Source organism: Serratia proteamaculans, assembly GCF_946227095.1.
Classification (GTDB): domain Bacteria; phylum Pseudomonadota; class Gammaproteobacteria; order Enterobacterales; family Enterobacteriaceae; genus Serratia; species Serratia proteamaculans_E.
Genome location: NZ_CAMISV010000001.1, coordinates 685,945 through 741,382, shown reverse-complemented (window position 1 = coordinate 741,382; position 55,438 = coordinate 685,945). Strand labels below are relative to the sequence as shown.

The following is a 55,438-nucleotide window of genomic DNA, read 5'->3' as shown; positions in this document are numbered from 1 at the left end:
AGAACCTGGAGTTCGAGCAGGCGGCGGGCTTGCGCGATGAGATCCACCAGTTGCGTGAGCAGTTTATCGCGATTTCATGACCGGTTGGCACGCCGCAGAGTGCGGCGCTGCCAAACATAAAATCCTTGTCGCCTCCGCCAAAGCTGATTATGGTGTGCGGCCAATTGACTATTACGAGCCGCAGACCATGACCGAACACCAGTCCAAAGACCCGATGCACGGCGTCACTCTGGAACAACTTTTGAATAAACTGGTGGAGAACTACGGCTGGTCAGGGCTGGCCGAACGCATTCGCATCAACTGCTTCAGCAGCGATCCCAGCATCAAGTCCAGCCTGAAGTTTCTGCGCCGCACGCCGTGGGCACGCAAGCAGGTGGAAGATCTTTATATCGATATGGTCGATAAGGCCGCCAGCGATAATCCATGGCTGCGCGGCGGCGAGTAAAGCTTTAACCGCGGGCACCCAGCTCGATCAATGCCTGATCCAGCGCCTGGCGTAGCAACTGACGGTCGTGGCGGTAAGGAATATCCGTCGCTTCCAGAGGTTGTTTAATCACCACCCGATCCTGCACTTCGCTGGCATCGACTGCCGGCCCAACAATCAGTGCGTCGATCATCTGACGGCCAATTTTCTCCTCCATCAGCTCCAGCTTGTTCTTCAGCGTCAAGGCGGCTGCCGCGACGCTCAGTTCGCGCCCCAGATTGCCGATATAAATCATATTGGCGCTGCTGCGACGTAACGCCTGCGTAAGGTCATCCAGCAGCAGCAGCGGCATCAGGCTGGTCAGGAAGCTGCCTGGCCCGATCAGGATCACATCGGCCTGTGCGATGGCATCCAGCGCCTCTCTCGTGGCGTGGACGTGCGGTGACAGCATCAGTTCCTGCGGCATATCGGTCAGTTGATCGACATTCACTTCACCGTAAACATGGTTGCCTTCATGGTCATGCGCCATTAGATCCACCGGTTGCTCGGACATCGGGATCAACGCCGCGTCCACCTTCAGCAAGCTGCGTACCAGATTGATCGCCTCCAGCGGACGAACACTGAGGTGGTCCAACGCCTTCAGCATCAGGTTGCCGAGGTTATGCCCCGAGAGTTCACCATTGCCACTAAAGCGGTACTCGAACATTGCGGAGGCTACGCTCGGTTCGGTAATCAGCTGATTCAGGCAGTTACGGGTATCGCCCCAGGCAATGCCGCCTTCTGAACGGCGGATACGGCCAGTGGAACCGCCGTTGTCGGTGGTGGTGACAATACCGGTTAAACGGGATCCTAAAGACGACAGGGAAGACATCACGCGGCCAAGACCATGACCACCACCTAATGCCACCACCCGATCGAGATCGGCCAGGGTACGATTACGCATAAATTTCCTTACAAAGGGGCTTAACTGCCCGCATAAAGTAGCGGATTTGGCGTAAAAACGCGAAAAAGAGTGTGATTTGCGTGATTCCGGTCAATTCGTCTGCGTAAAGGGTGTTTATCATGGTTTACCAGATTTGGAATCGCCTAAAATCGCTGTATACACAATTATATAGCGAAATTGGGCGTTGGCTATCGCCTTTGTTTAGCGCTAGAATTCTGATGAAAACCACGGTTTCGTTCCGGCTACTCAGGCAGCGGGAACTGAGACCAAAACTCCTAGCCTCTGGGCCTACGTTGTTCTGGTGAACAATATGGCGCTTGGGCCGTGGCGAAGTCAGCCACCAGGGTGCAGAGCGGAAACGCTCGCATCTCCCGACTTTGGAAGGTGTTATGGTGCCGCAACTCATTGATGCTTATGAGCGCAAGTTCTATTACCTGCGCCTGTCGATCACCGACGTGTGTAACTTTCGTTGCACGTACTGTCTGCCGGATGGCTATCGCCCTAACGGCAGTCCGAAAACCTTCTTGTCGCTGGATGAGATCCGCCGTGTTAGCCGCGCATTCGCCGAGCTGGGCACCGAAAAGGTGCGCCTGACGGGCGGTGAACCTTCGCTGCGTCGCGATTTTACCGAGATCATCGCCGCCGTGCGTGAAAACCCGGCCGTTCGCCAGCTTGCTGTGACCACCAATGGTTATCGTCTGGCTCGCGACGTCATGGCCTGGCGTGATGCCGGGCTGACGGCGATCAACGTCAGCGTCGACAGTCTGGATCCCCGTCAATTTCACGCCATTACCGGGCAGGACAAGTTCCGCCAGGTGATGGAGGGCATCGATGCCGCCTTTACTGCTGGGTTCAGCAAGGTAAAGGTCAACGCGGTGCTGATGCGTGACGTTAACCACCAGCAACTGGGCGCTTTCCTGCACTGGATAAAAGACCGTCCGATCCAACTGCGTTTTATCGAACTGATGGAAACCGGCGAGGGCGGCGATTTATTCCGCAAACACCACGTGTCTGGCGAAGTGATCCGTACGCAACTGGAACAGCAGGGTTGGCAGTTACAACCGCGCGGCCGCAGCGACGGTCCGGCGCAGGTGTTCAGCCACCCGGATTACCAGGGCGAAGTGGGTTTAATCATGCCGTATGAAAAAGATTTCTGTGCCAGCTGCAACCGGCTGCGGGTTTCCGCCATCGGGAATCTGCATCTGTGCCTGTTCGGTGAGCAGGGTATTAGTCTGCGCGATCTGCTGGCGGATGACGGCCAGCTTGAGGAATTGAAGGATCGCATTCAGGGCGGGCTGCGGACCAAAAAGCAGACCCATTTCCTGCACCAGGGCAACAGCGGCATCACGCAGAACCTGTCGTTTATCGGCGGCTAAATTTTTCTAAATTGCACGGGAGCAAGCAATGAGTCATGCCAGTAGCGAATTCATTCCGGCGCATATCGCCATTCTGACCATTTCGGACAGTCGCGGTGAAGCAGAAGACACCTCGGGCCAGTATCTGCAGGAAGCCGCGCTTGAAGCCGGGCATCAGGTGGTGGACCGCGCCATTGTCAAAGACGATATTTATCAAATCCGCGCGCGAGTCTCCGCGTGGATTGCTGATGAGCAGGTTCAGGCCGTGCTGATCACCGGCGGCACCGGCTTTACCGCTAGGGACAACACTCCGGAAGCGCTGCTGCCGCTGTTCGATCGTGAAGTGGAAGGGTTCGGTGAACTGTTCCGCATGGTGTCCTATGAAGAGATTGGCACCGCCACTATCCAGTCGCGTGCACTGGCCGGTATGGCCAACCAGACGGTGATTTTTGCCATGCCGGGCTCGACCCGCGCCTGTCGCACCGGCTGGGAACGCATTATTGAAGAGCAGTTGGACGCGCGCCACCGCCCGTGTAACTTTCTGCCACACCTGAAGAAATAAAAACTATGACGCAGCTAACCCACATTAATGCCGCGGGCGAAGCCCATATGGTTGACGTTTCCGCCAAGGCAGAAACGGTACGCGAGGCGCGTGCCGAGGCCTTCGTTGAGATGCTGCCGACCACGCTGGCGATGATTATCGAGGGCAGCCACCACAAGGGTGATGTGTTTGCCACGGCGCGCATTGCCGGTATTCAGGCGGCGAAACGCACCTGGGAGCTGATCCCGCTGTGCCACCCGCTGATGCTGAGCAAGGTTGAAGTGCAGTTGGAAGCGCAGCCGGAATACAGCCGGGTGCGGATTGAAACCTGCTGCCGGTTGACCGGCAAGACCGGCGTCGAAATGGAAGCCTTGACCGCCGCTTCGGTGGCCGCCCTGACCATTTACGACATGTGCAAGGCGGTACAGAAAGACATGGTGATCGGCCCGGTGCGGCTGCTGGCGAAAAGCGGCGGTAAATCCGGTGATTTTAAGGTGGAGCTATGATTAATATTCTGTTTTTTGCGCAGGTACGTGAACTGGTCGGCACCGGTGATCTGTCGATGCCGGCGGACTTCCCAACGGTAGAGGCGCTGCGTAAGGCATTGTGCGCACGCGGCGATCGCTGGGCGTTGGCACTGGAGTCCGGCAAGCTGCTGACTGCGGTGAACCAGTCGCTGGTGGCAGCTGAGCATCCGTTGCGCGCCGGTGACGAAGTCGCTTTCTTTCCACCGGTAACCGGAGGTTAATGGTGGAAAATACCCGTATCCGCGTGGGTGAAGCGCCGTTCAACGTCGGTGACGAATACCAGTGGCTGGCACAGTGCGACGATGATGGCGCCGTGGTGACCTTTACCGGCAAGGTGCGTAACCATAATCTGGGTGATAACGTCAGTGCGTTAACGCTGGAACACTACCCAGGCATGACCGAAAAAGCGCTGGCGGAGATCGTGGATGAAGCACGCAGCCGCTGGCCATTGCAGCGTGCAACGGTGATCCACCGCGTGGGTGAGTTATTCCCTGGTGATGAGATTGTGTTTGTCGGCGTGACCAGCGCCCACCGCAGTATGGCCTTCGAGGCCAGCGAATTTATCATGGACTACCTTAAAACCCGCGCCCCGTTCTGGAAACGCGAGGCGGTTGGGCAGGGCGACCGCTGGGTCGATGCGCGTGACAGCGATCATCAGGCGGCGCAACGCTGGCATAAAGCGGCTAAATAATCGGTAAACAGCAGAAATATATCAATACCTTTGCAACTTTCAGGTTAGATTTTCTGTGGTACGCTTATAGCAGGCTGAGTCCCATCAATGGGATTTAAATCTTGTCTCACATGTAAAAGGTAACCGTCATGGACCGATATCCACGCTCTAATGGTTCAATCGTCGAACGTGCCAACAGCGGCATTCAGGCTTATATGGCGCAGGTATATGGCTGGATGACCTGTGGTCTGTTGTTGACCGCGTTTGTTGCCTGGTATGCCGCACACAATGAGGCGATCCAGGCTATTATTTTTTCTAGTCAAATCACCTTCTTCGGCCTGATTATCGTGCAGTTAGGGCTGGTGTTCGTGATTTCCGGTATGGTCAACCGGCTGAACGGTACGGTAGCCACCTCGCTGTTTATGCTGTATTCGGCGCTAACCGGATTGACGCTCTCCAGTATTTTCATCGCCTATACGGGCGCTTCCATTGCCAGCACCTTTGTTATTAGCGCCGGTATGTTCGGCGCGATGAGCCTGTACGGCTATACCACCAAGCGCGATCTGAGCGGTTTCGGCAGCATGCTGTTTATGGCGCTGATCGGTATCGTACTGGCTTCGCTGGTCAATATCTGGCTGAAAAGCACTGCGCTGATGTGGGCAATTACCTATATCGGGGTGGTGGTGTTTGTCGGCCTGACGGCGTATGACACCCAAAAACTGAAAGCGATGGGCGAGCAGTTGAACGCCGATGATAAAGACAGCTTCCGCAAGTACGCCATCGTCGGCGCGTTGACGCTGTACCTTGATTTCATCAACCTGTTCCTGATGTTACTGCGTATTTTCGGCAACCGCAGATAAGAATCAATATGACTTGTAGGGGCTCAGCATGCTGAGCCCTTTTTTTATGCAATTTTGCGGCGGAACATGGCATAGGCAGCGCTACCGGTGGTGGCGGTGATCGCCAGCAGCGGCCACAGGCTGTGCCAGATGATGCTGAAACTGGCGTCCTTCAGGTAGATCTGTTTGGTAATGTCGGTAAAGTGGCGGATGGGATTGGCCCAGGTGAGGTTTTGCAGCCACACCGGCATGTTCTCCACCGGTGAGACATAGCCGGAAAGCAGGATCGCCGGCATCATAAACACAAATACGCCGATAAACGCCTGTTGCTGGGTGGCGCACAGCGACGAGATCAGCAGACCGAACCCCACCAAAGACAACCCGTAAACCAGCATGGTGCCGTAGAACAGCAGCAACGAACCGGCGAACGGGATCTGATAGATAAAGATGCCAATCAGCAACACGATGCTGGCCTGGAAGGTGGCGACGATCAGCGCCGGTACCGCTTTGCCGATAAAAATCTGCCAGGTGGTCAACGGCGATACCAGCAACTGTTCCAGCGTGCCCTGTTCGCGTTCTCGCGCTACCGACAATGAAGTGACAATCAGCACGCCAATGGTGGTGATCATGGCGATCAGTGAAGGCACTACAAACCATTTGTAGTCCAGATTCGGGTTATACCAGTTGCGTACCACCAGCTCGCTGTTGTTCGGCTTGGCGCGACCGCCGATCAGTTCATTCTGATACTCCTGCACAATTTGCTGAACATAGTTGGCGGCGATCTGCGCGCTGTTGGAGTTGCGCCCATCGAGCAACAATTGCAGCGGGGCCGTATTGCCGTTGGCGATATCACGCGAGAATTGGGCCGGGAAGCGGATCAGCAGCAATGCTTTTTGGTTATCGATGGTGGTTTGTATTTCCTGCGGGCTGCGCAACAGCAACACATGCGAGAAGGCCTTGGCTTTGGCGAAGCGTTGGGTCAGCTCGACCGAGGCATGACCGCTGTCTTCGCTGTAGACCGCGATGGTGGCGTTGGTCACCTCCAGCGTGGCGGCGAACGGGAACAGCAGCACCTGCAGGATAACCGGCATAATCAGGATGGCGCGGGTCTGCGGATCGCGCAGCAGCGACTGCATTTCCTTTATGATTAACGTCCATAGACGGTGAAACATTTTCTTTCCCCTTAATCCAGCCGCCGCTGGGTTTTCCAGGCCGTCAGGCCGATAAACACCACCGCCGAAGCGATCAGGAACAGCAGGTTAATCATCAACACCGTACCGACGTTGCCCGCGAGGAACAGCGTTTGCAGCGTGCTGACGAAATAGCGTGCCGGTATGATGTAGGTCACGGCACGCACGATGGCCGGCATGCTGTCGATCTGGAAGATAAAGCCGGACAGCATGATCGAAGGCAGAAAGGCCGCGTTCAGCGCTACCATGGCCGCGTTGAACTGATTACGGGTAATGGTTGAAATCAGCAGTCCCATGCCGAGCGTACTGGCAAGGAACAGGCTGCTGATGACGAATAAAATCAGCAGCGAGCCGCGATAGGGCACGCCGAGCACCCATACCGACACTGCCATGCACAGCACCATGGCGATCATGCCAAGGAAATAGTAGGGCACCAGCTTCGACAGCAGCAGCTCAGTGCGTGTTACCTGGGTGGAAAGCAGTGCCTCCATGGTGCCGCGCTCCCACTCGCGGGCGATCACCAGTGAGGTGAGGATAGCGCCGATCACCGTCATGATAATGGTAATGGCGCCGGGAATAATGTAGTGCCGGCTGATGGCCGCCGGGTTAAACCAATAGCGCATCTGCACGTCGATTAATGGTTTTTCCTCACGCCCATTATCGGTAGCACGCTGTTGCTGCCAGACTTGCCACACTCCCTGGGTATAGCCCTGGACAAAGTTGGCGGTGTTCGGCTCGCTGCCGTCGGTAATAATTTGTATTGGTGCGCTGTCGTGCGGACGTGCCATGCGTTGGGCAAAATCATTGGGGATCACCACCAGCCCACGAATGCGCCCGGCCTGCATTAGTTGGATCAACTGCTGGCGGTTGTCGCTGATGGTCGGCTCGATATAGGGCGAACCGGCAAAGGCATTGGCCAAATCACGAGCCTCTTCGCTCTGCTGTTCCATTAGAATACCCAGCCGCAGCTTGCTGGAGTCCAGGTTGATGCCGTAGCCGAAGATAAACAGCAGCATCAATGGAATGACAAAGGCGATCAGCCCACTGCTCGGGTCGCGCAGGATTTGCCGTGTCTCTTTCAGGCACAACGCTCTCAACCGCCGCCAGGAAAAACCACTGTCGTCACGGGGGGCGTTTTTTTCGCTTATGGCTATTTTTGGGCTCATGACTGCTCCTCCTGATCATAACCCTGCACCAGTTCGATAAACGCCTGTTCCATGGAGGGATTGGGATTATCGCTGCTGGCGACCTGGTGTTTGAGATCGTCCGGCGTGCCGGCGGCGATGATCTTGCCGCGATACACCAGCCCGATGCGATCGCAGTATTCGGCCTCATCCATAAAGTGGGTGGTGACCATCACCGTCACGCCTTTGTCCACCATGCCATTGATATGCAGCCAGAACTCACGACGGGTCAGTGGATCGACGCCGGAGGTCGGTTCATCGAGAAACAAAATATCCGGCTCGTGCATGAGCGCACAGGCCAGCGCCAGCCGCTGTTTGAAGCCAAGCGGCAGGGAGTCGGGCGTCTGGTTGAGGATCGGACCAAAGTTGAAGGCGCTGGACATTTCACTGATTTTATCGCGCTGTGCCTTGCCGCTCAGGCCATAAACACCGGAGAAAAACTTCAGGTTTTGCGCCACCGTCAGGTTGCCGTACAGCGAGAATTTCTGCGCCATATACCCCAAATGCTGGCGCGCCTTGCCGGAGCTGGTTTTCAGATCCATACCCAGCACCAGGGCCTTGCCTTCGGTCGGCACCAGCAACCCGCACATCATTTTAAAGGTGGTGGATTTACCGGCACCGTTCGGGCCAAGCAGGCCGAAAATCTCACCGCGCTGTACCTTGAAGTCCACGTGATCGGTGGCGGCAAAGTCGCCGAATTTCTTGGTCAGCCCTTGCGCTTCGATCACCGTTTCCGTGCTTTCTCCCTGAACGGTCGGCATGATCTCTGCCAGCGCTGATTTGCTGTTTGGCCCGCCGCCGAGCAGATCGATAAACGCATCTTCAAAGCGAGGATCCGCTTCGCTCAGTTCCGCATCCGGCAGATCCAATGCCTGGAGTACTTGCCGATGATCTTCGCCTTGCCTGAGGATCAGTCGCAGATATTTGCCCTGGATCACGCCGTCGGTGACCGCCGGCAGGCAGATCGCCCGTTGCAGCAGGGCGCGGTGGCTACCGGCCGGTGGCGCGATCAGCACCGTGCGCCCGGCCATCCGTTGGGTAAGATCTTTTGGCGCACCGCTGAACAACAACTCGCCCTCATTGAGCAGCAGCACTTCGCGGCACTGTTCGGCTTCGTCCAGATAAGAGGTGCTCCACAGGATCAGCATGCCGTCGTTGGCCAGTTCATGCACCATGCGCCACAGTTCGCGGCGTGAGATCGGATCGACACCGACGCCCGGTTCATCCAGCAACAGCACCTGCGGTTGGCCGACCAGCGTACAGGCCAGCCCGAGCTTCTGTTTCATGCCGCCGGAAAGTTTGCCCGCCAGCCGGCTGGTAAAGCGAGTGAGATCGGTAAATGTCAGCAGCCGATCGAAGGTTTGCTTGCGGAGATCGCCGGTGACGCCGCGCAGATCGGCGTACAGCGTCAGGTTTTCCATCACCGTCAGATCTTCATACAGGCCGAACTTTTGCGGCATGTAGCCGAGGATGGCGTGCAACTGACGATCCTGGGCGATCGGATCCAACCCGGCGACGCGCAACGTGCCACTACTGGGTTTCAACAACCCGGCCAGCATACGCAGCAGGGTGGTTTTCCCGGCACCGTCCGGACCCACCAGCCCGGTGACGGCGCCGCTGGTCAGCCGGGTGGTCAGGCTGGCAACCGCCGGTTTTTCCAATGACGGGAAACGTTTTTCCAGTGCATCCAGCTCAATAACCTGTTCCATCACCGCCCCCTCAAGGTTGGGCAAAGCGAACGGTGACCGGCATCCCTTGGCGCAGTGCGTCATCGGCGTCGGTGACGATCACCCGCAGCCGGTACACCAGATCGGTACGTAGGTCCGGGGTTTCGACGCTTTTCGGTGTGAACTCAGCGGTGGGCGACACAAAGCCAATTTTGCCGTGATAGGGCTTGTCTGGCCGGCCGTCGGTATAAATTTCCAGTTCGGTGCCCGGCGTTGCTTTGTCCAGGCTGGTTTCATTGACATAGGCGCGCACCCACACCGGGCGGGTCAACGACAGGGTAAATACCGTGCCACCGGCGCCGAGCATGGTGCCCGGCTCGACCGCGCGCGTCAGCACCGTGCCGGCCGACGGGGAAATCAGGCTGGTGTCATGCAGGTTAAGCTGTGCCTGCGCCAGCGCGGCCTCGCTTTGTGCCAGGTTGGCTTTGGCCTCTTCAATTTCCTGCGGACGGTTACCGCTCAGGTACTGCGACAGTTTGTCTTTCGACGCCTGCAGGTTGGCCTGCGCCTGATTGCGTGAGGTGCGGGCATCTTCCAGCGCGTCGGCGGAGGTGGCATTTTTCGCCCACAGTCCCTGCTGACGTTTCAGGAAGCTGTCGGCATAGCTGAAGGCAGACAGGCGCTGTGCCATTTCCGAACGTACCTGGGCAATCTCTTCGGCGCGGTAACCGGCCATCAGCAAAGCCAGTTTGGCTTTGGCACTGCCGACGTTAGCCTGCGCTTGCTGTAGCGCGTTGATGTAGGGCGCGTCGTCCAGTTTGCCGAGCAATTGCCCCGGCTGAAGGGTATCGCCTTCATCCACCGTCAGCGACGCCAGGCGTCCATCGACGCGGAAGCCTAAATTCACCGTACGAATATCCACGTTACCGTACAGCGTCAGCGGTTTGTCCTGATGCTGCTGGTAATACCAAACTCCGTACGCGGCCGCGGCGATCAGCACAATAACCACCACAATGAAGGCACTGCGTTTCTTATTCATAATTCTCCCTGCCTGAATTTACGCGCCATAGCGTTGGCGCAGCCCATTAACCAGAAGTTCGATGTGTTCAGCCAGCACCTCGCTGATTTGTTCCGCTTCGACTGTGCCGATCTGCTGCCAGCCAGCCTGTCGGCGGACGGTTTCGCGCGCCACGCGAAACGACAACACTTCGCCGATCAGCGCGTGAGTATGCAGCACGATTTTGGTCGACTGCGGGTCGATGCCGGTGTAGGCCGCCAGCAGGCGGCAAAGCTTGTTATGCAGCGGCGCCACCACCTGCTGGTGGATCAGCGGATAAGCATCAGTAGGGGAGAGCTGCTCGCGCGACATGATTTTGCTCAGGTTCAGCGTCTGCGGTTGAGTCATCAGGTCGCTAAACGCCAGCAGGCCGCGTTTCAGGTGTTCGAGGTAGCGCTCCGGCGGACGTTCGGTTTCCGGCAGTTGCCAGAAATGGTCAATTTCTTCGGCCAGCGGGCGAAAAGCCTGCTGGATAAAATCGGCAATCCACTGTGCAACGGCCAGATAAAGGCCTTCTTTGGAATTGAAGTAGTAGGTGATGGCGGCGATATTGTGTCCGGCGCGCTGGGCGATATCGCGGGTGGTGGCGCCCTGAATGCCGTATTCACCGAACATCTCGATGGCGGCGGCGATCAACTGCTGACGTGCCTGTTCACCCCGTGCCCGGCTGGCAGTCTGATTATTTGGCATTGATGGCGCTCGCAAAAGTTAATCAATCATATGATTAACTTTATGCCAGATTGCACGAAATGCAATCAGTAACCGCGATTTATTTAAGGCTATTTTTTCAGATTAGGCTGAATTCTCGGCATATTGTGCTCTGAGTCACTTAATTTGCCTTTTCTTGCTCGAGTTCTGCTACAATCGCCCGCTTGGTGCACTGCAGTTTGTGCCAATCCCTCGTGGTCATGCTTAATGTCCCGTCTGATAATCCTCCCAGGAAACTGCACCGAACACTGTTAGGTTAGGGGGGATCTGGAGTTTTTCTCTTTATGTCATTTGAAACCCTCGGCTTAAGTGCTGAAATTCTGCGCGCTGTTGAAGAACAGGGCTATCGCGAACCTACGCCAATTCAGCGCCAGGCTATTCCTGTCGTATTGGAAGGTCGTGACCTGATGGCCAGCGCCCAGACCGGTACCGGTAAAACCGCTGGCTTTACCCTGCCGCTGCTACAGCTGCTGAGTAAGCATGATCATGCGGTCAAAGGTCGCCGTCCGGTACGTGCGTTGATCCTGACGCCTACCCGTGAACTGGCTGCGCAGATCGGCGAAAACGTCGAATCCTACAGCAAATACCTGCGCCTGCGTTCGCTGGTGGTATTTGGTGGCGTGAGCATCAACCCGCAGATGATGAAACTGCGCGGCGGCGTCGACGTACTGGTGGCAACACCGGGTCGCCTGCTGGATCTGGAACACCAGCGCGCGGTTGATCTGTCCAAAATTGAAATTCTGGTGCTGGACGAAGCTGACCGCATGCTGGATATGGGCTTTATCCATGATATCCGCCGCGTGCTGGCCAAGCTGCCTGCCAAGCGTCAGAACCTGCTGTTCTCTGCGACCTTCTCCGACGACATCAAAGGGCTGGCCAACAAACTGTTGCACAACCCGGCATCGGTTGAAGTGGCGCGCCGTAATACCGCGTCCGAGCAGATCGAACAAAGCGTGCACTTCGTTGATAAGAAGCGTAAGCGGGAACTGTTGTCCCAGATGATCGGCGAAGGTGACTGGAAGCAAGTATTGGTGTTTAACCGCACCAAGCACGGCGCCAACCACCTGGCTGAACAGCTGAACAAAGACGGCATCACTGCCGCAGCGATCCACGGCAATAAAAGCCAGGGCGCTCGTACCCGCGCATTGGCCGACTTTAAAGACGGCAAAATTCGCGTCTTGGTAGCTACCGACATCGCGGCACGCGGTCTGGACATCGACCAACTGCCACACGTGGTGAACTACGAGTTGCCAAACGTGCCGGAAGACTACGTGCACCGCATCGGCCGTACCGGCCGTGCTGAGCGTACCGGCGAGGCGATCTCGCTGGTGTGTGTGGATGAACACAAACTGCTGCGTGATATCGAACGCTTGCTGAAGCGTGAAATCCCGCGTATTGCCCTGCCAGGCTATGAGCCGGATCCAAGCATCAAGGCAGAGCCGATCATCAACGGCCGTCAGGCTGGCGGTGGTCGCGGTGCGCCACGCGGCAACGGCGGTGGTCAACGCTCCGGTAACGGTGGCGGCCAGCGCAGTGGCAACGGTGGCGGCAATGGCGGTCAGCGTGAAAACCGCGGTGGCAGCAGTGCTCGTCCGCAGGGTGATGGCAAGCCGCGTTCCGGTGCGCCTTCGCGCCGTCCGCGCAGCCGCCCGGCTGAGTAAATTGCTCTGTTGTCTGCTGCTAAAAGGCCACCTTTAAGGTGGCCTTTTTTATAGGCAAAAATCAGCGTATTTCAAGTTCCGGCACCACCGACATGCCGACGCGCAGTCGTGCCAGCTCCGGCTGATTTGGCTCCAGCAGAATTTTCACCGGCAGACGTTGCACCACTTTGGTGTAGTTGCCGGTGGCGTTATCGGCGCTGATGGCGGCAAAGGTCGAGCCGGTAGCCGGGGCGATACTGTCAACGTGGCCGCGTAGCGTCACGCCGGGCAGGGCATCCACGCGGATCGAGACCGGCTGGCCGGCAGACACGTTGGCCAGTTGGGTTTCCAGGAAGTTGGCGATCACATAGCTTTGCTGTAGCGGTACCACCGCCAGCAGGCGTGTGCCGGCTGAGACCCAGGCCCCCTGACGCACCGCACGCTGACCGACAGTGCCGGCAATGGGCGCGATAATCCGGGTATAGGAAAGGTTCAGACGCGCCTGATCAACGCTGGCCTGTGAGGCTGCAATATTCGCTTCGGCCTGTTTCCTGCTGGCCTGCAACACGCCAACTTCCTTGCGTGCAGAAACCACTGCCGCCTGATTTTGCTTTAGCTGCGCGGCGGCGGTTTGCATCACCGAAGCAGATTTTTGCTGTTCATCGGCGGTGGCGGTGCCGGTTTTGAGCAGTCGGCGATAGCGGTCGGCATTTTGCCCTGCATAGTTCAACGTGGCCTGACTGGCACTGACGCCGGCTTCCTGCTGGGCAATATTGGCCTGCTGTTGATCCAGCTGCGCCTGAATGCTTGCCAGCTTGGCCTGGCTAATCTGCAGGTTGGCCTGTGCCGTTTCCAGCGCCACGCGATAGTCCCGATCGTCGAGGGTCGCCAGCACTTCGCCGGCTTTCACCTGCTGATTATCACTGACGTTGACGCTGCGGATATAGCCGGAAATCTTGGGGGCCACCAGCGTGTAATCGGCACTGACTACCGCGTCATCGGTACGAAAATGATGGCGATTGAGAGAGGAACGGACAAAGAAAGCGATAGCCAGCAGGATTAACAGCAGCAACGCCAGGGTTAAGGTTCGTTTTGCAGGTGTGAAGCTCATGGTTATGATCCTGATGTTTTTGGAACTAGAGGTAAAAGCGTTTGCGGCGGATAGGTACGCTTCGGCAACCAGGCGGTCAGCAACACCAACAGCAGCGCGCAGCCAATAATCAGCAGATAGGCGTCACTGATGCTGAGGATTACCGCCTGATGTTTTACCAGCGTCGAAAAATGCCCGAGGTTTTCCGCTGAACTGGCCGTGCCGTCCGGCAACAGCGGCATGTTACCGCTGGCATGTTCTGAGTTTTCTGCCGTCATCAGCCATGGGCGATTGCCTAACCTGTCAACCAGCACATGAGAGTGAAATTGCTCCCGGTGGCTCATAAAATTCTCGACCAGGCTGCCCGCCGCTACGGCAGAAAAACCGCGCACGGTGTTAAACATGGCCGAGGCGAAGGGACCTTCCGGTGCCATTATTACGCTGGTGGACATCAGTAAAACCGGCAAAATCATCATCGGTTGACCAAACGCCTGCAGGCTCTGGATCAGCCAGAAATTTTGTCGTGCCCAGTCGTCGGTCAGTTGCATACCCAGCAGACAAGAGCCGGCGATTAGTGCGGCACCGAAGGTCAGTACCCAGCGGGAGTCTACCCAACGCAGATTCAACAGAGTGGCGATTAAAGGGGCGATCACCAACTGCGGCAAACCGACGGCCAACGCCAACGGTGCAAATTGTACGGTGCGAAACCCCTCCACCTGAGAAAAGTAGAACGACGGCAGCATTGAGCCCGACAGCGCCAGCAACAGCACGCCGGCCAGCGTCAGCAGGCTATAAGAAAGATTGATGCGCTGCAGTAATTGCAGTTTTAACAGTGGCAACGGATGGAACCATTCGTTGATCAAAAACGTCACCAGCAGTGCGATGGACACCGGCAACATCAGGCTAATCAGCGGCGAATTGAACCAGTCGAGTCGCTCTCCCTGAGTCAGCGAAAGGATCAACAGCGCAATGCCGCTGCACCCGGTCAGCATGCCAAACAGATCGATCTGGTGGAAACGTTCCAGGCGCAAGGGATCCTGCGGCAGCCCCCAGCCGATCAATAAAAAAGCGATCAGACACAGTGGGATCGCCTGCCAAAAGACAAACTGCCAACCCAGACTGTCGGTCCACAGAGCCGCCAGCGGCGCCGCGACATTGGGGCCAAAGGTGGCGGTGAGCGCATAGGCAGCCAGCCCGTAAAGTTTGATGGTGGGGGGCAGAAAACGCAGCGCCACGGTCATCAGCAACGGCGGCAATGCCCCGCCAAACAGGCCTTGCACCACCCGCAGCGCAATAAACAGCGTGGGATCAGCGGTTAAAGGCTGGAGTAGGCCGACGGCGGCAAAACCACCGATCATCACCAGGGCGAATCGGCGTAGCGAAAAGGTCACGGCAAACCAGGGAGCAACCATCATGGCCGATACTTCCGCCGCCTGATAGGCCGAGGTGATCCAGCTCCCCTGGTCGAAACCGATACCGATAGCCGCGCGGATATCCGCCAGCGCCAGATCGCTGATGCGATCATTGAGTCCAGAGGTCAGGGCGGCAATCAGCACACCCACCAACCCCACAGCCAGACGCAGAGTGAAAGGATGCGGCGCGGCGACAGCAGGCGCAGGCTGAGCATTCATAGTGTGACTCCAGAAACGAAACTTGCGATGCACTGTATTGCATAGCGATACATTGTGACGCATGCTACATTGTGATGCGCTGTATTGCAATGTGGTACACCGTGCCGTCTGGCAGAAAAAAATGTTACAGTGTGGCCAAAAGTAAGGAAAAGAACCCCTATGTCTGAACCCTCAACATATTGTGATGATGAAAGGGCCGGTGGTATTCAGGTCATCACCCGCGCGGCGAAAATCCTCGATGCGCTGGGCGCAAAACCGAATGGCATGAGCCTGGGCGAAATTGCGCTGGCGGTCGATCTGCCGCGATCTACCGTGCAACGTATTGTCAACGCGCTGGACTCTGTGCAATTGGTGCGGGGCGGTGCCGGTGGTGTGCGTCTGGGGCCGTCATTGCTGCGGCTGATTGCCAGCGTGCATACCGAAATGGTGGCCATTGCGACCCCTTGGTTGCAGGCTTTATGTGACGCCACCGGCGAGACGGTTTCTCTGGGACGCGCCAGCGGTTTGCAACTGGCGGTAGTGCATTACATTGTGGCGGATCGTGAGCTGCGAGTGGTGCCGCGCATCGGCATGAATCTGCCGCTGTACAGTACCTCCGGCGGACGAGCGCTGTTGGCGTTGAACAGCGACGATGCGGCCCGGGATTTGCTGGGTGAGGCCTATAGGGCGGTGACCGATCTGACGGTGCGAGATTTTCCTGCTTTGCTGGAACACCTCACTGAAATACGTCGTACCGGTCTGGCCTACGATCGGGAAGAAACCTTGGAAGGCGTCTCTACCATGGCGGTGGCTATCGACACCATTCTGGGGCGCTTCTCCATCAGTCTGTTAGTGCCCAGCACCCGTTTGGCCAAGAATGAAGCTCGCTTCCGCGAGGAGATCCTTAAGTGTAAAGACGCGCTGATCGATGAGATTGGCAAGGTGGCGTCGCGAGATTAACCGGAGAAGGCAATGAAAACACTGTTGGTCGCAATTGATAACTCCGCCAATGCGCGCAAAGTCATTTCACTGGCTGCTGAACAGGCGTTGGCGCAGCAGGCCGCGGTCGTAGTGCTGTGTTGTGTGGACCTCAGTTATTCCATGGCGGGTCCGTATGAAATTGAAGCGGGTGAAGATCCGGCAGATTTCGGCTATGCGCAGGATGAACAGAATGCCGCCGCCACCGTGGTGCGACAGGCGCTGGTCAAGCTGCAGGACGCCGGCGTCAATGCGCGTGGACGAGTGGTGGCCGGTGAGCCGGCAGAAACTATCGTCGCCCAGGCCAAAACACTGAACGCGACGATGATCATTATGGGGCGCCGTCACCTTTCTCCCTTTAGACGTTTGTTGAATGGGTCGCACAGCGCCCTGGTGATTGAAAATGCCGATTGCCCGGTGCTGGTTGACGTGCGTGCCGACTGACTGCCCTTGATCTCCGGAGCCGGAAATGAAGCTAAAATGTGCCATTCTTGATGATTATCAGCAAGTCGCGCTGACCCTGGCGGACTGGTCGGTGATAGCCGATCGGGTTGAAGTGTTCTCTTTTAGCCAACATTTTAGCGATGAAGCGGAGTTGGCGGTACATTTGCAAGACTGTGACATTGTGGTCGCCATGCGTGAACGTACGCCGATGACCGCGACGCTGCTGGCCCGCTTGCCCAAATTGAAACTGTTGATCACCTCAGGCATGCGTAATGCCTCTATTGATCTGGCGGCGGCGGCCCTGCGTGGAATTATTGTCAGCGGTACCGCCAGTGGTTCTGCCGCGCCGATGGAACTGAGCTGGGCGCTGTTGCTCGGGTTAGCCAAGCATCTGGTGCCGGAGAATCACGGCCTGCGACACAACGGGCCCTGGCAACAGACGCTGGGCGTGACTCTGCAGGGGAAAACGCTGGGCCTGCTGGGGTTGGGCAAAATTGGCAGTCAAATGGCAGTGGTGGCGCAGGCGTTTGGTATGCGAGTGTTGGCCTGGAGCCAGAACCTGACGGCGGAGAGGGCCGGTGAGGTGGGTGTGACGCGAGCTGAGTCAAAACAGGCGCTGTTTGAGCAGAGCGACTTTGTTTCCGTTCATCTGGTGTTGAGTGAGCGCAGCCGTGGGCTGGTGGGGCTGCCAGAGCTACAGGCGATGAAGAAAACCGCTTATCTGATCAATACCTCGCGTGCGGCGATTGTCGATCGCAGCGCCTTGATTGACGCTTTGCAGCAGGGGTGGATTGCCGGTGCCGGATTGGACGTGTTTGAGATTGAGCCGCTGCCGGCCGAGGATATCTTCCGCCATCTGCCCAACGTGCTGGCCACGCCACATCTGGGCTATGTGGCTGACAGCAACTATCAGATCTATTTCCTCGAAGCGATCGAAAACATCGAGGCTTTTATCGCCGGTGTTCCCCTGCGCCGATTGGGGTAGCGCGGTTTTATTCCCCCGAGACGCTTGTCTGCTGCGGGTATTCCCCCGTATCATTGCGCGTCTTTTTTAGCAGGGGTAATCATGCGCGTATTATTGGCTCCGATGGAGGGCGTTCTCGATTCTTTGGTGCGCGAGCTGCTCACCGAAGTGAACGACTACGACCTGTGCATCACCGAATTCCTGCGCGTGGTCGACCAACTGCTGCCTGCCAAATCCTTCTACCGCTTGTGTCCCGAACTGCATCACGCCAGCCGTACGCCGTCAGGCACCCTGGTGCGCATCCAACTGCTGGGCCAGTACCCACAGTGGCTGGCGGAAAACGCTGCCCGCGCGGTTGAACTGGGATCCTACGGTGTCGATCTCAACTGTGGCTGCCCGTCCAAGTTGGTCAATGGCAGCGGCGGTGGGGCGACGTTGCTGAAAGATCCGGAGCTGATTTACCAAGGTGCCAAAGCCATGCGTGCAGCGGTGCCTGCCCATTTGCCGGTGACGGTAAAAATACGGCTGGGCTGGGATAGCGACAGCCGCAGTTTTGAAATTGCCGATGCGGTGCAACAGGCCGGTGCTACCGAATTGGCGGTACACGGCCGTACCAAAGAAGACGGTTACAAGGCGGAACGTATTAACTGGGCGGCGATTGGTGAGATCCGCCAGCGTCTGACCATCCCGGTGATCGCCAACGGTGAAATCTGGGACTACCAGAGCGCACAAGACTGCCTGCAAACCACCGGCTGCGATGCGGTGATGCTGGGGCGTGGCGCGCTTAACGTACCGAACCTGAGCCGGGTGGTGAAGTACAACGAACCCCGCATGCCATGGCCACAGGTGGTGCAGCTGCTGCAAAAATACGTCCATCTGGAGAAACAGGGCGATACCGGCCTGTACCATGTGGCGCGGATTAAACAGTGGCTGGGTTATTTGCGCAAAGAATATGACGAAGCGACCGAGCTGTTCAGTGAGATTCGCGCGCTGACCACCTCGGGCGATATTGCCCGGGTGATCTGCCGTTATTTTTTATAAAAAATATAGGAAGGTGTTTTATGTTTTTGTTAGGGATTAATATAAAATATCTCCTGTTGTACTTCCAATATAAGTAGGGACTGCTTTGTATTTGTTTGTGTTATTTGTGATTCTTAAAGATGAGTATCCAGACATCAATCGATGTCCTATCCAGCGAACATCAGTGACTTTCTCACCTGATTTCTTGTTGAGTAAAATTAGATAGCCCATAAAATTAATCCACTGATTTTGACTAAGTAATTTTGTACCATAGGCATGTATAGAGCGCCCACTATTGTAAATGTTAAATGTAATATTCCAAAATTTAGATGTTTCATTAATTGCCTTTACTGTCGATTCAGTTCTTTTTTTTGCTAGAAAGTCAATCATAGGAATATGATAGGTGAAATGGCCAACTTTAATTAATGATAGTATTGACAGTTCCTCATCACTCTTTAGCTCATTAATATTATTGTTAATAACATCTACTGTCAGATCTTTTTTATGTATTTCAATGACAGTCCTTTTACCATAACTATCGCTAGCATCAGAATATTTGCTAAAAAAAAACGCCACTTCTTGGTTTGTACCATTCAAAATTGGATCCAAATTGGCCAAAGCAAAAAGGTCATTTAATGGACTGTTACTATAATTATTCTGCATCATTTAACCTTAATTCCAGTTAGTGATTGGTATAACTCGAGCGCGTATTGATCTGTCATTCCTGAAATGAAATCAATGATAAGATGAGCTCGTAAATTCCATTCTAAATATATATCATCTTCATTTTTAACTCGCTGAGCATGGTATGCTTTCAAATACTTATCAGGTAATGTTCTGAAAAGCCTAGATGTGACTTTGCTGATTGATTTGTTTTTATTTTTTTTAATTAAGTCTAAGAATGAGTTGCTTTCTAACTCCAGTAAAGGAACATAACAGTTTAATATTCCTGTTATTATGCTGTGGCCAGATAATTCAGTCATTTCAACTTCAGGAGTTGAGAATATAGCCTCCTTCGTAAATTCTTTTAATTGTAAAAGTACTAGTAGAATGTCTTTGCTTTCTTTATCTTCAATAAGTAATGGTGTTTTTTTTTCTGAGCTAATGATACTGTCAAATTCGTTATAAAAAACAGTTGAAGCTTTAGTTACTAGCATTCTAGATAAAGTTGTTTTAAATTCAGTGAATAAGGATATTTTTTCATTTTTTTTAATTCCATTGCATAATTCAATTATTCTATTTACATCATCATCAATTGACGATATATGTTCAGGGATGTTTTTTTTGATAAATGAATATAAATCATCCTCTGTTATTACACCTTTTTCAATACCATCATCTATATCGCTTGTGCAATAAGATATATCATCGGCGGCCTCCATAATAAATGTGATTGGATGTCTGCCATTGATGGGAATTGATAGCTTTTCCCAAGTTTCCTTTACAATATCTTCTTCGGTAGAGAAATAACCAATTTTTGATGATAAATGGTTGTCAGCGATTTTTTTGTAGTCGCGACCACCATATGTGTATTTTAACGATGCTGCAATTTGCGTGTATGTGAAATTATATCCTGTAACTCCATCATCACCCTGTAGTTTGGTTGCAATTCGTATTGCTTGAGGATTACCATCAAAAGATGTGAAGTCTTTTAGTTGAATAAGTTCTTTTAAATTGTCATCTAATACTGAGTCGTCTTTTATTAATTTGGATTTTCGTAAGATTAATTTAATATTCTCGTCATTCTTGAACCATTCGGATATTGTAGACTCGCCAAAGTGGCCGAAAGGAGGGTTGCCAATATCATGCATTAAACAGGTTGTTTCAACGATAGAGTTTATGGATTTTTCATTATCAACCCAGAACTCTTTATTTTTATTTTCTTTGTATTCAGAGTTTTTTATTTTTTTTTGTTATAGCATGTGTTATATAAGCACCTATATGCGCTACTTCTAATGAGTGAGATAAACGACTTCTTACTGCAGAGTTACTTTCGAGAGAGAATACTTGAGCCTTTTGCTGCATGCGTCTAAATGGAGCGGAATATATTAGCCTACCTTTATCACTAAGAAATGCATCTTCCAGCTCATATTTTGTCCTAGTATCTACTTTTTCAGATGAAATCATTTTTTTTAAATTACACGTATCCATAGCATCCTACTTAATATTAGTATTTGGTTAAAATTCCAGACTTAAGTCACTGTTTAATGAAAAATAAACTATATGTATTATATGTGATTTTATGATTATTCCCAGTCTTAATTTATAAATTATATAGTTAAAAATATCAATTTATTGAAGGGGTATAGTCGATGATCCAAGAGGCTAGGTGATGTATTACGGTGCAACAGACCGGTGCTACAGAATTGGCGGTACACGGCCGTACCAAAGAGGACGGTTACAAGGCGGAGCGTATTAACTGGGCGGCGATTGGTGAAATCCGTCAGCGGCTGACCATTCCGGTGATCGCCAACGGTGAAATCTGGGACTACCAGAGCGCGCAAGACTGCTTGCAAACCACCGGCTGCGATGCAGTGATGCTGGGGCGTGGCGCGCTTAACGTACCGAACCTGAGCCGGGTGGTGAAGTACAACGAACCCCGCATGCCATGGCCACAGGTGGTGCAGCTGCTGCAAAAATACGTCCATCTGGAGAAACAGGGCGATACCGGCCTGTACCATGTGGCGCGGATTAAACAGTGGCTGGGTTATTTGCGCAAAGAATATGACGAAGCGACCGAGCTGTTCAGTGAGATTCGCGCGCTGAACAATTCGAAAGATATTGCCCGGGTGATTTGTCGTTAAGGAATAAACCGGGGAGCCATGCTCCCCGTTGAGTTAACCTGCCAGCAGCTTAAGCACTTCATCTGCCACCGCAGCACCCGACTCCGGGTTTTGTCCGGTGGCCACCCGTTGATCGCTCAATGCGAATGCGGCCCAGGGTTCGGCCGCTTTTTGGTAAAGGGCACCGCGTTTTTTCAGCTCGGTTTCGGTCAGATAGGGCACCAACTTATCCAATTCGGCCAGCTGTTCCTCTTCATTACTGAAACCCGTGACCTTTTTGCCGTTAATCAGGTAGTCGCCGTTGGCCAGCTTGATATTCAGCAGCCCAATAGCCCCGTGACACACGGAAGAGACCACGCCACCACTTTCATAAATGGCCTGGCTGAGGGTTTGTAATGCCTGATTATCCAGAAAGTCCCAGATCACGCCGTGGCCGCCGGCATAGTAAATCACGCCATAATCGGCGGCATTCACCTGTGAAGGTTTCAGTGTGGCGCCCAGCCGGTTCATAAAGGGTTTGTTCTGATACCACTCCCAGTCGGTGGCGTCGGCCATGGCCAGGCTGTGGGGATCGATCGGGGTATAACCGCCTGACGGGCTGACATAGTCAACCTGATAGCCGGCAGCTTCAACTTTCTTCACGAAGTGTACCGCCTCCCCCAACCATAGGCCGGTGGCGCGATTGATACTGGGGTATTTGGCAATGCTGGTAAGTACGACCAGGATCTTCTTTTTCATCATGCTTCCTCTCGGTTGACTGCTTCCATCGGGCTAAAGTATAGCCAATCTGACAGGTTCAGTTGTCCAGAACGATCTGGAAGTAGTGCATCAACGCTTCGCGGCGTTCTTGTTCCGAATGCAGCGTTGACTCCCGGCGGTGATGATCTTCGGTGATAATCAGCTTGTTCTCGCTGAGGGTTACCCGGCCATTTTCCGTGGCGTGGGAACACACCAGCTTCTGGGTGAAATGCGACAGCGGTGAGGTGCTGTGGTAGTGGCACATGGCGGAAAATTCGGCCAACTGACGTTTTTGCAGGCTGAAGCGATAGAGCGTTTTGGCGTGTGAACGCTGATCGCCGTTACGGCGCTCCAGATAGTAAATCTCGCCTTCCTGTTCCAGGTGGAAGGTGCCGGTGCTTTGTGGCTGTTGCTCGGCCGTGCTGACCTTTAGCGGTGTCAGGAACGAATCACCAAACCCCACGTCCACCAGATAGGGTTGATCCAGCTCCACCATCAGCGCCATATGGTCGAACGGCGGCCCGAAACTGCCATCGCGGGCGCGGATCTCGCCGGAAATAAAATGCACGTTAAAGCCGATGTCCTTCAACAGCAGGGCAAACAACCGGTTCAACTCATAGCAAAAGCCGCCGCGGTTATGTTCGACAATTTTACTGAACAGCGCTTCCTCCTCCAGATGGATACCCTGGTGATAAATAATGCTCAGGTTCTCAAAGGGAACCTTCAGCATATGGCCACGGTGTAACTGTTGCAGCGTCAGGAGGTCGGGTTTGGGGATGCCTGCGAATCCAATGTGTTGCAGGTAGCGTTGTCTGTCCACGTTTTGTCTCACAGCAGAAAAATTGAACATAAAATAGTTGGGTTTGGCAAAGTTGTGAGGGCAATAAGTGCTATGTCAGAACGCAGAGGGCTTGCCTGCCGCCTGCAGCAACAGATTCACCCAGCGGCGGGTGGTGGCACTAACGAAGGCGCTGTCCGCCCAGCACAGGCGATATTGGTGGGTCGCGGGCAGTTGTCTGCTCTCGCCAAACAGCCGAACCAGCTTGCCGCTGGTCAGAGCATCCTGTGCGACGGCCAGGCTGCCGAGCACAATGCCGTGGCCTTCAATGGCCTCCTGCAATGCATGGCCGACGCTGTTAAAGGTGAGGATACCCCGTGGTGCCGTAACACCTTCACCAAAGGCCGCGAACCAGTCTTGCCAACCGGCAACGCCCATTTTCTGCCCATCTTTCCAGGGGGAATGTATTAACTGGGATAACGCCAAATCAGCGGGAGTGACGAGCTCAGGATGCGCGGTGAGAAAAGCTGGACTGGCCAGCGGTGCGAAGGCATCGGCGAGTAGCTCGCGGGAATGCGGCGGCGGGGTGGCCGTTGGGCTGTAACGGATGGCGATGTCGGCTTCGCCATTGGCCAGATCGCGCAGGCTTTCGTTGGCGTCCAGCACCAGTGAAACATCAGGATCTGCACGGCGTAATGCCGGAAGGCGTGCTGCCAGCCAGTGGCTGGCGATCCCCAGGGTGCAGGTTAGCCTCAGCGTTTGCTGTTGTTCCGGTCGGGCGCGGTCGCTGGCTTTTTGCAGTAGCGTCAGTGCGCGGGTTACGTCGATAGCCAGTCGTTTACCGGTATCGTTGAGTTCCACCGCGTTCCCCTTGCGATGAAACAGCTCAACGCCCAGTTCATTCTCCAGGTGACGTATCTGGCGGCTGACCGCCCCCAGCGTGACGTTCAACTCTTCCGCTGCCTCGGTAAAACTGGCGCAGCGCGCCGCCACCTCGAAAGTATGCAAGGCTTTCAGGGAGGGCAGGCGAGGTTGAGCGTTCAGCTTGAGTTTCATTCAACCATATTGCCAATCTATCGATGTTCCACAAGTGATTTTTTGCTTACTTTTGAGGCAAAGATCGCACGGGAGTATTGAGTGGACATATTGATGGGACTGGCCGCCGCACTGTGCTGGGGCGGCACGGATTTTTTGGTCGGCATTAACGCCCGAGCGGTAGGGGTGCGCAGGGCAGTATTTTTTTCGCAAGCGATCGGGTTTGTGATTTTTACCCTGCTGCTGTTGGCAACCAGGGTGCCTGTTTTCGAGGCTTCTGCCAATGTTTGGGGGTTGGCATTGCTGGCCGCCTGCCTGATGGTGAGCGGTTCACTGGCACTCTCGCAGGCCTTTGCTATCTGCAAGGCGGCGATGGTGGCGCCTTTGGTCACCAGCTATGGTGCGGTCACCACGCTGCTGTCGTGGCTCAGTGGTGAACGGCTCGGTGCGCTGACGCTGATTGGACTGGCGCTGTGTCTGCTGGGGGTGATGCTGACCGCCGTGAGTCTGGGTCGCCAACCGGACAGATCCCCATCTTCTTTACCGGCGATAGCTTTCGCGTTACTGGCGGCGCTCTGTTACGGCATTGGCTTCTGGCTGCAAGGGCAATACACGCTGCCGGTGCTGGGGCCCAGTGTCAGCCTGTGGCTCGGTTATGCCGTAGGGCTGACAGCCCTGCTGGTGTTGAATGCTGACCGACGAGCTTTGGTGGCGCGGCCGGGCTGGCGGCAGGGTGGCCTGCTGCTGGTCGCCAGTTTGCTCAATCTGGGGGGCTTTAGCGCATTTGCTGTGGGGGCTGGCAGTGGGTCGCTGGCCATTGTGACGGTGCTCAGCACCCTGTCCGGCGGTATTGCCGCGCTATTGGCGGCCCTGCTGTTGCGCGAGCGGCTTTCTACCCTTCAGTGGCTGGGGGTGTTGACGGTACTGGCGGGTGCCTTGGTGCTGCATCTCAAAGTAGCATAATGGCGAGTGGCATAAAGGGATAAAGAGCCGCCTCGTTTGAGGCGACTCTTGTCTGTTACCAGGCTTTACGCGGGTTGCGGGAAACAATATCGATTTTCTGACACAGCATTTTGGTGATATCTACCGAAGCCGGGCTGGTGGCGCTACCGGCGAAGTTTTTCAGGATAATTACGACACGGGCATAGTTGACATAGCCCTCAGGCAGCGGCAAATACTCGGCCGAGTTCAGTGCAGTAATACGATCCGAAGTCATGGTTGCCGAAGATGTTGGGGTTACCGTCCCGGTCCTGCCCCACTGACAGGTTTTCTCAAGCAGGATATTGACCCCGGCGCTGCCGTTAAGCTCATATTTACCCTGGTAGGTGCCAACGGTGACATCCAGCGAGCTCAAACCTTTCAGGTTTTCCAGCGTGGTGCGCCACAAGACAAGATCATTTTTTTCAATTGGGAAATAAATCTCAATTTTCTTGTCCGTCGTTGCCGCCGTTTTGGTGGTTGCGGTAATGACGCCATCTTTCAGGGTAACCGCCAGGTCTGAAGTTTCTGTTTGTGAAACTCGGTTGCCGGTAGCGGCATAAACGTTGTTCAGCAAGAGTGCACTGCTTTCTTTCCAGGTAGGCTCTGGCAGATGATTAACACCATCGCCGAGGTACAATTGACGCCACATATTAAGGTAGCCGGGTGCTCCGATTCGTTTCATTTCGATATGGTTATTGGACCAGCCTTTCTTGATATCCGAGTTAATCAAGTCGAAACCGTCAATGTAGCATTTGCCGCTAAGATCGCTGGACTGATCGAAATAGAAATACTCAACGTATTGATAGGGAACCGTACCGCCTGGATCGGTCACGTTGGTTTGAACGCTATGCCACTGGCTGTCTTTGATTTTTACCGTGCCGCCGTTGTTACTGGTAAATACCGGCCGGGAGTTACGGCGATGTTCATTGCCCCACTCGAAGTGGCAATTTTTAAAGTCCAGCGTGCCGGATTTAAGATCGAATAAACCGTAGTCAGTATTCGCTTGTTGATCGGCCACGCTGTTAAAGCCGCTGTAGTCAAATGAGCAATCACGGAATGCCAGCGAATGGACACCCTGATAAAAGTTGGTGCCGTCGCCAAACAAGCATTTGTAGAACACAATCTTTTCACCGGCATTGGCGGTGCTGGCGGACCAGATTGGCCAAACGCATCCACGTACCATAATGCTGTGCCAGCTTTGGATATAGGCATTGTTGCCAAACACGATGCCTTTATACAGGTCGGTGAGCCAGATGTTTTGTACCAGTAATTGGCTGGTCGGCATGCCATGAATATTTGCGGCATCGCTATAAACGCACAGGCCTCGTAGGTTGGCTGTTGCATCCGAAATACCGACAATCCGCAGGTTATAAATGGCCGGTGCTCCTGAGCTGTAAAGCACCCGCACGCATTCAATATCGGTTGCACCGCGGAAGTCCAGAATGGTGCCTTTAAAGTCGACGGAATTTTTCCACAGTTTTAAATTGGCAGTGGTTTTACATTGGCGTACACCCCCTGGCCCAACCAGGGTAATACCTGCGGGCGTAGTCGGAATGGCTGATTTCCACCATTCGTCACCGGTAACCTGTAAAAAATTGCTGGCACGGTTAATGGTCAGAGAATAGTCCTGTTCATCGCCAACCTGATACCACCAGTCGATGCTGTAATCCCCGTCATTGATAATACGTTTCCAACAACGATTCTGAGTGTCACGCACAATGGTCGCACCATTATCCAGGCTGGTGGTATCTGCACCGTCACGGAGGAATACGCCGTGGTGATGGCTATTTTCAATCATTACGGTTGATTCACTGCCGGTATATGCGCGCAGGTGGGTATAGTCATTTAATGCGATCATGGGGTTATCCTCATGTTTTCGGTTATGCAGGCTTTTGCAAAGTAATCATTGCAGTCGCGCAGAGGTGTTTTGAAAATAAAAATATGCAGGCCGAAGGTGATTCGCTTTTAAAGCTTTCGGCCTGTGGGAGCAACTTAGCAGGAGGGGGAGTACAGCTTAAGCACTGGGCGTTGTGCCCGCGGTCAGCGGGCAAACGGGAACCACAGTTACAGTTAATGCCCCACTGTTACGGGGCTGGATTAGCTAATTGCCCTGGGGTGCACGTCTGATATAGGTCAAAGGGTTCAGCGAGCGCAGGTGCATCTGCAACACCGTGCCGCGGCGGAAGAAGTAATTGAGGAGAGTCAACGACAGCAGTTCGGTCAGTAGCGTGCTGTAGGCGGCACCCATCATGCCGTATTGGCGGATCAGGAAATAAGACAGTGGGATATTAATGATAAACACCAGGAACATCTTCTTCGACAGAAAGCCGTAACCAGAGAAAATCACAATGTATTTGTAGGCCAGGGTGCCCAGGGCGGAAAGTAGGGTGGCAACCGCCAACACCCCCATCGCCGGATAAGCCGCTAAATATTGCTCCCCGTACAGCAATACGATCACCGGTTTGCCGAGTAAAAGAATACTTGCCACGATCGCGGCAGAGATAGCCAACACCAGCCCATTCAGTTTGGCGGCGGTGCGTACCGCGTCATCGCGCTGATAAGCAAATATTTTGGCGAAAAACGAGGTAATGACGGCATCAGTGACAAACATCCAGGCGGTCGCCAGGGTGATGGCAACGGAGTAAATCCCCAGCGCTTCGGCGGAGACGAACCACATCAAAAACAACTGGGCCAGCCGGGTGTATATGGCGATGGAGACATTGGACACCGCCAATGGCAGGCCACTGGCAAGCAGATAGCGCACGTATTTGCGCCGAATACGCCTTGGTGCAATAAAGCGCGGATTGCGGCGGTGATAGATATGATGGCGGATCAGGTAGGGGATCAAATACACCATCACAATCGGGATCGCCAGGTAATACAGGTGCAGATCAAAATAGACGATCAGATAACGCACCAGCAGCGCACTGCCCAGCCCGGCCACGTTGGCCAGCGTATTGAAGCGCGACTCCAGCCGGGCATCATGATAAATGGTGAACACATCTCTGAGCGAGAAGAAGCTGGCGACAAAGGTGGCGGCGCAAAAGTAGAAGGTAATGAAATCTTCGCGTAGTCCGGTGTAAATCAATATTGCCGCAGAGAGCAACACAAAACAGCCCTGCCGCAGCCGGTTGGTGGAAAACATCAATGCCGTTCCTGAGCCAGGGTTGCTACTGATCCGTTTGAACAACACGGTATCGGAGCCCAGTAGCGCCAGCGTTTGGGTAATGGCGAAAATCGCGGTGGCAAAGGTAATTTTGCCAAAGCTTTCCGGGCCAATATATTTTGCCATATAGGCGGTGATGAAAATGACCCCCAGGATAGACACCATTTTTTCGGATATCATCCAAAACGCATTTTTTACAATGTTGATATCTATGAATTTTAATTTCACTGGTACTTTCCCTGTTGCATCTTATACTAGGATTAGTCCGATTATCTCCTTGCCCTATGTAATGGCGGGACCACAGGGTTTTATAATTAAGATGCTATAACCGGAATGTCAGAAGCATTTATCCCTATGCTATGTTCATGGAAGAAAGAGAAGAATGAGAAAATTCGCAAAACGACTCTATCGGGCCGCGCCCGATTTTATTTATTATCAAGTCAGCCATTACCTTGCCCATGGCTCTTTAGTCAACTTCAAAAGCCCGAAGAAATTTTCAGAAAAAATCTATCAACGAATGCGCTATCCGCACAGCGATTTCAGCAAGTTAGCGGACAAGGTGGCGGTCAGGGAGTATATTTCCCAGCGGGTATCAGAAAAGTACCTAACCCCCATCATTATGGTTACCGATAATTTTACCGAGCAGGACTACCTTTCATTGCCTCAATCATTTGTTATCAAAACCAATAATGCTTCTCAACAGGTCAAGATAGTTAAAGATAAAAATAAGGTCAGCTATCGAGATATTGCGAAAATTCTTAGTGAGTGGTCTGAAATAACCTATTGGAAAAGGTTTCGCGAAAAACACTACGCGAATATCCCACAGCAGATTATTGTTGAGGAGCTGTTGGATATAGAATCGGAAGGTGAATTGATTGACTACAAGGTGCATGTGTTTAACGGCGAACAGTCTTATTTGTTTGTCGAATTGCTGCGTGGTGGGCCTGAACCCACTTCATTGGAGTTTTTGGAAGAGCACGCACATCACTGTTTCTTTACCCAGGCGGGTATCCCGCAGCTCAATACGCTGAATGAAAAACCGGCATTCTGGGATGAAATGGTTCAGGTGGCGAAAGCCGTCTCGGCGGACCTGGACTATTGCCGCGTCGATTTTTATCTCACCCGCGAGCAAATCTACATTGGTGAACTGACGCTGACCCCCGGTGCCGGCAACGAGGTTTATCTGCCGCGTGCGACCAACCTGCTGCTGGGCGAGATGATGTCCAAGGCCGGGTAATCGTTGTGGTAGTACTTACTGCTCGCTATCCGCCGGTGTGATGCTCTGCAGCCACGCCAGAAACTCAACCGCTTTGGGCTTGTCCAGCGTACGTTGTGGATACACCACGTAGTAAGGCTTGCTGAGCGGCAGCACCGGCTCTGCCAGAGGCACCAGTGTGCCCTTGGCCAGTTCGCGCTGGATCAGTCGCCGTTGGCCGAGCAAAATGCCGTGGCCTTCAACTGCGGCATCAATCGCCAGTGAGGTCAGGTTATAGGTCAGGCCACGCCGCTGCGGCGGCGGTAATCCGGCGGCGCTGAACCACTCATGCCAGCCCGGCAGGAACTGGCTTTCTTTCCCCCAATCCACATGGATTAGCGGCTGGCGAGTCCAGTCACCACTGGCCTGTAACTGCGGGCTGCAAACCGGCTGTACGCCATCCTGAAACAGCCGCACTTTTTCCAGCAGTGGATAGTCCTGATCGCCAAAACACAGTGCAAAATCCGCCGCCGAGCTGGCGAAATCCACTTCGGCATGGGTGGCGTGCAGACGAAGATCCACTTGCGGATGCTGGGCCAGCCAGTTGCCGATGGCCGGGTTCAACCATTTTGACGCCAGCGCCGGCAGGGTAAATAACGTCAGTTCTTCTTTGCCACGTTGGCGATCGACATGCTGCTGCGCCACCCGCAGTGTCTCAAATGCCTGCTGCACGTAGGCCAGGTAGTCCGCTCCCTGTTCGGTCAGCGTCACGCCGCTTTTGGCGCGGATAAACAGCACAATACCCAGGTGTTGCTCAAGCTGGCGGATCTGCTGGCTGACAGCAGCGGCCGTCAGCGCCAGGCTGTCTGCCGCACGGGTCAGGCTGCCGGTGCGGGCGGCAGTTTCAAACGCCAGAATGGCGCTCAGTTTGGGCAGGCGGCTGCGGGAAGGAGGGTTCATGGCGGCTATCGCTAAGAATTGGTTAACTTATCCTTAACGTATTTTTGTTATTACGGCAATCTGACATTCGCTACAGTGGGTTATCCGGCCGCAATGCTAACAGGAGCCTCTGATGCAGTCACTTGCCCATATCGTTGATTTATCCGCTAACCCGATTGACGACGTTGCCTTTCAGGCTCGTTGTAAAGCCACGCTGGATACGGCGGGGGTGCTGGTGCTGCCGGGTTTTCTGACCGCTGCGGCACTGGCGACCATTCGTCTGGAGGGGGCCGAGCACAGTCATGCGGCGTTTTTTGCCGCCAGCAAGCATAACGTCTACCTGAAGCCGCAGGACGAAACGCTGCCGCCCGATCATGCACGCAACCGGCTGGTGGTGTCGTCCAAGGGCTGTATTACCGACGAGGAGATCCCAGAGCAGTCACCGCTGCGTACGTTGTACGACGCACAACCGTTTCGTGATTTCCTCTGCGCCGTGCTGGAAGAACAGCGGCTGTATCCCTACGCCGATAGCCTCTCTTCGATCAACCTGCACTACGCTCATCGTGGGCAGGAGCTGGGTTGGCATTTTGATAACTCGTCGTTTGCCATCACGCTATTGATCCAGAAGCCACAGGCAGGCGGGCGTTTTGAATATGTGGAAAATCTGCGAGATGCCGATCGCGGCGAGATGAACTACGCCGGCGTGTCGCAGGTGCTGGACGGTGAACGTGCGGTTAAGCCGTTGGCGATGGAAGAGGGGGATTTGGTGCTGTTCCGTGGCCGTAACGCCATGCATCGGGTTACGCCGACCGAAGGTGACATTACCCGCATGTTGGTGGTGCTGGCTTACAACGCACAACCGGATATTGCGCTGTCGGAAAGCGCCAGAATGACCTTTTACGGTCGGTTGTGAGAGATAAAAAACTGCCCAGGTTGGGGCAGTCTAAAAACTTAGTGATGGGCTTCTTCGTGCGCCTGTTGTTCCCGTTTGACTTCCTGTGCGCGCTTGCGCAGGCCGAACCAGCCTAGCGTCAGCAACACTGCCAGCACCGGAATGGTGGCGATAGTCCAGGTGCCGTTCGGGTAGTCGAACGCCATCATGACCACCACCGCCACCAGGAACGCCAGCGTCAGCCAGGAGGTCACTGGCGCGCCGGGCATTTTGAAGGAGACCGGCTTTGCGCGGCCTTCACGCACGGCTTTGCGCAGGCGCATCTGGCAGACGATGATAAACGCCCACGAGGCGATAATGCCCAGCGAGGCGATGTTCAGCACGATCTCAAACACCCGCGAAGGCACCAGATAGTTCAGTAAAACGCCGATCACATAAATGCCGCAGGTCACCAGGATCCCGGCATAGGGCACCTGCTGGCTGCTCATGTTAGCCATAAATTTAGGTGCAGAGCCGCCCATCGACAGCGAACGCAGGATGCGGCCGGTGGAGTACAGGCCGGAGTTGAGGCTGGAGAGCGCGGCGGTCAGCACCACGATATTCATAATGGTACCGATATAAGGCACCCCCAGCTTGCTGAAGAAGGTCACGAACGGGCTTTGGCCTGCCTGGTAGGCATTCCACGGCAGCAGCAGCACCAACAGGACTACCGAGCCAACGTAGAACAGGCCGATGCGCCAGATAACGCTGTTGATAGCCTTCGGCATCATTTTGGCCGGATCTTTGCACTCGCCTGCGGCGGTACCGATCAGCTCAATCCCGGCGAAGGCGAAGATAACCCCTTGCACCAACACTAGCGCAGGCAACAGGCCATGCGGGAACATGCCGCCGTTTTCGGTAATCAGATGCAGGCCAGTAGTGTTGCCTGCCACCGGGGTGCCGGTGCCGAGAAACACCACGCCGACCACCAGGAACAGCGCAATGGCGACGACTTTGATCAGTGCGAACCAGAATTCCATTTCGGCGAACCACTTCACGCCGATCATGTTCATGGTGGCGACCACCCCGAGGGCGCAGAGTGCGAATAGCCACTGCGGCACGTCGGCGAAGGTCCCCCAATAGTGCATATACAGCGCTACCGCCGTGATGTCGACGATGCCCGTCATCGCCCAGTTGAGGAAGTACATCCAACCGGCGACGTAAGAGGCTTTTTCGCCGAGGAACTCACGGGCGTAAGACACAAAGCTGCCACTGGTGGGGCGGTGCAGCACCAACTCGCCCAGCGCGCGCAGAATAAAGAACGAGAAAATCCCGCACACCAAATAGACCAGCGCCAGCGCCGGGCCCGCCATCTCCAGCCGGCCGCCGGTGCCGAGGAACAGGCCGGTACCGATTGAACCGCCGATGGCGATCATCTGTATCTGCCGGTTGCCCATGCTTTTGTGATAACCGGATTCATGGGAGTCTAACCATCGTCTTCTGGCTGCATGTTGGTCATGCGCCGTTTTTTTTTGTGATTGCATCATCTGTCCTGTTTACCTGTCTATGGAATTACCCTGCTCCGCTGCCAGAGCAAACGATTGCTATTGCCAATCGTGGTGAGAATGAGGTCATGGCATCATTCTGCGGTTTATTATATGAACAGCCGAAGAGAAATAACGGCGGAGCATGCTACCTTTTCTCTGTAAAGGTGGCAAAAATTCCTGCGTATAAATCGTGATCAATTGTGTTTGTTTTTTGTTAAATATATAAAAGAATATATTATTCAATAAGATGATTGAATTTATCAAGACGGAAATAACGAGGAATAAAAAGTGATTAAAATCACAGAATAATAATTACCGCGCAAACTACAGGGAATTTGGCTTATTTATTCGCGACGAGAATAAAGGGGGATAATAAGCTTCACCCTGCCTGCGGCGATATTGTCCACAGGCGAGGGTTATTCCTGGCCGATTTTTAAGCGGACTCACCAACCGGCAGGGCAGAACTTGGCAGGCCGAATATTTTGTCGAATGCCCAGTTAAACACGAAGGTGTAGCACGGGATAATTATGATCAGCGCCATATCCAGCAGCAGCGCCTGCCACAGCGTAATCCCCATCCACCAGGCGATCAGCGGGATCAAATACACCACCAGCGTCAGTTGAAAGCCCACCGCATGGATAATGCGACGCTTGAGCGTCCGGGTGCGCGACGTCTGACGGCTTTCCCACAGCTCAAACAGTGAGTTATAGATGAAATTCCAGCTTACGGCGATGGTGGTGATGATCACCGCCAGCGGCCCGGTGCTGCTGGGTGCGCTGCCAGAAAGCAGTGCCAATCCGAGTGCGGAGATCGCCATGCCGATAATTTCATAGGCGGTGACATACACCAGTTTGCGTTTAACGCCTTGCATTACTCATCTCCTGACTGATTTTTGGCTTTAGGGTCGGATGACCTTTTGCCGTCTGGCGAGTAAGATACCGTCAATCATATTGATAGAAAAAGTCAGGAGCTGTCAGTTTTTCTGACAGGTAATGCAATGAACTTTTCCAGCGATAATATAGAGCTGTTTCTGGCGGTACTGGATCGCGGTTCGTTTTCCGCTGCGGCCCGCTCACTGCGGCGAGTGCCTTCGGCCGTCAGTATGGGGATTGCCAATATGGAGGCAGAGCTGGGCTCTCTGCTTTTCGATCGTTCGCACCGTGAGCCGGTACCCACCCCACTGGCATTGGCGCTGGCACCGCATGCGCGCTTGATCGCCGATCAGCTTAAACAGCTGCAAAACCACGCCATCGAATTGTCCCAGGGGCTGGAAAGTACCTTGTCGATCGGTATCGCCTCGGACATCAACAGCCGTGGCCTGCTGGCCGCGGTCAAAACCCTGGCAGACCGCTATCCGTTACTGAACATCGAAGTATTGACCGCCCCGCAGGATGACGTGTTGCACATGCTGCATCAGGGCCGGATTGGCGTTGCTCTGGCGTTCGGCGGGCTAAATATCAACAGTCAGGAGCAGTTTCACTTTGTCGGCGCGGAATCGCTGGTTGCCACGCTCTCGCCACGGCACCCGGCGCTGAACGGTACGGCGAACGAGCTGTTTCTCGAAGACCTGGTTAACGTGCGGCAAATTATGGTGGCCAGCCGCGACCTGCCGATTGCCGATCTGCGGCCGCGGGTGGCGGAATCTTACTGGCGTACTGACAGTTTGCCGATGGCGCTGAGCATGGTGGAAGCCGGTCTGGGCTGGGGCAATTTCCCGCTGTCGTTGACCGCGCCGCTACTGGCCCAGCAACGGCTGGTCCGGCTGAAATTCAAAAATACCAAAAATGAACTGCGTCTGCCGATCCATCTGATCTGGCTGAAAAACCGGCCACTGGAGAAGGCCGCCCGTGAGTTGGTGGCGCTGATGCAAGAGATGCCACAGGTGGAATAATCCCCGCGGTTGCATTGCTTTTATTTTCATCGCTGCGCTACTTTGAGCAATGGGATTTTTATGGGGGCATAAAGTATGTTGAGCGAAACGGCGTTATCGGTATTGAGCATTAGCGGCGCGATTACGCTGGGAGCGATGAGCCCGGGGCAAAGCTTTATTCTGGTGGCGCGTACCGCCGTAGCCTCTTCGCGCCGCGACGGTATGGCGGTAGCGCTGGGCATGGGTGTCGGCTGCTTTATCTTTGCCTTGATCGCTCTGCTGGGGCTGCAGTCGTTGTTGTTGGCATTGCCGTGGCTCTACACCACGCTAAAGGTGCTGGGTGGGGCTTACCTTATCTATCTGGCCTGTAAAATGCTGCGTGGGGCCCGGCAGCCGCTGAATGTGGAAGCGGTTGGTGAGCAGCACCTGGGATTTCGCAAGGCGTTTACTACCGGCCTGCTGACTCAGTTGGGCAATCCCAACACCGCCATTGTGTTCGGTAGCGTGTTTGCCGCGTTGCTCAGCCATAAAATCTCACCGGTGATGTACCTCGTACTGCCGGTGATCGCACTGACCATCGATGTGCTGTGGTACGCCTTTGTGGCCTTTGTCCTGTCGTCGCCGCGCCCGCGCCGCACCTATCTGCGTTTTAAAGCCTGGTTCGATCGGCTGGGCGGCGGCGTGCTGGCCTTGCTCGGTTTGAAACTGATGCTAAACCGATAACGCAATTATTTTGGGTATAACCTTAGTTAGCATGGCGGCGGCGCCACCAAAACCGTAGCAACAAAATAGCGGCAATCACCAGCGCGCAAAACAGCACGCTGGTCAGCCGTTTGTCGAAACCCGAGATAAACCGGGCGATCGCTTCACCGCCGAAATAGCCCAGCAACACAAAGATCGTCGCCCACAGGATGGCACCAAGAATATTCAGCGGCACAAAACGCGACGGCGGCAGTTTGCTGGCACCGATCAGTACCGGTCCGATAATGCGAAAGCCGTACATAAAACGCACGCCAATCACGAACAGCATCGGGTGGCGAGCAATCAGCTTTCTGGCGCGTTCGATGCGCTTTTCCTGGCTCTTCATGCGCGAAATCACCTGTCCGCCAAAGCGACGCCCGAGGAAAAATAATATTTGATCCCCCAGCGTGCCACCCAACGCCACCACCGCAATGACCCAGGGCAGATGCAGCAGCCCCTGATGTGCCGCAATACCGCCCAGCAGCGTGATGGTTTCGCCCTCAGCCAGACAGCCGATAAACAGTGCCCAGTAGCCGTAATCCGTAATGTAGTGGGCTAAATCCGCCATTCCTATCCCCTATGTCTCTAACACATAAGGCTAAGTATACGCCCTGTGTGCTAGCCGCGGGCGGCAATCTGCGCCACCAGCGCCTGGCGTTGTGGCAGAGTGTCGGCCATCTGCGCCTGTACTCGCGCCAGAATATTGGCCGGTGCCAGCTCCGGTGTTCCTCCGGGGAATGGCGGGGCCGGGGCATATTCCAGATACAGTTGGATCATTTGCGCGGTTTCCTCATCCTGCAATTCAGCGATCAATGCCAGAGCGAAATCGATGCCTGCCGTCACACCGCCGCCGCTGATAATATTACCGTCACGCTCAACCCGAGCCTGGCTGGGGATAGCGCCAAACAGCGCCAGGCTGTCGCGCATTGACCAGTGACAGGCGGCACGTTTGCCCTGCAGTAAGCCGGCGGCGGCCAGGATCAGCGAGCCGGTACACACCGACGTCAAATAGCGGGCATCAGGCCCCAGACGGCGGATCTGACGCATAAATTCGTCATTCTGCAGCGCCTGGGTGCAACCGGCACCGCCCGGCACGCACAGCACGTCGCAGTGCGTGACCTCTTCCAGTTTCTGCAACTGCGTAAAGTGCAATCCTTCGGCACTGATATCTGCGCCACCGACCGAAGCAACGACAATCTCTGCACCCGGCATGTGGCGCAGAAACTGCAGTGGGCCGGTGAAATCGAGCTGGGTGACGCCCTGATAGATCGGAAAAACAATCACTAACGGTTCAGACATGATATTCGCCTCAGTTTTTTTATTTGACTTGGGTAATAATAAGCGTCCTGTTTTTGGCTGATATGACAGATAACCCTCAAAAAGCGCCATGATGAAAAATATCGGCTTTGTGGTCTTCCCCGGTTTTAACCTGCTGGATTTTGCCGGGCCACTGGCGGCGTTTGATAACGCCAATCAGTTTACTGCGACCCCGGCTTACCGCTGCCTGCCACTATCAGAGCACGGCGGCAGCGTGACGAGCTCGTCAGGTGTGGAAGTACTCACACAGGCGTTTAATCAAGGGCGCTTTGATACGTTGTTGATTGCCGGTGGCAGCGGTAATGTGGTGGCCACACAGTCTGCGGCACTGCTGGCGTTCCTGCACCGGCAAAGCCTGCAGGCGCGACGTATGGCCAGCGTGTGCACCGGCGCATTTATTCTGGCTGCTGCAGGCTTGTTGGACGGTAAACGGGCTACCACCCATTGGTACCATGCCGCCCGGTTGCAGCAGGGCTATCCGCGTATTCGCGTCGACAGTAATCGCATTTATATCCGCGACGGTGCGATATGGACCTCGGCGGGCATTACCGCCGGTATCGATCTGGCGTTGGCGATGGTGGAAGAAGATCTCGGTAGTGAATTGGCAGCCAACGTGGCGCGGCAACTGGTGGTGTATCACCGCCGCCCGGGAGGGCAGTCGCAATATTCGCTGTTGCTGGAGTTGAATCCGTCTTCAGACCGTATCCGCAGTGCGCTGTCTTATGCTCGCGAACACCTGCATCAGCCGTTGACGGTGGCCGATCTGGCCGACGCAGCTTGCCTGAGTGAACGCCAATTCGGCCGGCTATTCCGTGCCGAAACCGGCCAAACGCCGGCCAAGGTGATCGAGCAATTGCGGGTTGAAGCGGCCAGAATGCGCATCGAAGAAGGCAGCGAAGCGCTGGAGGCTATCGCCCGTGCCGTCGGGTTCAGCGATCCGGAGCGGATGCGGCGGGCATTTATTCGCGTCTTTGGTCTGTCGCCGCAGGCGATAAAGCGCCTGAGCCGCGCCGGTTAAATCATTCTGCCGTGCCCAGGTGGCACGGCGCAGTAGAGGAGCAACAGATGTATCAGGATTTTGAGAGCGAACTGGACTGGGCGATGCGCCATATGCCACGCACCCGGGCTGCGGTAGCTGCGCTGCCGGATTTAAACGGCGTGCGACTGGCGTGCAATATGCATCTGGATCTGAAAATGGCGCCGCTGGTGGCGGGCCTGCTGGACAAGGGGGCGGCAATCTATCTGACCACCTGCAACCCGACCACGGTACAGGATGACGTGGTTGCGTGGCTGGAGCGCCGCGGTGCCGAGGCCCACGCCTGGCGGGACATGAGCGACGCCGACTGGTCCGAATCCTTCGACCGCGCACTGGCCTGGGCGCCGACTCACCTGTGTGAAATGGGGGCGGACTTGACCACCCGCCTGCATCAGTCAACCGACGGCCCACAGATTATCGCCGGGCTGGAAGCCACCGGTTCCGGCATCAGCCGACTGAATGGCATGGCACCGCGCTATCCGATTTTCAACTGGGATGACTTACCGGTGAAAGAAGGGCTGCATAATCGGCATATGGTCGGTCTGACCGCCTGGCATACCTTCTTCCAGACCACCCATTTAACGCTGCATGAAAAATGCGTGCTGGTGATCGGTTATGGTTTGGTTGGCCAGGGTGTGGCGGCAGCGGCGAAAGCCTACGGCGGGCAGGTGATAGTGGCGGAAATCGATCCGGCGCGGGCGCTGCAGGCACGCTATGACGGCTGGGCGGTGGTCGATCTCGCCAGTGCGGTGAGCCAGGCCGATGTGATTGCCACCGCGACCGGGGCGAAAAACGTGCTGTCGGCGCGGCATCTGCAGCAGGCGAAAGATGGGGTGTTCATTCTCAACGTCGGCCATGTGACGGCGGAAATTGACGTTGGCTTCCTGCAAAACCTGCCGCACAGCGAGCCTATGCCGTTTGTAAACGCCTACCAACTGGAAGAGAAAACGCTCTATTTGCTGGCCAATGGCTCGATGTTCAACCTGACAGCGGGCTACGGCGACAGCCTGAATGCTTTTGATGTGACGCTGGCGGTGATGGCGGCAGGCATTGGTCATATCGTGGGTGAAGGGGCACGCCAGGAACCCGGTTTATACCTGTTGCCTCAGTCGGCCTGGCAACCGGCACTGTAACTTTTTCCTTGCGGGCGCTAATCCCAGAGCGCTCGCGGTTTGAACAATTTTCTGTCCGACAGAATTTGTCACAAATCGGCTGGCATAATCCCAGTGCCAACTTCAGATCCCTCACATATAATTCGGCCAAATAAGACCTTCATCTTCTTCGTCACAGAGTAATGCATGTGAAAATACGTGTTTTGGTACTAACCCTGCTCGCATTGCAGGCAGGAGCAGGCATCGCGCCGCGCGCGCTGGCCAGCGAAAATAACGCCGCCGTTCGGGCCATCCAGCCTGAGCTGGCTTCCGGCAGCGCCATGGTCGTGGATATGCAAACCCACAATGTGATTTATGCGCGCAACCCGGATGAAGTGGTGCCGATCGCCTCTATCACCAAGGTGATGACCGCGATGGTGACGCTGGATGCCCATTTGCCGATGGATGAAATGCTGTCGGTGGATATTCATCAGACGCCGGAGATGAAAGGGATCTATTCGCGCGTACGTCTGAACAGCGAAATCAGCCGTAAAGATATGCTGTTACTGGCGCTGATGTCGTCAGAAAACCGCGCCGCTGCCAGCCTGGCACACCATTATCCGGGCGGTTACGGCGCATTTATCAAGGCGATGAATGCCAAAGCCAAATCACTGGGCATGACCAACACGCGTTACGTGGAGCCGACCGGGTTGTCGATTCATAACGTCTCGACCGCGCGTGACCTGACCAAGCTGCTGATTGCTACCAAGCAATACCCGCTGATTGGCCAGCTCAGTACCACCACCGAACGCATGGCCAGCTTCAAGGATCCGAACTATACGCTGCCGTTCCGTAACACCAACCATCTGGTGTACAACCCGAAATGGAACATCCAGTTGACCAAAACCGGCTTCACTAACGAAGCGGGGCATTGCCTGGTCATGCGTACCATGATCGGCAGTCGCTCAGTCTCGCTGGTGGTGTTGGACGCCTTCGGCAAGTATACCCATTTCGCCGACGCCAACCGTCTGCGCACCTGGATCGAAACCGGTAAGGTGACGCCGATCCCGGCCGCCGCCCGTGACTATCGTCGTCAGAAAGACGCCCGTCTGGCGAAGAACGAAAGCGAATAATCCGTTCTGCGGCCTGCGGAGTCTCTGCGGGCCGTTATTTCTCCCTAATGCCGCCTTATCCTTGCCGTCAGCGATATCTCCCATTACCTTGGCTAGAGTCGCGGCGCTAATCGATCCGCTATCATTAATGAATATCCTATCGTGCATGAGGACGGCATCCCATGAGCAAAGTTTCTACTTTTGTCATGTTCCAGGGCCAGGCCCAGCAGGCTATTGATCTTTATAGCGAGTTATTCGCCGGTTTCAAGGTTCAACAGTTGCAGCATTATGATGAAGACGATGAGGGGCCACGACGAGTCAGGCTGGCGACCATCGACTTCGAACGGCATAGTCTGGTGTTTACCGATAGCCCGGTTAGCCATGATTTCAGTTTTACTCCATCGGTGTCACTTTTCGTTAATTTTGCCACTGACGCGGAACTGGAGCGGATTTTCGCCCGTTTGGCTGAGGGCGGTGAAGTGTTGATGCCGATTGATGACTATGGTTTTAGCGCGCGTTTCGGTTGGATAAACGATCGCTTCGGCCTGTCCTGGCAACTGAATGTGCCGGCAGGCGAGGCGGGTTGATAAGCTTCGAACTTAGCCTATTCAAAATCAGTTGCCGCTATGCTAAACAGGTGACAACTGATGAATTTAAAAGGATGAACCGCTTTGGCCGGAAGTAGCTTACTGACTTTGATCGATGATATTGCCTCACTGCTGGACGATGTCTCGCTAATGACCAAAATGGCGGCGAAAAAAACCGCCGGCGTATTGGGGGACGATCTGGCGTTGAATGCGCAACAGGTTTCCGGGGTAAAGGCCGATCGCGAACTGCCGGTAGTGTGGAGCGTGGCCAAAGGGTCGTTTATCAACAAGGCGATCCTGGTGCCGCTGGCATTGCTGATCAGCGCATTTGCTCCCTGGGCCATTACACCGCTGCTGATGGTGGGCGGTGCCTACCTGTGCTACGAGGGGTTTGAGAAGGTGTTTCACAGCCTGACCCATAGCAAGCAAACGGGTGGTGAAGAGAAAAAAGAGGCGCTGGATGCCAATGAAGATGTGGCGGCCTACGAACAACGCAAAGTGAAAGGGGCAATACGTACCGACTTCGTGCTGTCCGCCGAGATCATTGCCATTACGCTGGGTACCGTGGCGGGTGCCACCTTCAGCCAGCAGGTGATCGTGCTGTGTGGTATCGCGATTGTGATGACGGTGGGGGTTTACGGCATCGTGGCCGGTATTGTTAAACTCGACGATCTGGGGCTGTACCTGAGCCGCAAAAGCAGTGCGCTGGTGCGTTCAATCGGTAACGGCATTGTCAGCGCCGCACCTTACCTGATGAAGACGCTGTCAATCGTCGGTACCATCGCCATGTTTATGGTTGGGGGCGGCATTCTGACCCACGGGTTGCCGCCGGTGCACCATTTGTTTGAGGACTGGGCGTCGTATGCCACCGTAGTGCCAACTTTCGGCCAGATCCTGCAGGGTGTGATCCCGGCATTGCTCAACGTGGTATTTGGCCTGATTGCCGGGGGCGTGGTGCTGCTGGTGGTTTCGGCTCTGGGCGCGATCCGGGGACGTTTGAAAGCCTGATAATATCGCCGGGTGCATCTTTTTTCGCACCCGTTTTATCACTGCTGTGGCAGGCTATTGTCACCTTCGCCCAGTACGCGCTGCATAATGTGAGTGTCGCGCCACTCACCCAACTTAAAACCCACCGCCTTTAGCGTGCCTACGCTGCAAAATCCCAGAGTCTGATGCAGGGCCAGCGAGCCCTGATTTTCTTTGGCATTGCCGACTGTCGCTAACATTTGGCGCCAGGGGCCTGACTCGCAGCGGGCGATCAGTTCGGCCAATAAGGCTTTGCCGATGCCCTGGCCTTGCTGCCCGTCGGCGACATACACCGACTCTTCCACGGTAAACCGATAAGCCGGGCGCGGGCGATAAGGGGTGGCGTAACAGTACCCCACCACCCGACTATCGCATTTGGCCACCAACCAGGGGAGCCCCGCTGCTTGCACCTTACTGAGTCGCTGCTGCATTTCCTCCAGTGTCGGCGGTGTTTCTTCAAACGACGCGGCACCGTACAACACATGATGGGTGTAAATTTGCTGCACGGAGGCCATGTCGTCTGGCGTGGCATCGGCGAGTATCAGCGGGGTAGCGTGGGACATAGTGTTCCTGTTTACCTTGAAAAATCAGAAGATAAGCGCATTATGCGCCGCCCCCGCCGACAAGGTAAATTGGGCTTTCTTATACTGAAGATAAGAAAATTCTATGGTTGTTCGCTCGTCGTTCGTCGTTGTACCAGGCGCGTTAATATGCCGGAGGCCAACAGGACGCCGAGGATCACCCAGGCTGCCCCAGCCAGTTGCCAGACGTTGGGTGCAGTACCGGTGAGTGTCGCCACCAACATAGTGAAAACCGGCGCCAGATTAAAGAAAATCGCGGTGCGAACCGAGCCTATTTTTTCCAGTCCGTTGAACCACAACAGGTAGGCCAGCAGCGAGCCGCATAGCGCCAGATAAACCACGGCCAGGTGTACGCTGAGGCTAGCGGTGGTCAGGCTTTGCAGCGGGTTTTCGAAGATAAACCCCAGCGGTAGCAGAGCCAGGGTGCCGAACAGCATCGAATAGCTGGTGGTTTCGATGGCGCTGGCGTTGTGCACCAGTCGGCGGGTGCCCACCATATTTAACGCCCAGGCCAGGCTGCCGAGTAAAATAATGCCGTCGCCGGGGCTGACTTCCAGCCGCAACAGCGTTTGGATCTGTCCTTTGGTAATCACCAATACCACGCCGATAAAACCGGCTAACAGACCGGCAATACGCGATCCGTTCAGTTTTTCATTCTCCCAGATCACGCCGAATACCAGCGTCCACAGCGGCGTAGTGGCCAGGATCAGGGCACCGTTGACCGGCGTGGTGGATTGCAGGCCGAAAAAAGTGCACAGATTGAATAGCGTAAAGCCCAGTACACCCAGTCCCAGGTAAGCCGGCCAATTATTTTTCAACGTGCTGAGGCGTAGTTGCCCACGCAGGCCGAAGAACAGCAAGAGTGCCAGCGTCGCCAGGCTGAAACGCTCAATCGACGCGGTGATCGGCGGCTGGTGGGCGATGATATAGGCACCGGCGTTAAAGTTGGTGCCCCAGAAGAAGGTGGCGATAATCACGCCCAGATAGGCCAGCGGCAGCGAGTTTTTCATCATGATTTCCTGTGGTGGCGAAATAAACAGAAAATAGCTTGCGCCTTAAACCTTCGCGGTAATACTCCCTATATGTTCACTGTTGATGTGAGAAAACACCCATGTTCAATTGGGAAGATCTGCACTATTTCATGGTGTTCGCCCGTGAAAAATCGCTGTCGGGTGCGGCCCGCAGCTTGAAGGTTGATCACGCCACCGTGGCCCGGCGAATCGCCAGCCTGGAGATGGCACTGGCATTAAAACTGGTTGATCGCCGTCCGCGTAGCTACTTGCTGACCGTCGATGGACAACGCATCGCGGCACAGGGGGACAGTATGACGCTTAACGCTTTTGCCATTAGCCGCAGCGCGCTTAATGGGCAACAGGGCGTCGCGGGCGAGGTGACGCTAAGTGTGCCACCGGTGATGGGGCTCAAGCTGATCGCGCCGCGCATTGCCCAATTGCAGCGGCGTTATCCAGATTTACAACTCATCCTGCTGGCGGAGACGGCCAACGTTTCGTTGTTGCGTGGCGAGGCGGACATTGCCATTCGGCTTAGCCGCGTCAGCGAAAGCGATCTGGTCACGCGAAAAATTGGCACCGTCGAGTTTGGCCTGTATGCCAATGCGAACTATCTGCGGGTGACGCCGAAAGCGGAGCGGGGGTTTATCGGTTATCACGACGAGCGGGCGGCCTCTGTGCAGCAGAAGTGGCTGCAGGAGCAAGCCGGAGAGCGTCCGCTGGTCATGCGCAGTAACGATTTGATGATCCAGGCCGCGGCTGCGGCAGCCGGTGCAGGTATCGCGCTGTTACCGCATTTTGTCGGGCAAGAATTGGGACTTGAACCTCTGGCAGCAGCGCAGTCGTTACAACGTGAAATCTGGCTAACGGTGCATGACGACATTCGCCATGCACCGGGTATCGCCGCGGTGACGGCGTTTTTGCTGGACTGCTACGCGGGTGTCCCGGGTATCACCCGGCTGGTGGATAACCTGAGCTGAGTGGGTTTAACCGCGCATTAACTGTGCCACCGCCTGCTGCAAGTAACGCAGCAACGGCGGGGTCAGCCAGGTGCCCTCGGTCAGCGTTGGCTCCCGCTCCATGGCCTGGCGAATTTTCATCTGGGTGGCAGGATCGGTACCGGCATAGGACTGGAACAGCTCAAGCCATTGCGCCGCCAGCTGTTTTGCCTGTCCGGACTCTGCTGGCACACCCTCATTCAGTGCCTGATGGAATTGGGCGATCAACGCCGGCCATTCCTGCAGGCGGGTAAAGTAGTGTTGACGTACATAGGCATATTCTTCTGCCGACAGGTATTTCTGATAGATCGAAAGCTTGGTTTCGGCAAATGCCCGGGTCACATAGTCAGTCATCGCCGGGGTGATACCGGTTTGTTCGCGCATTGAGGGCTCATCGGCATGCATGGCGTTAAGCCGGGTGAGGAACGCCGGGTTGCCCGCAGTATCACGTTCCAGCATCAGCATCCAACGTCGGGCCAGAGCCTGCGCCTGCAATTCTTGTGGTGCGGCACCGCGGTCGATCAACTGGCGGATACTGCTGACCAGTTCGCCCCATTCCTGATTACGTAGCGGATCGGCCTGATAGAAAGGCAGTTGCGCCAGCTCGTCTGCGGTAAAATATTTATCGTACATGGTCATTAACTCCAACGTAGTCAGCCAGTCGTTCAGTTCCGGTTCATCCCCGGCGGTAAGCTGTGCATGCATATGTTGCAGACGATCGCGTAGCGCGGCGGTTTGCACCAGTTGCTGCTCCAACATGGTAATTTGCTGCTCAATCACCGTAGTCAGTGTCATTCCTGAACGAGCCAAAATTGCCCCGACTTCCGCCAGCGTAACACCCATGCGGCGCAGCGCCTGAATATGGTGCAAGCGGGTGATGTCAGCCCGGTTATATAAGCGATACCCAGCGTCGGAACGCGCAGAAGGAACCAGCAAATCAATGCTGTCGTAATAATGCAGCGTCCTGACGGTGATACCGGAACGGCGGGCCAGTTCGCCAACTTTCAATAGCATGAGTGTGCTCCTCCCTTGTGCGTGCAGGAATACTAAAGCCTGACGTGGCGTGAGGGTCAATAGGCGGGATGAGGATATTTTCGGGGGAAGTTGCGGGTTCCATTAATAGAACCCGCAATTGAAATTAATGGGTTGATTACCAGCCCTTTACGGCGCCGCCGTTAAAGATTTTCTCTGCGGCCTGGGCCACTTCATCCGACTCGTAGGCCTTGATGAAGTTTTGTACGTTCGGCGCATCTTTGTTGTCTTCACGCGTCACGATGATATTGGTGTACGGCGAGTCCTTGTCTTCGATGAAAATGCCGTCTTTGGTTGGCGTCAGGCCGGTCTGGTTGATGTAAGTGGTACTGATGACGGCCACGGCGACTTTGGGATCGTCCAGTACCTGCGGCAACTGAGCTCCCTCCAGCTCCATAATCTTGTAGTTATGCGGGTTGGCGCTGATATCCAGCGAAGTCGGCAGCAGTCCTTTACCCTGTTTGAGCGTAATCAGACCGGTTTTTTCCAGCAGCAGCAGCGCACGACCGAGGTTGGTGGGATCCAGCGGGATGGCAATCACCGCGCCGTCCTGCAGCTCTTTCAGCGATTTGATTTTTTTCGAATAGCCGGCCATTGGGAACACGAAGGTATTGCCCACCGCGACCAGTTTGTAGCCATGATCTTTATTCTGCTGTTCAAGGAACGGCCGATGCTGAAAGACGTTGGCATCCAGCTCGCCTTTGTCGGTGGCGTCGTTGGGCAGCAGCGAACCACTGAAACCGACCAGTTCAACCTCCAGCCCGTACTTCTGTTTCGCTACCTGTTTGGCAACCTCCGCCACGTCCTGTTCTGCGCCGTTGATTACTCCGACCTTGATATGATTCTGATCGGTTTTTTGTTCACAGCCTTGCAGCGCCAGTACGGCGGCGAAGGCCGCCAGCAGAGGGGTGAAACGCCAGCTTTGAGTCATCGACTTCTCCCTGAAAAAAACAATTAAATCAGTTGGTTTTGTGCTGTTAGCTAAGCCTGAACCCGTGGGGAAGTCAAATGCTTGCTCAGCACAAAGGCTTCTAGCTAATAACAGGAAGCTTTATTGTGCACTTTTATTTGGCGCGCAGTACCACGATGCCCGGCGTGGCCTGCACGTAATCCATAAAGGGCGAGTCCACCACCTGCATATTTTCTTTACGCGAAGAGGCGTTACGCAGCACCGGGCCGTTTTCGGTCATGATATAAATGCCGGTATGAGTGACGTCCAGCCCTGCCAGGTGGGTGTAAATACCGATGTAATCACCGGTGTGCAACTGGGCCAGCACCTGGCCGTCGATAAAATCGCTGGGCAGATAGGTAATGCTGCGCTGAACGTTTTTCAGACCCGGCAGATAGCTGCCGCCATCCGCTTTTTGGTTCAGGTTTTTCACCAGCGTCACGGTGTGTGGGCTGAGCGTAGCGGTGATATCCGTCACGTTGGTTTTGACCTGATGTGACCAATCGGTGAAGAAATGTTTGCGTTGCAGGAAGTTGATATCACCGTTGGCATAGCGGATGTGAATCAGTCGCTGGACAAAATCTGCCTGAGTATTCGCCTGACGTAATGCATCGACATAATCAATATAGGTAAAGCAATCCAGGCCGCGGAAATCGATCACCAGTTTTTCCGGCGTCTCTTGCGAGCCAATCAGCATATTGGCAACGTAGGGCGTACCGAGGAACGGTTTGGACAGCAGATCGATCATGCGACCGCTATCCTGCTGCTGTTCTGCCGGCGCGGCGGCGCGCAGGGCGAGAAGCTGATTGAGTTTGTTTAACGTGTAGTTATCCATGCTGGCCTTGAAATCTGCAGGTAGGGTAGTGATGGGTTCAGGCGTTTGCCCAACCTGAATTTTATCGGTACAGCCGCCAAGCGCAATAGCCAATATCAATGAAACAACCTTGTACATTTTACCCTCCAATGGTTTCGGCACGTTATCATGCAAATGATAACAGTTCTCACCATGGCTGGAGAGGTTAAAACTTAAACATAGCCTCAACGTTTGGCTAACGCTTAATAACCGATTTCACTGTTAAACGGCAGGTACCAGAACAGGGCGATCTCGTGATCGGCGATGTCCGGTTGAGCGCGATACAGCAGGTGGTCTATGCCGCCAAGGATAAACCCAAAGCGTTGGTAGCAGCGGCAGGCGGGCAGATTGGTGTTCTGCGTTTCCAGCATCAGCCCGGCGGTTTCGTGGCGTTGCGCCCATTGTCGCGCCGTTTCCAGCAGTGCGGTGGCGACACCCAAACGGCGTACGTGAGCGCTGACCACAATTTCCTCAATCAGCGCGTAGCCGTTCCAGTTATTGCTCAGCGTGATGTGGCCAACCGGCTCGCCGCGATGGCGGGCCAGAAAGGTTTCGCTTTCGTCATTGACGAACGGGGCCAGCGGGTAGTGCTTGCGAAAGGGGGTGACCGGCAGCAGCGGCCAGTTGTCGATCGGAGTATCGAACACCGGTTGGGCGTAGTGGGCGATGTGAAAACTAAAGTCACAGCCGGTCAGGTAGCCGTCGGGTAAACGGCTGACCGGGGTAATTTGGATCGCCTGGCTCATGGGGCAAGCTCCCTCAGCAAACGCGCCGGGTTCCCGGCATAGATCCCTTTACGGGTGATGTTTTTGGTGACCACCGCACCGGCACCAATCACCGCACCGCTGCAGATCTCCACCGCCAGTACCGTGGCGCCGGAGCCGATGGAAACATGATCGCCAATTTGCGTACGACCCCAGCTCGTGGAGTCGGCATTGGGGGCGCCATCTTTAAACAGATCGTTGGCGAAGGTGACGTTATGGCCGATAAAACAGTCGGCGCCGATGGTGACATATTCACAGATGAAACTGTGCGACTGGATTTTGCTGCGGGCGCCAATGCTGACGTTTTTCTGGATCTCAACAAAGGGGCCGACAAATACCCCATCGCCGAGTCTACAGCCATATAGATTACAGGGCTGAACTACGGTGACATTTTGACCGGCGTCGACATCGACAATACCGGCCTGAAGAACACGAATGGCGGATGACATGACATTCCTCACGGCAGTGACGCAGGGGGGAATTATAAAACAAACTGTCGCCACGTCTGTGCTTTCCGAACGCTTTTTCAGCGAAAGACTATAATTAGTACAGGGGAGAGAGCCCCGTGGCCGCAATCCTCGTACGGTTAGCAATCCGTCAGAGGGGTAAATTCGTTCGCCGATCGCGACCTACGGCGATGAAGGAGGTGTCTCATGGTTAGTCATGTTTGGGGACTTCTGGCGCATCCAAGCACCGAGTTCGAACACATTAGAAGCGAGAACGAAAGCGTCTCGCACCTTTACACCCACCATGTGCTGTTGCTGGCGTTGATCCCGGTAATCTGTGCCTTTATCGGCACCACCCAACTGGGCTGGCTCTCCGGCGAAGGACATGCTATCCGGCTCGATACATTCACTGCATCCTACACTGCGGTCGCCTTTTACCTGTTGATGCTGGCGGGCGTGGCCATCATGGGGAAAGTGATCCATTGGATGGCTCGGCGTTATGAAGTACGTCCCAGTCTGCATCGCTGCATGGTGTTTGCCGGTTACATCGCTACCCCGATGTTCCTCAGCGGTATTGTGGCGTTGTATCCCGTGGTGTGGCTGTGCCTGTTTGTCGGCGTGATTGGCCTGTGCTATTCGGGCTATCTGCTGAATCTGGGCATACCTCACTTCCTGAATATCGACAGTAAGGAAGGGTTTATCTTCTCCAGCTCCACCTTTGCCATCGGTATCCTGCTGCTTGAGCTGCTGCTTGGGGTCACGGTACTGCTGTGGGGGTATGGTTCCTGGTTGTTCTGAAATCTGTTTTGATATTGCCCCTCACGCCGGTCTGGCGTGAGGGGCTTTTGCTATTCAGGATTGGCGAAATACCAGTATCACGCCAAGCAGAATCGCCGCCATTCCCAGCATGCTAACGGCAGCCAGCGCGTGGTCGAGCAGCAGGTAATCGAGCAGGGCGGTTACCGCCGGGATCAGATAAAACAGGCTGGTGACCTGCACCAGATTGCCGCGTTGGATCAGTCGGTACAGCAAAAAGGTCGCCAACACCGAAATCACCACCGCCATCCACAGCAGCGGTACGATAAATGCCGCACTCCAATCGACCCGCAGCGGTTCAAAGGGTAACACCAGCGTACACATCAGCAACCCGACGGCGTACTGCAACGGCAACACGGCCAACGGCGGCTGGGCCAGGCCTTTTTGCAGCAGCGTACCGGCGGTCATGCAGCCCAGGGCGACAAAGGCACACAGCATGCCGAGCAGCGAAAAGTGCGCAACCATCAGGCTTTGATACACCACCAGCGTTAACCCGGCCATCGCCAGCAGCAGCCCAAGGCCGCGCAGCCCAGAACAGCGGCGTTCGGTAATGAACTGAGTGAGGATCGGCTGAACGCCAAGCAGCGTCGCCAATACGCCGGGAGTAATGCCTTGTTCCAGCGCCAGCAGATAACATATCTGGTAACTGCCGATCATCAGCAGCCCGATAAGCGCCACGCGGCGTCGGGTGCCGGGCACGGGCAGGCATTGCCGTTGCCACAGGCCGATCGCCAATAGCAGTGCCAGCGCGATAGCGCAACGGAAGAACAAAAAGGCAAAGGCGGAAGCATGCTCCAGCCCCCAGCGAGAGAAAATGGCGCCGCTGCTCCAAAGCAGGACGAATAGCGTTGCCAGGCCGGCGTTGGCCCATTGGGAAATAAATCGCATTTGGTTTTCACCTGTCGTGAAAGTAACAAACTCCAGCATGCACGGCAGTCTTTGCCTGAACGCAAATCAAATAAAGCTGGAGGTGAGAATTCGGTTTGGCTTAGCGCACAACCACAGAGCGTGGTGGGTAAGCAGCAACCGCAGAGACGACAGAGAAAACGGCAGGTGGGGCAGAGGATGCGCACAGCAGAACGACGGCCGAAAGGGTCGTGTTCGCAGGATCTTTCATGTGCGCAAACTGAGTCATTGATATTCCTGAATGCAGGGAGTGATTAACTATTCCAAGATAGTGAAATCCAGTGGGCTGTGCAACATAAAACTAACAAAGTATCCGGCCAGGCCCTGGCCCCCGAATGACGGGGGCACTGGCTGAAAGAAATAACATTACTGGTTATTGTCGACCCAGTGTTTGCGCTTACTGGTTTTGCCCAGGCCCGGGTTAAAGCTGTTGGTCGGGTCGGCAGAGCGGTAGAACGCCTGTAGATCGGGCTTGGCCGGGTAGAGGTGGCCGACGTTATGTTCCGCCGGGTACTCTGCGCCGCGCTGGTCGAGGATCGCCAGCATTTGCTCTTTCAGCGCATGGCTGTCGACGCCTTTTTTCACCACATAGTCCTGATGAAACACGTGGCACATAAAGTGGCCGTAATACAGCTTGTGCACCAGTTGGCTATCGATTTCCGGCGGCAGAGTTTCGAACCAGTCGGTGTCGTTGCGGCGCAGCGCGATATCCAGCGCCAGAATATCTTCAACCTTGTCGGCATGCACTGCATGGTAACGCACGGCAGCACCGGCGGCGGCAAAGCGGTGTAGGAAAGCTTTTTTGCCTTCGTCCGGGGTACAAACGAAGAACTCGCCGTCGGCCTGGGCAAAGTACTGGTTCAGGTACTGCTGAGCCTCTTCAACGCCCGGACCGGCCATTTTCAGCAGCAGGTGATGTTCAAAGCGTTCGCGGTAGTCTTTCATCCGTTTCGGCAGGTGGCTGGGGGCCAGGTGGCTCAACCCCTGCATCAGCCGATCGGTCAGGTTGTGCGGCAGCAGCGGCAGCTTGTTGAGGCTGGCGTCCATGCGGCCTTTCAGGGTGAAGAAGCTGGGCATCTGATCGGTGCCCAGCTTGTCGATCATCATAAAGGTGTCTTTGCCGTACACTTCGGCGATATCAAAAATATCCCGATGCATGTACTCGCCGGCCACCGGCAGGTTGTCGAATTGGCTGAGCATATGACGACGCAGTTCGGTTAAGACGGCGGTGTTGTTGGTGCCGATATAAAACACCTGCTCTTTACCTTCTTTCTCGAAGGTATCCAGCCGTACGGCAAATACCGCCAGCTTGCCGGCGCAGCCGGAGGCTTCGAACAGGCGGCGTTTGTCGGCGTTAAATCGGGACGGGGTATCGGCATTCACATCGCGTACCCGGCTGGCGTATTCGTTGTCGGAGGCACGCAGTTCGCCGTGCTCGACATCTTCCGGGCGGTAGTCACCTTTTTCCAATCGGGTGAGGATCTCCTCCGGCGTATCGCCAAGTTTAATTCCCAAATGGTTCACCAGCCGCAGTTGGCCGTCTTCACCCAACTGGGCGTACAGCGCCATTTCGGTATAGGCCGGTCCGCGCTTGACCAGCGAGCCGCCGGAGTTGTTGCACACACCGCCGATCACCGAAGCGCCAATACAGGAGGAGCCGATCACCGAATGTGGCTCACGGCCGTAAGGTTTCAGGAGTTTTTCTAACTGATTAAGGGTGCTGCCTGGGAAACCGACCACCTGTTTGCCGTTGTCCAGCACCTGCACATGATTGAGTCGCAGAGTGCTGATAATGACGACATCGCGGTCGTAGTCATTGCCGCTGGGCGTTGACCCCTCGGTCAGACCGGTGTTCGCCGCCTGCATGATGACAATTTTGTCGGCGGCGACGCAGGCCTCCAGCAGTTGCCACAGTTGCAACAGGCGCGTCGGAAACACCACCGCCAGCGCCTGGCCAACCCCAGAGCGGAAGCCTTTGCGATAACGTTCGGTGCTACGTTCGCCGGTCAGCAACTGCGGGCCGCCGACGATACTTTTGAGCTGATTGAGAAACGCCTGGTGGGTCGCGCTGGTGGACTGCGTCATGCCGATCTCCCTGTGGTACCCGTCGTCTTGCAAGCCGCGCGTTGTTGGCGATAACCTGAAGTTCGTAGGGTAATCATTTAATGGTTTATTAATTTGCCAGCCTAATAACTTATTAACTTAGTAGTGATCTGCGTAACCGGCCTGACGCTCTTCTTCACGCAGCGTCAGGATTTCCACGCCGTCGGCGGTGACTGCTACGGTGTGCTCCCATTGAGCAGACAGCTTTTTGTCGCGGGTCACCACCGTCCAACCGTCTTTCTTTTGCTTAATCCGGTGATCGCCCTGGTTAATCATGGGTTCGATGGTAAACACCATGCCTTCCTGCAGCACCATACCAGTACCCGGCTGGCCAAAGTGCAGTACCGCCGGCTCTTCGTGCATATCCCGGCCGATGCCGTGACCGCAGTATTCACGCACGATGCTGTAGCCAGCCTGTTCGGCGTGTTGCTGAATAGCATGGCCGATATCGCCCAGCGTCGCCCCCGGCTTAACTACCCGGATGCCTTGCCACAGCGACTCATACACATTGTTCACCAGCCGCTTGGCCAGCGGTGTGGTCTGGCCGATGCAGTACATCTTGCTGGAGTCGGCGATATAGCCGTCGTTTTCCAGCGTAATGTCGACGTTAACGATCATGCCGGAACGCAGAATTTTGCTGACCGACGGAATGCCATGGCAGATCACGTCGTCAATCGACGTATTGAGCACATAAGGAAAATCGTACTGCCCTTTGCTGGCCGGGCGCGATTTCAGCTCATTGACGATAAAGGCCTCGGTGCGGTCGTTGATCTCCATGGTGGAGATGCCCTCGACAATCACCTTATCGAGCATAGCAAACACCTGCGCCAGCAGGGCGCCAGAGTGACGCATTTTGGCAATCTCTTCCGACGTTTTGATCACAATCTCTTTCACCCGATAATCTCCTTCAAGGTCAGCACGTTATCTTTCATCATTTTTTTTACCAGTTGCGGGTAGGTCAGTTCCGGATGGAACTCCGCCAACATGCCGATTTTTATCCAGTACTCCGCCTGCGCGTTGATCGAGCGCGTCATCGTCAAACTGGCGAGGCGCAGATCGTCATGCAGCACGTCCGAAATTTTTACTATGCCCATAGGCTGCTCCCTAAGCGATTTATATACGAAGTGTATATGGTTTGGATGGTGCGAATGTTGCTATCTGTGGCATAGGAAGATTCCGGGTCACAATGATTGCCGCCGTCGGGCAATGCGTTTATTGTGATAAACGACTTTTTTTCACTGATTTTTCAGAAGGATTTAGGGCGTGAGCAAATTACGTGTTGGGGTGATTTTTGGCGGTAAATCGGCGGAGCATGAAGTTTCGCTGCAGTCGGCAAAAAATATTGTGGATGCAATCGACAAAGATAAATTTGACGTCACGCTGCTGGGGATCGACAAGCAGGGGCAATGGCACATTAACGATGCGTCCAATTACCTGCTGAATGCGGAAAACCCGGCGCTGATTGCCTTGAACCGCTCAAATAAAAATGTGGCGCTGATCCCCGGCCAGGAAAAGCAACAACTGATCGAGTCAGGCAGCGCCGGTGCGCTGGGCCAGCTCGATGTGGTGTTCCCCATTGTGCACGGCACGCTGGGGGAAGACGGTTCGTTGCAGGGACTGTTGCGGATGGCCAACCTGCCGTTTGTCGGTGCCGGTGTGCTGGGTTCAGCGGTTAGCATGGACAAAGACGTCACCAAACGTCTGTTGCGTGATGCCGGGTTGGCGGTGGCGCCTTTTGTGACGCTGACGCGCAACAACCGCGCTAAATACAGTTTTGAACAACTCAGTGAACGCCTGGGGCTGCCGCTGTTTGTGAAACCGGCGAATCAGGGCTCTTCGGTAGGGGTCAGCAAGGTGCAGGATCGCGCCGGCTATGAGGCTGCGGTAGCGCTGGCATTCAGCTTCGATCATAAAGTGCTGGTGGAATCAGCGATTGTCGGCCGTGAGATTGAGTGCGCGGTATTGGGCAACGACGAGCCGCAGGCCAGCCTGTGTGGCGAAATCGTGCTGAGCGACGCCTTCTATTCCTACGACACCAAATACATCAATGAGCAGGGCGCTCAGGTGATAGTGCCGGCGGCGATTGCGCCAGAAGTGAGTGATAAAATCCGCGATGTAGCGCTGAAAGCATTTCGGGCGCTCGAGTGTTTCGGTCTGGCGCGTGTCGACGTGTTCCTGACGCCGGACAACAACGTGGTAATCAACGAAATCAACACGCTGCCGGGCTTCACCAATATCAGCATGTATCCCAAACTGTGGGCCGCCAGCGGCGTCAGCTACAGCCAACTGATCACCCGCCTGATTGAATTGGCGTTGGAGCGTCATCAGCAGGACCGCGCGCTGAACAGCTCGGTGTTTGATCGGTAAAACAATGAGGGGCGAATAGATTTTCGCCCCTCATTTCTTATTTCACTGTCACATCAATATCGCCAAAATACTTCTTCGCCAGCTCACCCACGGTGCCTTGCTGTTTCACTTTGACGATCGCCTCATTCAGCTTTTTCTTCAGGGCGTCATCACCCTTACGCAGGCCGAAGGCAATGCCCTCACCGAGGATTTTGTCGTCGCTGACTGCATCGCCGACAAAGGCGAAGCCCTTACCGTCCGGATGCGCCAGGAAACCGCTTTGGCCCGACGGTGCCATGACCAGCGTCGCGTCGAGACGCCCGGCAGTCAGGTCGAGATAAGCCTGGTTCTGATCCTGATAGGACACCACGTCCACACCCTGAGGTGCCCAGTGGACCTTGGCGTAAGTTTCCTGAATCGAACCCTGCAGTACGCCGACGTGCTTGCCCGCCAACGAGGTGGCATTTGGCAGCAGGCCGCTGTCAGCCTTGGCGATCAGGCGGTTCGGCACCTGATAGATTGAATCGGTAAAGTCGATTGCCTGGCGACGCTGGTCGGTGACGTTCATCGCCGAGTTGATGGCGTCAAACTTGCGGGCCTTCAGCGCTGGGATCAGGCTGTCGAACGAAGTCTCGACCCAACTGCATTTTAACTGGGCGGCGGCACAAACCGCGTTGCCCAGATCGATATCAAAACCTTCCAGCTTACCGCTGGCCGATTTGGATTCGAACGGGGGATACAGCGCTTCCAGACCGAAGCGCAGGGTGTTTTCCGCCGCCAGCGTGGACCCGGCGGCCAGCAGGCAGCCTGCGGCGATCAACGTTTTCAGTGATTTCATAGTCGAGCCCTTTTCCCATGGTCAAAGCAAAAATAAATGCGTTATACCTGACACAGACGGCGTGCGCCTTCCAGCAGGGTCTCATTATCTTTAGAAAAACTCAGTCGAATGATGCCGGTGTTGGTGCCGTCG

General features: G+C 55.0%; 60 protein-coding genes, 1 pseudogene and 1 riboswitch (2 of these 62 running past the window's edge). Of the genes and pseudogenes, 27 read left to right on the top strand and 34 right to left on the bottom strand.

Translation table 11 applies throughout. The features are described 5' to 3' along the window. Positions 1–80, top strand: the 3' end of a protein-coding gene (gene uvrB, locus OC597_RS03630; RefSeq protein WP_261251857.1) for an excinuclease ABC subunit UvrB. 1,933 nt of this gene lie to the left of the window's left edge; the window shows 80 of its 2,013 coding nt (coding positions 1,934–2,013); its start codon lies beyond the left edge, outside the window; its stop codon occupies positions 78–80. Between the two features lie 107 nt (positions 81–187). Continuing rightward, positions 188–445 (top strand): VF530 family protein, encoded by a 258-nt coding sequence (locus OC597_RS03625; protein WP_085115739.1) that lies wholly within the window; start codon positions 188–190, stop codon positions 443–445. 4 nt (positions 446–449) lie between these two features. Here OC597_RS03625 and OC597_RS03620 read toward each other — a convergent pair whose 3' ends face one another. Continuing rightward, positions 450–1,367, bottom strand: a complete 918-nt coding sequence (locus tag OC597_RS03620) for a gluconeogenesis factor YvcK family protein (protein ID WP_262207485.1) — start codon at positions 1,365–1,367, stop codon at positions 450–452. 260 nt (positions 1,368–1,627) lie between these two features. Further along, a riboswitch (molybdenum cofactor riboswitch) is annotated at positions 1,628–1,770 on the top strand. Here OC597_RS03620 and moaA point away from each other — a divergent pair. From moaA to OC597_RS03590, 6 genes are all read left to right on the top strand, one after another. Beyond that, positions 1,757–2,743 (top strand): GTP 3',8-cyclase MoaA, encoded by a 987-nt coding sequence (moaA, locus tag OC597_RS03615; RefSeq protein WP_261283900.1) that lies wholly within the window; start codon positions 1,757–1,759, stop codon positions 2,741–2,743. (Overlaps the previous riboswitch by 14 nt.) Before the next feature lie 28 nt (positions 2,744–2,771). After that, positions 2,772–3,284, top strand: coding sequence for a molybdenum cofactor biosynthesis protein B (gene moaB / locus OC597_RS03610; protein WP_262207483.1), 513 nt, complete (start codon positions 2,772–2,774; stop codon positions 3,282–3,284). A 5-nt stretch (positions 3,285–3,289) separates the two neighbouring features. Beyond that, positions 3,290–3,769: a cyclic pyranopterin monophosphate synthase MoaC gene (moaC, locus tag OC597_RS03605; RefSeq protein ID WP_261424687.1), complete on the top strand. Its 480-nt coding sequence runs from the start codon at positions 3,290–3,292 to the stop codon at positions 3,767–3,769. Continuing rightward, positions 3,766–4,011 (top strand): molybdopterin synthase sulfur carrier subunit, encoded by a 246-nt coding sequence (moaD, locus tag OC597_RS03600; RefSeq protein WP_261283903.1) that lies wholly within the window; start codon positions 3,766–3,768, stop codon positions 4,009–4,011. The genes moaC and moaD overlap by 4 nt, the downstream gene beginning before the upstream one ends. Before the next feature lie 2 nt (positions 4,012–4,013). After that, a complete protein-coding gene (moaE, locus tag OC597_RS03595) occupies positions 4,014–4,481 on the top strand; it encodes a molybdopterin synthase catalytic subunit MoaE (protein ID WP_170924993.1) in 468 nt (155 codons plus the stop codon). A gap of 128 nt (positions 4,482–4,609) precedes the next feature. Then, on the top strand, positions 4,610–5,320 hold the full coding sequence (locus OC597_RS03590; protein ID WP_262207481.1) for a Bax inhibitor-1/YccA family protein: 711 nt from the start codon (positions 4,610–4,612) through the stop codon (positions 5,318–5,320). A 44-nt stretch (positions 5,321–5,364) separates the two neighbouring features. Here OC597_RS03590 and OC597_RS03585 read toward each other — a convergent pair whose 3' ends face one another. From OC597_RS03585 to OC597_RS03565, 5 genes are read right to left on the bottom strand one after another with little or no spacing between them, the layout of a single operon-like run. Then, positions 5,365–6,471 carry an ABC transporter permease gene (locus tag OC597_RS03585; RefSeq protein ID WP_261251859.1) on the bottom strand — a complete coding sequence of 369 codons (1,107 nt, stop codon included), beginning with the start codon at positions 6,469–6,471 and terminating at the stop codon, positions 5,365–5,367. Between the two features lie 11 nt (positions 6,472–6,482). Continuing rightward, a complete protein-coding gene (locus tag OC597_RS03580) occupies positions 6,483–7,655 on the bottom strand; it encodes an ABC transporter permease (RefSeq protein WP_261251860.1) in 1,173 nt (390 codons plus the stop codon). Then, entirely contained in the window at positions 7,652–9,382 is a 1,731-nt protein-coding gene (locus OC597_RS03575; RefSeq protein WP_262207476.1) for an ATP-binding cassette domain-containing protein, read from the bottom strand. Before OC597_RS03575 ends, OC597_RS03580 begins: the two co-directional genes overlap by 4 nt. A gap of 10 nt (positions 9,383–9,392) precedes the next feature. Continuing rightward, positions 9,393–10,379 carry a secretion protein HlyD gene (gene hlyD, locus OC597_RS03570; RefSeq protein WP_262207473.1) on the bottom strand — a complete coding sequence of 329 codons (987 nt, stop codon included), beginning with the start codon at positions 10,377–10,379 and terminating at the stop codon, positions 9,393–9,395. An 18-nt stretch (positions 10,380–10,397) separates the two neighbouring features. After that, positions 10,398–11,087: a transcriptional regulator gene (locus OC597_RS03565; protein WP_262207471.1), complete on the bottom strand. Its 690-nt coding sequence runs from the start codon at positions 11,085–11,087 to the stop codon at positions 10,398–10,400. A 302-nt stretch (positions 11,088–11,389) separates the two neighbouring features. On the opposite strand from OC597_RS03565, the gene rhlE reads away from it, so the two are divergent. Next, a complete protein-coding gene (gene rhlE / locus OC597_RS03560; RefSeq protein ID WP_262207470.1) occupies positions 11,390–12,766 on the top strand; it encodes an ATP-dependent RNA helicase RhlE in 1,377 nt (458 codons plus the stop codon). Positions 12,767–12,827: 61 nt separating this feature from the next. On the opposite strand, the gene OC597_RS03555 is transcribed toward rhlE, so the two are convergent. Both OC597_RS03555 and OC597_RS03550 read right to left on the bottom strand, forming a co-directional pair. Next, positions 12,828–13,856, bottom strand: a complete 1,029-nt coding sequence (locus tag OC597_RS03555) for an HlyD family secretion protein (protein WP_262207468.1) — start codon at positions 13,854–13,856, stop codon at positions 12,828–12,830. 2 nt (positions 13,857–13,858) lie between these two features. Beyond that, positions 13,859–15,466, bottom strand: coding sequence for an MFS transporter (locus OC597_RS03550; RefSeq protein ID WP_262207467.1), 1,608 nt, complete (start codon positions 15,464–15,466; stop codon positions 13,859–13,861). A gap of 159 nt (positions 15,467–15,625) precedes the next feature. Here OC597_RS03550 and OC597_RS03545 point away from each other — a divergent pair, with 159 nt between their 5' ends. The 4 genes from OC597_RS03545 (at position 15,626) to dusC (ending at position 18,872) form a co-directional block, all read left to right on the top strand. Beyond that, on the top strand, positions 15,626–16,405 hold the full coding sequence (locus tag OC597_RS03545) for an IclR family transcriptional regulator (protein ID WP_261424680.1): 780 nt from the start codon (positions 15,626–15,628) through the stop codon (positions 16,403–16,405). Positions 16,406–16,417: 12 nt separating this feature from the next. Then, on the top strand, positions 16,418–16,867 hold the full coding sequence (locus OC597_RS03540; RefSeq protein WP_262207466.1) for a universal stress protein: 450 nt from the start codon (positions 16,418–16,420) through the stop codon (positions 16,865–16,867). A gap of 25 nt (positions 16,868–16,892) precedes the next feature. Beyond that, positions 16,893–17,852 (top strand): D-2-hydroxyacid dehydrogenase family protein, encoded by a 960-nt coding sequence (locus tag OC597_RS03535; protein ID WP_262207465.1) that lies wholly within the window; start codon positions 16,893–16,895, stop codon positions 17,850–17,852. An 81-nt stretch (positions 17,853–17,933) separates the two neighbouring features. Next, positions 17,934–18,872 carry a tRNA dihydrouridine(16) synthase DusC gene (gene dusC / locus OC597_RS03530; protein ID WP_262207464.1) on the top strand — a complete coding sequence of 313 codons (939 nt, stop codon included), beginning with the start codon at positions 17,934–17,936 and terminating at the stop codon, positions 18,870–18,872. A gap of 36 nt (positions 18,873–18,908) precedes the next feature. Here the strand turns inward: dusC and OC597_RS03525 are convergent, their stop codons facing one another. From OC597_RS03525 to OC597_RS03515, 3 genes are read right to left on the bottom strand one after another with little or no spacing between them, the layout of a single operon-like run. Continuing rightward, a complete protein-coding gene (locus OC597_RS03525) occupies positions 18,909–19,517 on the bottom strand; it encodes a primase 1D-like protein (protein ID WP_262207463.1) in 609 nt (202 codons plus the stop codon). Further along, entirely contained in the window at positions 19,514–20,692 is a 1,179-nt protein-coding gene (gene dgt / locus OC597_RS03520) for a dGTP triphosphohydrolase (RefSeq protein ID WP_262207549.1), read from the bottom strand. The genes OC597_RS03525 and dgt overlap by 4 nt, the downstream gene beginning before the upstream one ends. A gap of 49 nt (positions 20,693–20,741) precedes the next feature. Continuing rightward, entirely contained in the window at positions 20,742–21,002 is a 261-nt protein-coding gene (locus OC597_RS03515) for a hypothetical protein (RefSeq protein ID WP_262207461.1), read from the bottom strand. Positions 21,003–21,193: 191 nt separating this feature from the next. On the opposite strand from OC597_RS03515, the pseudogene OC597_RS03510 reads away from it, so the two are divergent. After that, a pseudogene (locus OC597_RS03510) lies at positions 21,194–21,655 on the top strand (tRNA-dihydrouridine synthase); the annotation flags it as partial. 33 nt (positions 21,656–21,688) lie between these two features. Here OC597_RS03510 and OC597_RS03505 read toward each other — a convergent pair. The 3 genes from OC597_RS03505 to OC597_RS03495 all read right to left on the bottom strand — a co-directional run bounded on the left by OC597_RS03505 (position 21,689) and on the right by OC597_RS03495 (position 24,206). After that, a complete protein-coding gene (locus OC597_RS03505; RefSeq protein ID WP_262207460.1) occupies positions 21,689–22,372 on the bottom strand; it encodes a type 1 glutamine amidotransferase domain-containing protein in 684 nt (227 codons plus the stop codon). A gap of 58 nt (positions 22,373–22,430) precedes the next feature. Next, the gene (locus tag OC597_RS03500) at positions 22,431–23,192 is read right to left on the bottom strand and encodes an arylamine N-acetyltransferase family protein (protein ID WP_262207459.1); all 762 of its coding nucleotides are present in this window, start codon (positions 23,190–23,192) and stop codon (positions 22,431–22,433) included. A 75-nt stretch (positions 23,193–23,267) separates the two neighbouring features. After that, entirely contained in the window at positions 23,268–24,206 is a 939-nt protein-coding gene (locus tag OC597_RS03495; RefSeq protein WP_262207458.1) for a LysR substrate-binding domain-containing protein, read from the bottom strand. Between the two features lie 81 nt (positions 24,207–24,287). On the opposite strand from OC597_RS03495, the gene OC597_RS03490 reads away from it, so the two are divergent. After that, the gene (locus OC597_RS03490) at positions 24,288–25,148 is read left to right on the top strand and encodes a DMT family transporter (RefSeq protein ID WP_262207457.1); all 861 of its coding nucleotides are present in this window, start codon (positions 24,288–24,290) and stop codon (positions 25,146–25,148) included. A 55-nt stretch (positions 25,149–25,203) separates the two neighbouring features. Here OC597_RS03490 and OC597_RS03485 read toward each other — a convergent pair whose 3' ends face one another. Then, positions 25,204–27,024: a putative phage tail protein gene (locus tag OC597_RS03485; RefSeq protein WP_261283917.1), complete on the bottom strand. Its 1,821-nt coding sequence runs from the start codon at positions 27,022–27,024 to the stop codon at positions 25,204–25,206. A gap of 243 nt (positions 27,025–27,267) precedes the next feature. Beyond that, positions 27,268–28,560: an oligosaccharide flippase family protein gene (locus OC597_RS03480; RefSeq protein WP_262207456.1), complete on the bottom strand. Its 1,293-nt coding sequence runs from the start codon at positions 28,558–28,560 to the stop codon at positions 27,268–27,270. Between the two features lie 154 nt (positions 28,561–28,714). Between OC597_RS03480 and OC597_RS03475 the strand changes: the two genes are divergently transcribed. After that, a complete protein-coding gene (locus OC597_RS03475) occupies positions 28,715–29,569 on the top strand; it encodes an ATP-grasp fold amidoligase family protein (protein ID WP_261283919.1) in 855 nt (284 codons plus the stop codon). A gap of 15 nt (positions 29,570–29,584) precedes the next feature. Here OC597_RS03475 and OC597_RS03470 read toward each other — a convergent pair whose 3' ends face one another. Further along, entirely contained in the window at positions 29,585–30,487 is a 903-nt protein-coding gene (locus OC597_RS03470; RefSeq protein WP_261251875.1) for a LysR substrate-binding domain-containing protein, read from the bottom strand. A gap of 112 nt (positions 30,488–30,599) precedes the next feature. Between OC597_RS03470 and OC597_RS03465 the strand changes: the two genes are divergently transcribed. After that, positions 30,600–31,379 (top strand): HalD/BesD family halogenase, encoded by a 780-nt coding sequence (locus OC597_RS03465; RefSeq protein WP_262207453.1) that lies wholly within the window; start codon positions 30,600–30,602, stop codon positions 31,377–31,379. A 38-nt stretch (positions 31,380–31,417) separates the two neighbouring features. Here the strand turns inward: OC597_RS03465 and ansP are convergent, their stop codons facing one another. Together ansP and OC597_RS03455 are read right to left on the bottom strand one after the other, a co-directional pair. Then, positions 31,418–32,881, bottom strand: a complete 1,464-nt coding sequence (gene ansP, locus OC597_RS03460) for an L-asparagine permease (RefSeq protein WP_261285141.1) — start codon at positions 32,879–32,881, stop codon at positions 31,418–31,420. Positions 32,882–33,317: 436 nt separating this feature from the next. Beyond that, entirely contained in the window at positions 33,318–33,755 is a 438-nt protein-coding gene (locus tag OC597_RS03455; protein WP_262207451.1) for a PACE efflux transporter, read from the bottom strand. A gap of 126 nt (positions 33,756–33,881) precedes the next feature. On the opposite strand from OC597_RS03455, the gene OC597_RS03450 reads away from it, so the two are divergent. Both OC597_RS03450 and OC597_RS03445 read left to right on the top strand, forming a co-directional pair. Beyond that, positions 33,882–34,775, top strand: coding sequence for a LysR family transcriptional regulator (locus tag OC597_RS03450; protein WP_261251878.1), 894 nt, complete (start codon positions 33,882–33,884; stop codon positions 34,773–34,775). Positions 34,776–34,850: 75 nt separating this feature from the next. Next, positions 34,851–35,477, top strand: coding sequence for a LysE family translocator (locus OC597_RS03445; protein ID WP_085115741.1), 627 nt, complete (start codon positions 34,851–34,853; stop codon positions 35,475–35,477). A gap of 22 nt (positions 35,478–35,499) precedes the next feature. Here the strand turns inward: OC597_RS03445 and OC597_RS03440 are convergent, their stop codons facing one another. Continuing rightward, positions 35,500–36,063, bottom strand: a complete 564-nt coding sequence (locus tag OC597_RS03440; protein ID WP_261283923.1) for a DedA family protein — start codon at positions 36,061–36,063, stop codon at positions 35,500–35,502. 50 nt (positions 36,064–36,113) lie between these two features. Continuing rightward, the gene (locus OC597_RS03435) at positions 36,114–36,794 is read right to left on the bottom strand and encodes a DJ-1/PfpI family protein (protein ID WP_261251880.1); all 681 of its coding nucleotides are present in this window, start codon (positions 36,792–36,794) and stop codon (positions 36,114–36,116) included. Between the two features lie 91 nt (positions 36,795–36,885). Here OC597_RS03435 and OC597_RS03430 point away from each other — a divergent pair, with 91 nt between their 5' ends. The 5 genes from OC597_RS03430 to OC597_RS03410 all read left to right on the top strand — a co-directional run bounded on the left by OC597_RS03430 (position 36,886) and on the right by OC597_RS03410 (position 41,646). Then, the gene (locus OC597_RS03430; protein WP_262207547.1) at positions 36,886–37,830 is read left to right on the top strand and encodes a GlxA family transcriptional regulator; all 945 of its coding nucleotides are present in this window, start codon (positions 36,886–36,888) and stop codon (positions 37,828–37,830) included. A gap of 47 nt (positions 37,831–37,877) precedes the next feature. After that, complete coding sequence (locus OC597_RS03425; RefSeq protein WP_261283924.1) at positions 37,878–38,981, top strand: adenosylhomocysteinase; 1,104 nt, start codon at positions 37,878–37,880, stop codon at positions 38,979–38,981. Between the two features lie 161 nt (positions 38,982–39,142). Continuing rightward, positions 39,143–40,072, top strand: coding sequence for a D-alanyl-D-alanine endopeptidase (gene pbpG, locus OC597_RS03420; RefSeq protein WP_261463101.1), 930 nt, complete (start codon positions 39,143–39,145; stop codon positions 40,070–40,072). A gap of 161 nt (positions 40,073–40,233) precedes the next feature. Further along, positions 40,234–40,638, top strand: a complete 405-nt coding sequence (locus OC597_RS03415; RefSeq protein ID WP_261463102.1) for a VOC family protein — start codon at positions 40,234–40,236, stop codon at positions 40,636–40,638. Between the two features lie 84 nt (positions 40,639–40,722). After that, positions 40,723–41,646 (top strand): DUF808 domain-containing protein, encoded by a 924-nt coding sequence (locus OC597_RS03410; protein ID WP_261251884.1) that lies wholly within the window; start codon positions 40,723–40,725, stop codon positions 41,644–41,646. 38 nt (positions 41,647–41,684) lie between these two features. Here OC597_RS03410 and OC597_RS03405 read toward each other — a convergent pair whose 3' ends face one another. After that, complete coding sequence (locus tag OC597_RS03405; RefSeq protein ID WP_261283926.1) at positions 41,685–42,227, bottom strand: GNAT family N-acetyltransferase; 543 nt, start codon at positions 42,225–42,227, stop codon at positions 41,685–41,687. Positions 42,228–42,328: 101 nt separating this feature from the next. Beyond that, on the bottom strand, positions 42,329–43,258 hold the full coding sequence (locus OC597_RS03400; protein WP_262207444.1) for a DMT family transporter: 930 nt from the start codon (positions 43,256–43,258) through the stop codon (positions 42,329–42,331). A 98-nt stretch (positions 43,259–43,356) separates the two neighbouring features. Between OC597_RS03400 and OC597_RS03395 the strand changes: the two genes are divergently transcribed. Next, entirely contained in the window at positions 43,357–44,235 is an 879-nt protein-coding gene (locus tag OC597_RS03395) for a LysR family transcriptional regulator (RefSeq protein WP_262207442.1), read from the top strand. A gap of 6 nt (positions 44,236–44,241) precedes the next feature. Here OC597_RS03395 and OC597_RS03390 read toward each other — a convergent pair whose 3' ends face one another. The 5 genes from OC597_RS03390 to OC597_RS03370 all read right to left on the bottom strand — a co-directional run bounded on the left by OC597_RS03390 (position 44,242) and on the right by OC597_RS03370 (position 48,300). Then, positions 44,242–45,267 carry a MerR family transcriptional regulator gene (locus tag OC597_RS03390; RefSeq protein WP_262207440.1) on the bottom strand — a complete coding sequence of 342 codons (1,026 nt, stop codon included), beginning with the start codon at positions 45,265–45,267 and terminating at the stop codon, positions 44,242–44,244. Positions 45,268–45,403: 136 nt separating this feature from the next. After that, a complete protein-coding gene (locus OC597_RS03385) occupies positions 45,404–46,216 on the bottom strand; it encodes a MetQ/NlpA family lipoprotein (protein WP_261283931.1) in 813 nt (270 codons plus the stop codon). Between the two features lie 133 nt (positions 46,217–46,349). Then, positions 46,350–47,186 (bottom strand): DUF1460 domain-containing protein, encoded by an 837-nt coding sequence (locus OC597_RS03380; protein WP_262207438.1) that lies wholly within the window; start codon positions 47,184–47,186, stop codon positions 46,350–46,352. Positions 47,187–47,290: 104 nt separating this feature from the next. Further along, positions 47,291–47,833, bottom strand: a complete 543-nt coding sequence (locus OC597_RS03375; RefSeq protein ID WP_261251891.1) for a GNAT family N-acetyltransferase — start codon at positions 47,831–47,833, stop codon at positions 47,291–47,293. Continuing rightward, positions 47,830–48,300, bottom strand: a complete 471-nt coding sequence (locus tag OC597_RS03370; RefSeq protein ID WP_261283934.1) for an acyltransferase — start codon at positions 48,298–48,300, stop codon at positions 47,830–47,832. The genes OC597_RS03375 and OC597_RS03370 overlap by 4 nt, the downstream gene beginning before the upstream one ends. Before the next feature lie 204 nt (positions 48,301–48,504). Here OC597_RS03370 and OC597_RS03365 point away from each other — a divergent pair, with 204 nt between their 5' ends. Further along, positions 48,505–49,095 carry a Yip1 family protein gene (locus OC597_RS03365; protein ID WP_261251893.1) on the top strand — a complete coding sequence of 197 codons (591 nt, stop codon included), beginning with the start codon at positions 48,505–48,507 and terminating at the stop codon, positions 49,093–49,095. Between the two features lie 54 nt (positions 49,096–49,149). Here the strand turns inward: OC597_RS03365 and OC597_RS03360 are convergent, their stop codons facing one another. The 4 genes from OC597_RS03360 to OC597_RS03345 all read right to left on the bottom strand — a co-directional run bounded on the left by OC597_RS03360 (position 49,150) and on the right by OC597_RS03345 (position 53,216). Further along, positions 49,150–50,001 carry a DMT family transporter gene (locus tag OC597_RS03360; protein ID WP_261251894.1) on the bottom strand — a complete coding sequence of 284 codons (852 nt, stop codon included), beginning with the start codon at positions 49,999–50,001 and terminating at the stop codon, positions 49,150–49,152. Between the two features lie 384 nt (positions 50,002–50,385). Next, on the bottom strand, positions 50,386–52,104 hold the full coding sequence (dld, locus tag OC597_RS03355) for a D-lactate dehydrogenase (RefSeq protein ID WP_261424662.1): 1,719 nt from the start codon (positions 52,102–52,104) through the stop codon (positions 50,386–50,388). 117 nt (positions 52,105–52,221) lie between these two features. Then, complete coding sequence (gene map / locus OC597_RS03350; protein WP_112350153.1) at positions 52,222–53,016, bottom strand: type I methionyl aminopeptidase; 795 nt, start codon at positions 53,014–53,016, stop codon at positions 52,222–52,224. Further along, positions 53,013–53,216, bottom strand: coding sequence for a ParD-like family protein (locus tag OC597_RS03345; protein WP_262207435.1), 204 nt, complete (start codon positions 53,214–53,216; stop codon positions 53,013–53,015). Before OC597_RS03345 ends, map begins: the two co-directional genes overlap by 4 nt. A 169-nt stretch (positions 53,217–53,385) precedes the next feature. Here OC597_RS03345 and ddlA point away from each other — a divergent pair, with 169 nt between their 5' ends. Beyond that, positions 53,386–54,489, top strand: coding sequence for a D-alanine--D-alanine ligase (ddlA, locus tag OC597_RS03340; protein WP_261251897.1), 1,104 nt, complete (start codon positions 53,386–53,388; stop codon positions 54,487–54,489). A gap of 37 nt (positions 54,490–54,526) precedes the next feature. Here ddlA and OC597_RS03335 read toward each other — a convergent pair whose 3' ends face one another. Both OC597_RS03335 and OC597_RS03330 read right to left on the bottom strand, forming a co-directional pair. Beyond that, positions 54,527–55,306: an ABC transporter substrate-binding protein gene (locus OC597_RS03335; protein WP_261251898.1), complete on the bottom strand. Its 780-nt coding sequence runs from the start codon at positions 55,304–55,306 to the stop codon at positions 54,527–54,529. Between the two features lie 41 nt (positions 55,307–55,347). Further along, positions 55,348–55,438: the 3' portion of a pyridoxal phosphate-dependent aminotransferase gene (locus tag OC597_RS03330; RefSeq protein ID WP_262207432.1), read on the bottom strand. 1,064 nt of this gene lie beyond the right edge of the window; only the last 91 of its 1,155 coding nucleotides appear in the window; the start codon falls outside the window, past its right edge; its stop codon occupies positions 55,348–55,350.

Excerpts from the sequence above, each read along its gene's own strand:
- OC597_RS03505 (WP_262207460.1), bottom strand. The coding sequence starts at position 22,372 with ATGAAAAAGAAGATCCTGGTCGTACTTACCAGCATTGCCAAATACCCC.
- OC597_RS03440 (WP_261283923.1), bottom strand. The coding sequence starts at position 36,063 with ATGGCGGATTTAGCCCACTACATTACGGATTACGGCTACTGGGCACTG.
- OC597_RS03430 (WP_262207547.1), top strand. The coding sequence starts at position 36,886 with ATGAAAAATATCGGCTTTGTGGTCTTCCCCGGTTTTAACCTGCTGGAT.
- moaA (WP_261283900.1), top strand. The coding sequence starts at position 1,757 with ATGGTGCCGCAACTCATTGATGCTTATGAGCGCAAGTTCTATTACCTG.
- OC597_RS03475 (WP_261283919.1), top strand. The coding sequence starts at position 28,715 with ATGAGAAAATTCGCAAAACGACTCTATCGGGCCGCGCCCGATTTTATT.
- rhlE (WP_262207470.1), top strand. The coding sequence starts at position 11,390 with ATGTCATTTGAAACCCTCGGCTTAAGTGCTGAAATTCTGCGCGCTGTT.
- OC597_RS03435 (WP_261251880.1), bottom strand. The coding sequence starts at position 36,794 with ATGTCTGAACCGTTAGTGATTGTTTTTCCGATCTATCAGGGCGTCACC.
- OC597_RS03565 (WP_262207471.1), bottom strand. The coding sequence starts at position 11,087 with ATGCCAAATAATCAGACTGCCAGCCGGGCACGGGGTGAACAGGCACGT.
- OC597_RS03370 (WP_261283934.1), bottom strand. The coding sequence starts at position 48,300 with ATGTCATCCGCCATTCGTGTTCTTCAGGCCGGTATTGTCGATGTCGAC.
- OC597_RS03365 (WP_261251893.1), top strand. The coding sequence starts at position 48,505 with ATGGTTAGTCATGTTTGGGGACTTCTGGCGCATCCAAGCACCGAGTTC.
- OC597_RS03385 (WP_261283931.1), bottom strand. The coding sequence starts at position 46,216 with ATGACTCAAAGCTGGCGTTTCACCCCTCTGCTGGCGGCCTTCGCCGCC.
- pbpG (WP_261463101.1), top strand. The coding sequence starts at position 39,143 with ATGCATGTGAAAATACGTGTTTTGGTACTAACCCTGCTCGCATTGCAG.
- OC597_RS03405 (WP_261283926.1), bottom strand. The coding sequence starts at position 42,227 with ATGTCCCACGCTACCCCGCTGATACTCGCCGATGCCACGCCAGACGAC.
- OC597_RS03585 (WP_261251859.1), bottom strand. The coding sequence starts at position 6,471 with ATGTTTCACCGTCTATGGACGTTAATCATAAAGGAAATGCAGTCGCTG.
- OC597_RS03575 (WP_262207476.1), bottom strand. The coding sequence starts at position 9,382 with ATGGAACAGGTTATTGAGCTGGATGCACTGGAAAAACGTTTCCCGTCA.
- OC597_RS03375 (WP_261251891.1), bottom strand. The coding sequence starts at position 47,833 with ATGAGCCAGGCGATCCAAATTACCCCGGTCAGCCGTTTACCCGACGGC.
- dusC (WP_262207464.1), top strand. The coding sequence starts at position 17,934 with ATGCGCGTATTATTGGCTCCGATGGAGGGCGTTCTCGATTCTTTGGTG.
- dld (WP_261424662.1), bottom strand. The coding sequence starts at position 52,104 with ATGACGCAGTCCACCAGCGCGACCCACCAGGCGTTTCTCAATCAGCTC.
- OC597_RS03620 (WP_262207485.1), bottom strand. The coding sequence starts at position 1,367 with ATGCGTAATCGTACCCTGGCCGATCTCGATCGGGTGGTGGCATTAGGT.
- OC597_RS03555 (WP_262207468.1), bottom strand. The coding sequence starts at position 13,856 with ATGAGCTTCACACCTGCAAAACGAACCTTAACCCTGGCGTTGCTGCTG.
- moaD (WP_261283903.1), top strand. The coding sequence starts at position 3,766 with ATGATTAATATTCTGTTTTTTGCGCAGGTACGTGAACTGGTCGGCACC.
- OC597_RS03515 (WP_262207461.1), bottom strand. The coding sequence starts at position 21,002 with ATGGATACGTGTAATTTAAAAAAAATGATTTCATCTGAAAAAGTAGAT.
- OC597_RS03425 (WP_261283924.1), top strand. The coding sequence starts at position 37,878 with ATGTATCAGGATTTTGAGAGCGAACTGGACTGGGCGATGCGCCATATG.
- OC597_RS03450 (WP_261251878.1), top strand. The coding sequence starts at position 33,882 with ATGAACTTTTCCAGCGATAATATAGAGCTGTTTCTGGCGGTACTGGAT.
- OC597_RS03465 (WP_262207453.1), top strand. The coding sequence starts at position 30,600 with ATGCAGTCACTTGCCCATATCGTTGATTTATCCGCTAACCCGATTGAC.
- OC597_RS03415 (WP_261463102.1), top strand. The coding sequence starts at position 40,234 with ATGAGCAAAGTTTCTACTTTTGTCATGTTCCAGGGCCAGGCCCAGCAG.
- OC597_RS03390 (WP_262207440.1), bottom strand. The coding sequence starts at position 45,267 with ATGCTATTGAAAGTTGGCGAACTGGCCCGCCGTTCCGGTATCACCGTC.
- OC597_RS03395 (WP_262207442.1), top strand. The coding sequence starts at position 43,357 with ATGTTCAATTGGGAAGATCTGCACTATTTCATGGTGTTCGCCCGTGAA.
- hlyD (WP_262207473.1), bottom strand. The coding sequence starts at position 10,379 with ATGAATAAGAAACGCAGTGCCTTCATTGTGGTGGTTATTGTGCTGATC.
- OC597_RS03545 (WP_261424680.1), top strand. The coding sequence starts at position 15,626 with ATGTCTGAACCCTCAACATATTGTGATGATGAAAGGGCCGGTGGTATT.
- OC597_RS03590 (WP_262207481.1), top strand. The coding sequence starts at position 4,610 with ATGGACCGATATCCACGCTCTAATGGTTCAATCGTCGAACGTGCCAAC.
- OC597_RS03455 (WP_262207451.1), bottom strand. The coding sequence starts at position 33,755 with ATGCAAGGCGTTAAACGCAAACTGGTGTATGTCACCGCCTATGAAATT.
- OC597_RS03535 (WP_262207465.1), top strand. The coding sequence starts at position 16,893 with ATGAAGCTAAAATGTGCCATTCTTGATGATTATCAGCAAGTCGCGCTG.
- OC597_RS03380 (WP_262207438.1), bottom strand. The coding sequence starts at position 47,186 with ATGTACAAGGTTGTTTCATTGATATTGGCTATTGCGCTTGGCGGCTGT.
- ansP (WP_261285141.1), bottom strand. The coding sequence starts at position 32,881 with ATGCAATCACAAAAAAAAACGGCGCATGACCAACATGCAGCCAGAAGA.
- OC597_RS03580 (WP_261251860.1), bottom strand. The coding sequence starts at position 7,655 with ATGAGCCCAAAAATAGCCATAAGCGAAAAAAACGCCCCCCGTGACGAC.
- OC597_RS03335 (WP_261251898.1), bottom strand. The coding sequence starts at position 55,306 with ATGAAATCACTGAAAACGTTGATCGCCGCAGGCTGCCTGCTGGCCGCC.
- moaB (WP_262207483.1), top strand. The coding sequence starts at position 2,772 with ATGAGTCATGCCAGTAGCGAATTCATTCCGGCGCATATCGCCATTCTG.
- OC597_RS03550 (WP_262207467.1), bottom strand. The coding sequence starts at position 15,466 with ATGAATGCTCAGCCTGCGCCTGCTGTCGCCGCGCCGCATCCTTTCACT.
- OC597_RS03485 (WP_261283917.1), bottom strand. The coding sequence starts at position 27,024 with ATGATCGCATTAAATGACTATACCCACCTGCGCGCATATACCGGCAGT.
- OC597_RS03400 (WP_262207444.1), bottom strand. The coding sequence starts at position 43,258 with ATGATGAAAAACTCGCTGCCGCTGGCCTATCTGGGCGTGATTATCGCC.
- OC597_RS03495 (WP_262207458.1), bottom strand. The coding sequence starts at position 24,206 with ATGAAACTCAAGCTGAACGCTCAACCTCGCCTGCCCTCCCTGAAAGCC.
- OC597_RS03345 (WP_262207435.1), bottom strand. The coding sequence starts at position 53,216 with ATGGGCATAGTAAAAATTTCGGACGTGCTGCATGACGATCTGCGCCTC.
- OC597_RS03360 (WP_261251894.1), bottom strand. The coding sequence starts at position 50,001 with ATGCGATTTATTTCCCAATGGGCCAACGCCGGCCTGGCAACGCTATTC.
- OC597_RS03525 (WP_262207463.1), bottom strand. The coding sequence starts at position 19,517 with ATGATGCAGAATAATTATAGTAACAGTCCATTAAATGACCTTTTTGCT.
- OC597_RS03540 (WP_262207466.1), top strand. The coding sequence starts at position 16,418 with ATGAAAACACTGTTGGTCGCAATTGATAACTCCGCCAATGCGCGCAAA.
- OC597_RS03625 (WP_085115739.1), top strand. The coding sequence starts at position 188 with ATGACCGAACACCAGTCCAAAGACCCGATGCACGGCGTCACTCTGGAA.
- OC597_RS03445 (WP_085115741.1), top strand. The coding sequence starts at position 34,851 with ATGTTGAGCGAAACGGCGTTATCGGTATTGAGCATTAGCGGCGCGATT.
- moaC (WP_261424687.1), top strand. The coding sequence starts at position 3,290 with ATGACGCAGCTAACCCACATTAATGCCGCGGGCGAAGCCCATATGGTT.
- OC597_RS03470 (WP_261251875.1), bottom strand. The coding sequence starts at position 30,487 with ATGAACCCTCCTTCCCGCAGCCGCCTGCCCAAACTGAGCGCCATTCTG.